This is a genomic window from Pseudomonas sp. 300 (assembly GCF_055803035.1).
Genome location: NZ_JAVLRV010000002.1, coordinates 745130 through 802800, shown reverse-complemented (window position 1 = coordinate 802800; position 57671 = coordinate 745130). Strand labels below are relative to the sequence as shown.

Below are 57671 nucleotides of genomic sequence, written 5' to 3'. Positions count from 1 at the left end.
CGTTACGACCAGGAAAACCGGGCCACTCTCGATACGGACGGTGGGCAAATCTGCGACGGTTGGTACTGCTCGAAGGCATCCGGCAAAGTGCGCAGCCAGGGTCTCGACGCCGAAATCAGCGGCGAAGTGCTGGACGGTCTGCAACTGTTTGCGGGGTACACCTACAACACCACCAAGTACCTCAAGGACCCGGACAACGAAGGCAAAGTCTTCAGCTGGTGGACGCCGAAACACATGCTGCGCGTCTGGGGCAACTACCAGTTCAGCGGCGACTGGAACCGTGTCAGCACTGGCCTGGGCTTCGTTGCTCAAACCCACACGATTGGTTACGACCACAGCGTCAACGTACCGGGTTACACCGTGTGGAATGCCCGTGTCGGTTACCAGCTCACGCCGGAAATCGAGCTGGCGATGAACGCCAACAACCTGTTTGACAAGACCTACTTCACGGCGGCCTACAACCAGATCAATGGCAACAACAACTACGGTGATCCACGCAACGTGATGTTCAGCGTGAAATACACGCCGGAGTTCTGACAGCGCAGATCGTTTGATCAACGCCCTCCCCGTTCGCAAGCGCAGGGAGGGCGGTTACCGCCTCCTCACGCTTGGCTCCGACTCGCTTTGAAAGCCTCACGCCGCGTTTGTCGTTCTGCGGCATAGGCTTCGCTCTGCTCACTGATCAGCTCATCCCGACGCAACAACTCACCGCAATGATCGCAAAGTGGTCCTAAACCTGCGGGCTCGCCACAGGTTTTATGGGTGTACACCACCGCCAGGCCTTCCTCCGGCGACTTGCACCAGGTTTCCCCCCAAGCGCGCAACGCCAGCACTACGGAGTAAAAGGCCTGCCCTTTTTCGGTCAGGTGGTATTCGTAGCGTGGCGGGCGTTCATTGTAGAGACGGCGTTCGACCAGGCCGTCAGCCTCCAGACTCTTCAAGCGCGCAGCGATCATTTGCGGGGTGCCGCCGGTCTGCGCCTGGATCTCGTCGTACCGATGACTCCCCATAATCAACTCACGCAGTACCAGCACGGTCCAGCGGTCGCCCACGATCGCCTCGGCCCGGGAAATCGGGCACAGAGTGGTGGGAACACTGGTATTTATTGACATACGGACTTGCCTCTTACGCAATTACTATGATTATCATACTAACAAGATGCCCAGGCAAGTCCCCGGCACCGGTCACTCAACTTTTCGTGGAGAACATCGTCATGTCGAACGCCCTTTATCCGCTCAACAGGACCGCCTATCTGCTGGTCGATCCGTACAACGATTTCCTCTCGGAAAACGGCAAGGTCTTCCCCTTGATCAAACCGATCGCCGAGCAAGTCGGCTTGCTCGACAACTTGCGCACGCTCGATCGCACGGTTCGCGCCCTCGACATTCCGGTCGTCATCGTACCGCACCATCGCTGGGAACACGGCGACTACGAAGGCTGGGACCATCCAACACCGACCCAGTGCAAGATCATGCACATGCACCACTTTGCACGCGGGGAATGGGGCGGTGAATGGCATCCGGATTTCGCGCCGAAGGACGGTGACATCGTCGTTCAGGAGCATTGGGGTTCGAGCGGTTTCGCCAACACCGACCTGGATTTTCGCCTCAAGCAAAAAGGCATCACCCACGTGATCATCGTGGGTCTGCTGGCCAACACCTGCATCGAAGCGACTGCCCGCTACGCGTCGGAACTGGGTTACCACGTCACCTTGGTGCGTGACGCGACTGCCGCCTTCCGCCCGGAAATGATGCACGCCGCCCACGAGCTGAACGGGCCCACATTTGCCCATTCGATTGTGACCACGGACGAACTCGTAGCCACCCTCGCAGGGCAGGAATGACCGATGAAAAAACTGACAGGAAACCTGATCATCGGTACGCACGATGTCGCGGCTACGGAAGGAACGATGAAGGCGCTCAACCCTGCGACCAACACGTTGATCGAACCGGATTTTGCCCTCGGCGGCGTCGCGCAAGTCCACCAGGCGGCGACGCTCGCTGACGAGGCGTTCGACAGCTACAGCCATACGTCGCTGGCACGGCGCGCGGCGTTTCTGGAGAGCATTGCCGACAATCTCGAAGCCGTCCGCACTGATTTAGCGGCACGGGCCGCACTTGAGACGGGCTTGCCGCAAGCGCAACTGGAAGGCGAGGCAACAAGGGCCGCCACACAGTTTCGTCAATTCGCCGAGGTCGTGCGCAAAGGCCGCTTCCTGCAACTGGCCATCGACCCGGCACAACCGGATCGCCAACCTCGCCCGCGCATGGACCATCGCCTGCAGAAAATGGCCATCGGCCCGGTGGCCATTTTCGGTGCGAGCAACTTTCCGATCGCCTATTCGGTGGCCGGTGGCGACACCGCTTCGGCACTGGCTGCCGGCGCGACCGTCATCCTCAAAGCGCACAACGCCCATCCCGGCGCTTCGGAAATCCAGGCACGGGCCATCCAAAAGGCGGTGCAGGACCACGGGTTGCACGAGGGGGTTTTCTCGATGGTGCGCGGCAGCAGCAACACCATCGGCGAAGCGCTGGTCGATCATCCATTGATAAAAGCCGTGACGTTTACCGGCTCGGAACAGGGCGGCATGGCGCTGTATCGGCGTGCACAGCTGCGGCCCGATCCGATTCCGGTGTTCACCGAAATGACCAGCATCAATCCCACGTTCATCCTGCCCGCGGCACTCGCCGAGCGCGGCGCGCAGATCGGTGACGGCTTTATCGAGCGCATGCTGGTCAATGTCGGGCAAGCCTGCCTCCGGCCCGCGTTGCTGATCGCGATCAAAGGCGCCGGTCTCGAAGCACTGCGCGCGGCCATGGTGCAGCGCGTCAGCGAGGCCGCAGCCCGCACGATGCTGACGCCGGGGATCCATGCGTCTTACCTGAATGGTCTGGCCGCGATGGAAAACGCCGGTGCGCAGCGCATCGCCGAAGGCACCGCCGCCAGCGCGGACGTTGACGGCCAATCGGCGCTGCTGGAGGTCACCGGCCAACGCTTCCTCAAGGAAGCCACACTGTCTCAGGAAGTCTTCGGTCCATCGGCGCTGCTGGTGACCGTCGAGGACGAGGCTGAACTGCTCGCCATTGCCCGCTCGCTCCAGGGCCAACTCAGCGCCGCCCTGCACCTGGAGACAACTGACTTGCCACTGGCCCAACGCTTGCTGCCGGTGCTGGAGCGCAGAACCGGACGCATCGTCGTCAACGCCTTCGCCCATCCGCAGGAAGTGACCCACGCCACTGTTCACGGAGGACCGTTTCCGGCGACCTCGGACAGTCGCTTCACTTCGGTGGGCATGACCTCAATCGAACGCTTCTTGCGCCCGGTGGCTTACCAGGGTTTTCCGGATGCGTTGTTGCCTGAGGCATTGCGTGATTTCAACCCGTTGCAGCTGCCTCGCCTGGTGGACGGGCAATAGTTGCCATCCCGTCCGGTAATCAGGGATCGACCTGAGCCATCAGCTCGACGACCGTTTCCGGACGATTGGCGTAGCGCTGCGCCAACACGGCGCAGACCATCAGTTGAATCTGGTGGAACAGCATCAACGGCAGGATCAACACGCCAATGGTGCTGCCGGCGAACAACACCTGAGCCATCGGCACGCCGGTGGCCAGGCTCTTTTTCGAACCGCAGAACAGGATGGTGATGCGGTCTTCCTGATTGAAGCCGAACGCCTTGCCCAGCACGGTGGACGCCAACAAGACCAGCGCCAGCAAAACGCAGCAAGCGACCACCAGCCCGGCCAGTTCCCAGAGCGGTATCTGATGCCAGATGCCTTCGATCACCGCCTCGCTGAACGCGCCGTAGACCACTAACAGGATCGAGCCCTGATCAACGAACTTCAGCCAACTTTTGTTACGCGCGACCCAAGCGCCGATCCAGCGTCGGGCGATCTGCCCGGCAATGAACGGCAGCAACAGTTGCACGCTGATTTTCACAATTGCATCGAGCGTCGAGCCGCCATCACCGTGCACGTCCAGCAGTAACGTCACCAGCAACGGCGTGAGGAAAATCCCGAACAGGCTGGAGGCCGCCGCACTGCAAATCGCCGCCGGGATATTCCCGCGCGCCAGGGAGGTGAACGCAATGGCCGACTGCACCGTTGCGGGCAACGCGCAGAGGTAAAGCATTCCCATGTACAGGTCGGCGCCGATCATCGGCGACAGCAAGGGTTTGAGCGCCAGTCCGAGCAAGGGGAACAGGACAAACGTCAGGCCGAACACCAACAAATGCAGGCGCCAGTGGCCGGCCCCGGCGATGATCGACTCGCGGGACAGCTTGGCGCCATGCAGAAAAAACAACAGGGCAATGGCGAGGTTGGTCAACCAGCCAAAACCGACCGCGACCTGGCCGCTGGCGGGTAGCAGGCTGGCGAGAACGACCACGCCGATCAGCGTCAGGGTGAAGTTGTCGGGCAAAAAACGGGGGCGGGTCATCGGTGGCATCCGGCGGTGGCGAGGAACAGTGCCTCGACTCTAACGCGCCAGCGAATTGCCGACTAACGCTAACAAGCCAGTAGATGTCGCCAAAGGGACATAACCGCGCTTCAGGCATTCGAGCTGTCGAACAGCATCGCGCGTTTGATTTCGCAAGCTTTGAAATACCAGGAACGCACTTTCCGGGGCGTTCCTTTGCATCGACCAGTACCGATCCGGGTTCACCGGACTCGTACATGAACTCGTTACCCCCTCTGGCGTCGGTTCAATCATCCTCATGCAACTTGATGCCCCTGGCATGCAGCAGATGCGGGACCAGCAGCACCAGCAACGTCAACGCCAGAAACGCAGCGGAAATCGGTTGCGTCAGAAACACCGTCCAGTCGCCCTCGCTGATCGACAAAGCGTTACGCAGTTGTTTTTCCGCCATCGGCCCCAGCAGCATGCCCACGATTACCGGGGCGACGGGGAAGTCGAATCGCCGCATCAACACCCCGCCCCACCCGATCGCCAGCATCAGCAACAGGTCGAAAGATGAGTGACGCATGCCGTACACGCCGATGGTGGCGAACACCAGGATCCCGGCGTTCAGGTACGGCCGCGGGATTTGCAACAGCTTCACCCAGAGCCCCACTAACGGCAGGTTCAGCACCAGCAGGATGACGTTGCCAATGTACAGCGAGGCCACCAGGGTCCAGACCAGTTCACCCGAGGTTTCAAACAGCATCGGCCCCGGTTGCAGGTTGTAGTTCTGGAACGCCGCCAGCAGGATGGCTGCCGTGGCCGACGTCGGGATACCGAGGGTCAGTAACGGCACCAACGAACCGGTGGCACTCGCGTTGTTCGCCGCTTCAGGGCCGGCGACGCCCTCGATGGCGCCCTCGCCTTTGCTGGCGGCAAATTCTTTCGGGTATTTGCTCAGCTTGCGCTCGGTGGAATAGGACAGGAATGTCGGGATCTCCGCGCCACCGGCCGGAATCGAGCCGAAGGGAAAACCGATCAGCGTCCCTCGCAGCCACGCCGGAACCGAGCGCTTCCAATCGGCGCGCGTCATCCACAACGAGGTCATGCGGTGTCGGCCAGTAGCCTCTTCCTTCTGATACAGCAGGCTGTACAACGCCTCGCCCACCGCAAACAACCCGACCGCCACCAGCACGACTTCGATGCCATCGACCAATTCCGGCACGCCCAAGGTGTAGCGAGCGATACCCGAGGTCGAGTCCAGCCCGATCAAACCGACGGTCAAGCCAATCCCCAGGGATGCAAAGCCACGCAACATGGACGCCCCGAGCACCGCCGACACCGTTGTGAACGACAGCACCAGAATTGCGAAATACTCCGCAGGCCCAAAATTCAGTGCCAGTTTCGCCACAATGGGCGCAAACAAGGTCAGCAGAACCGTGGCGATAGTTCCCGCCACAAAAGAGCCGATGGCCGCCGTGGCCAGGGCCGGTCCTGCCCGGCCATTGCGGGCCATGAGGTTGCCTTCCAGGGCCGTGACCATGGAAGACGATTCCCCCGGGGTATTGAGCAAAATGGACGTCGTCGAACCGCCAAATTGAGCGCCGTAGTAGATGCCGGCGAACATGATCAGCGCGCCGGTGGGATCGACCTTCGCAGTAATGGGCAGCAACAGCGCCACGGTCAGCGCCGGCCCGATGCCCGGCAAGACGCCGATGGCGGTGCCGAGCAGGCAGCCAATGAACCCCCACATCAGATTGATTGGCGTCAGGGCCGAGGAAAAACCCATTGCCAGGCTTGCGAGAATATCCACCCTGTTGATCTCCTGCGGCCCGAATCAGATCCAGGCGTTGACAAGCGGCGGAAGGGAAACCCCCAGCCCGGCATTGAACAGCCAGTAAATCGGTAGCGTCAGGGCAATGCCGATGGCGAGATCGCGCAGCGGATGGCGACTGCCGAAGCCCCGCGCCGAACAGGCAAACAACAGCGCGGCCGCCAGGACGAAGCCGATCAGATTGATCAGCACGGCCACCCCCAACAGCCCCCCCGTCACCCACGCCACACCGGCCTTGCCGCCGGGCAAAGCCTTGGCGGACTCGTCTTCGTGGTCCGCCAGTTCGCGAAACCCGCCGGTGACGGCCTGATAGCTCAGTACCACGCCCACGCCTGCGAGGAATACCGCCACGGCATAGGGATAGACGTACGCGCCAAGGATGACGAACCCCATTTCTTCGGGGAACAGAAAGGCGCCGTAGGCCAGCATGGCGCTGATGGCGATCACACCGACGCCTATCGCCAGTTGCACCGGCACGATTGCGCGCGATTGACTCATGGTTTGACCAGCCCTACCTCGACCAGCATCGCCCGCAGCCGCACATGCTCCGCGTCGACGAATTTGCCAAAGTCGTCACCGGTCAGGATGTTGGGTGACCATTTGTTGGTTTCGATATTGTCTTTCCAGACTTTGCTGTTGGCGGCGGCGACAACGGCGTCGGTCACTTCCTTGCGTTGCTCGGGCGTGAGGTTCGCGGCACCGTAAACACCCCGCCAATTGCCGATGATCACCTCATACCCGCTTTCTTTAAGCGTCGGCGCATCGATGCCTGCAACGCGCTCCGGTGCACCGATGGCGAGCACACGGAACTGACCATTCCTGATGTACTGGCCCAGTTCGGCGTAACCGCCGGTGATGACTTTGATCTGCCCCCCCAATGCCTGGGCAACCACTTCACCCCCGCCCGCGAAGGCCACGTAATTGACCTTGTTGACCGGAATACCCATCTTCGCGGCCAATTCGGCAATGCCAATGTGATCGATCGACCCCTTGGAGCCACCGCCCCAGGAAATACTGGTCGGTTTATCTTTAAAGACTTTCAGCAAGTCCTCCAGGGTTTTGAATTCGGACTCCTTGCGCACTGCAATCACGTTGTACTCGGTAAAGAGGCGGGCAATCGGCGTCACATCTTTCAAGGTAATCTGCGGATTGTTTTGCTCAATGCCAGCGACCATGATCGCGCCGACCACCAGCAGCGCATTCGGGTCGCCTTTAGTGCTGTTGGCAAACTGCGCCAGCCCCAGCGTGCCCCCCGCGCCCCCTTTGTTTTCGAAGGTGGCGGATTTGGCGGTGTTGGCTTCAATCAAGGCTTTGCCCAGAACACGGGCGGTCTGGTCATAACCACCGCCCACCGAACCGGGGGCCATGAACTTGACCGTATCCAGGGCAAAGGCAGGCATTGCGAGCACAGCGGTACTGAAGACAACCGCGAGGCAAAGGGTGGACCGACGTAACAATGCAAACATGCGTTTTCTCCCGAGACTTTTGTTTTTATGGGGCGCCGGTTGAACGTCGATCAGGGCGAATACCCCAATCAATGAACATCCATCTCGGGATAAGCGTAGGCCATGGTTAGAATGGCGGCATACAACAGTGAATCACTTCATTTCAGGAAGACGCGTATATGGACGAACCCCGTGCCGATAGCCGCAGCAGCCCATGGTCGGTGTTTATCATTTTCCTGCGCCTCGGGCTGACCTCGTTTGGCGGCCCGATCGCGCACCTGGGCTATTTCCGTGAGGAGTTCGTCACACGGCGTCGCTGGTTGTCGGAGCGCAGCTATGCGGATTTGGTGGCGCTGTGCCAATTCCTGCCGGGGCCGGTCAGCAGCCAGGTCGGCATGGCGCTGGGCCTGTCTCGGGCGGGATATCGCGGAGCGCTCGCGGCGTGGGCCGGTTTTACGCTGCCTTCGGCCGTCGCCCTGATCCTGTTTGCACTGGGCATTTCCCGCTACGGCACGGCGTTGGCGCCTGGCGCGCTGCACGGGCTCAAAGTGGTGGCCGTCGCGGTGGTTGCGCAAGCCGTGTGGGGCATGGCACGAAACCTGTGCACGGACGGGCTGCGCGTCACCCTCATGATGATTTCAGCCTGCATTGTCCTGCTTGAACCGTCCGCCTGGACACAGGTCGGCGTGATGGTCGCCGCTGGCGTCGCCGGCCTGTTGTTGTTCAAACCCGCGCAGCGTGACGGGCACGATCCTCTGCCCATCCCCCTCAGCCGACGCGCCGGGGCGATCTGGTTGTCGCTGTTTGTGGCCCTGCTGATCGGCCTGCCGATCTTGAATCAACTCCTGCCGAGTCAAACTCTGGCGCTGGTGGATGCCTTCTACCGGACCGGCTCACTGGTGTTCGGTGGCGGCCACGTCGTGCTGCCGCTGCTACAAGCCGAGGTGGTGCCTTCGGGTTGGGTTGGCAACGAAGCGTTTCTCGCCGGGTATGGCGCCACGCAGGCCGTACCGGGTCCGCTGTTCACGTTCGCCGCATTTCTGGGTGCGTCCATGAGCCTTGCGCCGTCGGGCTGGCTCGGCGGCTTGATCTGCCTGCTGGCGATCTTCACGCCGTCGTTTCTGTTGATCCTCGGCGCTCTGCCGTTTTGGGAACGATTGCGTCGCAGCGTACGTGCGCAGGCCGCACTGATCGGGGTGAATGCTGCGGTGGTCGGTTTGTTGTTGGCTGCGCTGTATCAACCGGTCTGGACGAGTGCGATTTTCAAAGTGCAAGACTTCGGCCTGGCGCTGGTCGCCCTTGTTGCGTTGATGTTCTGGAAGCTTCCGCCGTGGCTGGTGGTGCTCGGCTGCGCGATTGCGGGATGGCTGTTGAGCGCCATTGACTAGGATTGATCAGCGGGTACAACCCCTTCCCTGACTGGCACACGTCAAGGAAGGGGCAATCACCCTCAGGTATTGGTTTTCAGCTTGGTCCAAAGACGCGTGCTCAACCGCGCAATCGCCGCCGGCAGTTCCGGGGCGGTGTTTACGCGTTGAATCTGCAATCTTCAGCCGCCGCACATCCGGCCTGTGCGCTGGTTCTGCAATGGTTTGCACAGCAGGCCAAAAAGGAAGGCGATGAGCTGATTGGGCCCTAGGTGCCCCTGCCCACCCCTTCTGTCGCACTGTAAAACGCCACCCCGGCCTCGCGCACCAGGGTTCTCCATTCCGCACTGCTGATCAGCCCTTTGCGCTCCATCTCCTCGGCCGCCTTGAGCAACTCTTGGTACTGCTCCTCCACATCCATGCGAATCTCGGGTTGTGCGAGGAGTTTGTACCAGGCCGCCAGTGCATCCTGTCTCGGATCATCGGTCATGGTCTAACTTCCAGGGATTGTCTTCGCTTGGAAGTGTGTGAGTGGGTGACCGTTCCGGGCTCCCGACATACGGCAGACCCTGCATTACAAACTTGTCATCGAGTTGTCAGCGTAGCCAGCACCCTCGCTTCCTAAAGTGGCGTCGTCAGTCACCCACACCGGGTGACGCCTCCCACTGAAGATGACAAGGGTCGATATCATGAAACCATTAAGCAAACTCTGCCTGATCGCCGCCAGCCTGTTGATGCTTGGCACCGGTTCCGCCATGGCCAGCGACATCGCGCCGGTCAAGGCCGACAACGTCGTACTGGTGCACGGTTCCTGGGCCGACGGCTCGAGTTGGGCGGATGTGATCTCGCGGTTGCAGGCCGCCGGACTGCACGTCACTGCGGTGCAAAACCCGTTGACCTCGGTTGCCGACGACGTCGCCGCGACCCAGCGCGTACTCAATCAGCAAGACGGCCCGACGGTGCTGGTCGGCCACTCTTATGCCGGCACCGTGGTCAGTGAAGCCGGGGTCAATCCAAAGGTCAGCTCGCTGGTATACGTCGCCGCCCGCGCACCGGACGCCGAGGAAGACTTTGTGGCGCTGTCGGGCAAATACCCGACCATGCCCGTGCGCGTCGGCACCGAAGAACACGACGGTTTCGTCAGCCTGAAGCAGGACGCCTTCCTCAAGTACTTCGCCAGCGACGTGCCCCACGACAAGGCGATGCAACTGTTCGCCGTGCAACAACCGATCGCCAAAACCCTGTTCACTGATCGCACCACCGCAGCCGCCTGGCACAGCAAACCATCGTGGTACGCGGTCTCCAGCCTCGACCAGACCATCAATCCGGACCTCGAACGCTTCCTCGCCAAGCGCATGGGCGCGACCACCATCGAGCTGCCGTCGAGCCACTTGTCGCTGGTCTCCCACTCCAAAGAGATCGCCGACCTGATCCTCGAAGCCTCCGGCCGTCAGCCATAAAACCGAGACCGTTTCATTACAACTTTGTCATTGAACTGTTGGTCGGCTGTCCGGATCGCCTGGTTAACCTGAACTCACTGCCAGGTACCGCCGGCAGCCTCCAAACCCTGAATAGAGAGCCTCATCATGAAAATGTTTATCCTCGGTTTCGCCGCCCTCCTCGCCACCGGCTCGGCGTTTGCCGATACGCAAACAACCACGGCGCCGGTGATCCACGACAAGACCGGTTTTTTCGTGCACATGGACGTCGACAAGGTCCTGTCCAGCACCGACATTTCGCAGCAGTGCGGTCTGATTCCGGCGCGGCTCGACTACCTGGACCACCAGGGTCGCGAGCATGTGCTGGATTACCAGGTCGACGGCACTGGCTGCACCAATGATCATTGATCCGGCTACACTGGCGCCAATTGGCTGAGGCAGACTTTCATGAACATCCTCGTAGTCGAAGACGAACCCAAGGCAGGCAACTACCTGCTCAACGGCCTGCAGGAACTCGGTTACTCCGTCAGCCTGGCGCGGGACGGCGTCGACGGCTTGCACCTTGCCCTGGAGCACGACTTCGACGTCATCGTGCTCGACGTGATGATGCCGAAAATGGATGGCTGGGAAGTCCTGCGCCGCTTGCGCAAGGAAGCCGACACGCCAGTGCTGTTTCTCACCGCCCGGGATGACATCGCCGATCGCATCAAGGGCCTGGAACTGGGCGCCGACGATTACCTGATCAAGCCTTTTTCCTTCGCCGAACTGGTGGCGCGCCTGCGCACCCTGACCCGCCGTGGTCCCACCCGCGAAGAAGAACAGTTGCAGGTGGACGACTTGCAGATTGACGTGCTCAAGCGCCGCATCACCCGCGCCGGCGTGAGGATCACCCTGACCAACAAGGAGTTCGCCCTGCTGCATTTGTTTGCCACGCATCAGGGCCAGGTCCTGTCGCGCTCGATGATCGCGTCACGGGTCTGGGACATGAATTTCGACAGTGACACCAACGTCGTCGACGTCGCCGTGCGCCGCTTGCGCCTGAAAATCGATGACCCGTTCCAGCTCAAGCTGATACACAGCGTGCGCGGCATCGGCTACCGTTTCGATACCCAGCCATGAGCCGCCTTCGCCATTCCCTGACGCTGCGCCTGGCGCTGGTGTTTGCCTTGCTCGCATTTGTCTCGTTGACCCTGTTGGGCGTGGCGCTGTACCGCGACCTGGAGCACGAGTTGATCCGCCGCGACGACGCTGCGCTGGTAAACCGCATCGATCAATTGCGCACCTTCCTCAATGACAGCAATACGCTGGAGCTGATCAGGACCAAACCCGCGCTGTTCCAGAACATGCTGGGCAATCGCGAAGCGCTGTTGACCATCGGCGCGCCCGGGCAAAAGCCGCTGCTGGAGGTCAACCCCGGCAACCTCGCCTTGCCATCGCTGGCACCGGTGCCGATGGATCATCCGTTGAGTCTGGCCGATGTGCAGCACTATCCCGGCGTGGAAGGCATTCCCTTCGCGGCCGTCGCGGCGACCATCGAATCCGATGACATGGGCAGCTTGCAGGTGGTCACCGGGCGCCTGATGACCGAGCGCACCGCCGTGCTCGCCCGCTACCGGCTCAATGTGTACCTCTTCGCCAGCGTGGCAGCGATTCTGCTGGCGCTGTCCGGTTATCTGCTGGTGCATCGCGGCCTGCTGCCCGTGCGCCGCCTGGCCCGGCACGCCCACGGTATCGGCGTCGGCAACCTCACCGAGCGCCTTGATGGCCAAGGCGCGCCACGGGAACTGCTGCCGATGATCGAGGCGTTGAACGCGATGCTCGACCGGCTGGGCAAGGGTTTCGTGCAACTGGGTCAGGTGTCGACCGACATGGCCCATGAACTGCGCACGCCGATCAACAACCTGCTCGGCGAAACCCAGGTCGCGTTGCAGCAGAACCGCAGCGTCGAAGCCTATCAGCAACTGCTCGCCTCTAATGTCGAAGAACTTGAGCGTCTGGCGCGCATGCTCGACAACATGCTGTTTCTGGCCCGTACCGATCCGGCCAGTGCACTGAGTCAACGCCAGGAACTGGACGCGGGCGATGAAATGGAACGCATGGCCGACTATTTTGAAGGGCTGGCGGCGGACGTCGGGATCAACATCGACGCTCAGGGCAGCGGCGTGATCTGGGCCGAGCCGATGCTGCTGCGCCGTGCGCTGGCCAACCTTTGCGCCAACGCCATCAAATATGGGGCGCCGCAGTCCGAGCTGGTCATCCGCGCCACACCTGCGGCGGACGGCATTCGATTGATCGTGCGCAACCAGGGCCCGACCATTCCTGCGGAGCACTTGCCCCGGCTGTTTGAGCGCTTTTACCGGGTCGACGAATCCCGCGAGCGTTCGGCTCATTCCAATGGTTTGGGGTTGTCGATTGTGGCGACAATCATGCAGTTGCATCACGGGGGGTACAGCGTCAGCAGCCGTGAGGGGGTTACATGTTTTGAGCTGTTTTTTCCGGGGCGGCGCGTGGGTGAGTGACGCTGGCTGGTTACATATCCGTTTCTGCGGTAACGGCGGCTATTGGTTCCGCCCTTACGGCGGGTGACTTGGAAGAGCGCCGATGGAGGTCGTCACAGAGTGACGGACAGCCTCAGGGCGTGGGGGCGATGCCGGCCGGCCTGGCTCTTTGATCGTGCGCATTACCCTGTGGGAGCTGGCTTGCCAGCGATGGTCGTCAACGATGATGCGTGCTGCCTGGGATGAACGCGGTGTCTGGGCGTCCATCGCTGGCAAGCCAGCTCCCACAGGGGATTGTTGGTGGACATGACATTCGTGTTCACCACCGATGCTCCTACCCGGTCAATAACCCATAGGCCCCGTCGCAAACTTCGCCAGCCCTATAAGCCGATCTAAAATCCCTCCCTCTGAAATGGCAAAAAACACCACCCCCCTTGAGCACTTTCGACATATCCCAACCCCACCGCCGCCCCTAGACTCTTGCCCCCAATAACAGCGCCAAACGCGCACCAGACTGAACCCGGGAAACCCTCATGAACCCATCCGACATTTTCGTTATCAGCGCACTCCGTTCCGCCATCGGCAGCTTCGGCGGATCACTCAAAGATGTGCCGCCCATCCAACTGGCGACTGACGTCTGCCGCGCCGCCATCGAGCGCTCCGGCCTGGCACCTGAGCACATCGGCCATGCGGTGATGGGTCATGTGATCCCGACCGAAGCGCGTGACGCCTATATTTCCCGGGCGGTGGCGATGAATGCCGGGCTGCCGAAAGAGACGCCCGCCTTCAACGTCAATCGTCTCTGCGGCTCCGGTCTGCAAGCGATTGTCAGTGCCGCGCAAAGCCTGATGCTGGGTGATGCAGGCGCGGCGCTGGCCGGTGGCGTCGAGTCCATGAGCCGTGGCGCGTATCTGTTGCCACAAGCGCGCTGGGGCGCACGCATGGGCGACATGCAGGCCATCGACTACATGCTCGGCGTGCTGCAAGACCCGTTTGCCGGTTTCCACATGGGCATCACCGCAGAAAACATCGCCGAGCGCTACGGCATCACCCGCCAGGCCCAGGATGAACTGGCCATGCTCAGCCAGCAGCGCGCCGCGCGGGCCATCGCCGAAGGTCGCTTCGACGGTCAGATCGTGCCGATCGAAGTGGCATCGCGCAAAGGCACCGTGACCTTTGCGACCGACGAACACGTGCGCGCCGAAGTCAATGCCGAGCAATTGGCCAAGATGAAACCGGCCTTCAAAAAAGACGGCAGCGTCACCGCCGGCAATGCCTCGGGCCTGAATGACGGCGCCGGTGCGCTGATCATGGCCACGGGAGAGATGGTGCGCGCTCAAGGCCTCAAGCCGATGGCCCGACTGGTCGGCTACGCCCACGCCGGGGTCGAGCCGGAATTGATGGGACTGGGTCCGATTCCCGCCACCCGTCTGGTGCTCAAAAAAGCCGGCCTGACCGTCGCCGACCTGGACGTCATCGAATCGAACGAAGCCTTCGCCGCGCAAGCCTGTGCCGTGGCGCAGGAACTGGGCTTCGACCCGGAGAAGGTCAACCCTAACGGTTCGGGCATCTCGCTGGGCCACCCGGTGGGCGCCACCGGCGCGATTATCGCGACCAAGGCCATCCACGAACTGCACCGCGTCCAGGGCCGTTATGCCCTGGCGACCATGTGCATCGGCGGCGGCCAGGGCATCGCCGTGTTGTTCGAACGCGTCTGACACATGCAGCCTGCCCCCGCTCGGTGGGGGCAGGCGACCAAACTATTCCTCACAGGTTTACCTGATGACCTAACCTCATAGGCTGAATGACTAACAACAGAGTCGGACACTCCTATGCGTCATGCACTGAAAGCCATGATTTTCGTCGCTTTCACGCTTTTCGGGGCGGGGCCCGGAATGCTGTCGGCAGCGGACCTTCCGGACGTATCAACCCCCAGGGCAGGAGCCGCGACCCTCACCGTTTCCCAGAGCGATCTCCAGGCGTTGCAACTTCGGCTGGACAGCCTCAAACAGCAGATCTCGCTGGTGGATAACTACAGCCAGCTGGAGGCTCCCCAGGACCTGGTCCAGATGTTCATGCTGGATGTCGATCGCCTCTCAACTTCACTGCTTCCCGTGCAGAGTCAACTGCGCTCGCAACTGGGCGTGCTGGGACCTGTCCCGCCCGGATGGCGCCGCAGCCGAGCAGCCCGATATCACCGCGCAAAGGGTCGTGCTCACCGAGCAAAAAAACAAAGTCGACGCCACCCTGAAAACCCTCGCCGCACTGAAAGAGAGCGCCACCGACCTCATCACCCAGATTGCCGGCATCCGCCGTAACCTGCTGGAAAGCGAACTGACCCTGAGCACTCGAAGTATCCTGAACCCCGATTTCTGGTCACCGATCTTGAGCCCCTCAATGGATGATCGACTGCGTTTCAAAACGTTCTTCGATCAGGCGAGAGAGGTCGTCAAGGTGGCCTGGCAACCGGGCCAACGTCTCGACACCAGCGTACTGTTGCTGCTGGCCCTGGTCATCTGGACGCTGGGCCGCCGTGCCGCGGAACGCGGGTTGACCTGGCTTTGCATTCACCGGATGCCAGAAGGACGCCTGCGCCGCAGCTCCCTCGCGCTAGCGTCCGTATTGGCCACGGTGCTGACTGTCGGCCTGTCCCTGCAACTGCTGTTTTATGTCTTCACACGCCAGGCTCCGCTGACGCCGATGCTGGCGACGTTTTCCCAGGAATTCGAAAAAGTCGCCTACACCTGTGTGCTGATCACCGCGTTGAGCCGCGCCCTGTTGTCCACGAAACACCCGTCGTGGCGGCTGCCGGCGATTGCCGATCCGGTGGCGCTGTCACTCGAACCTTATCCGCGGATTCTGGCGGGCGTGCTACTGGTCATGGTGACGACAATCCAGATTACCAACGCAACCGGCATGAGCAGTGGCGTCGTGATCTCCGGTCGAGGGGTCATCGCCTTGGTGGTTTCGTTCATTCTGGTGGATTTATTGTTGCGCACCGGAAAAGCCCGAAGAGTGGTCGTGGCGTCTGGCGAAGCCCCTGAAGCCGGCAGGACGTTCGCGGGCGTGCTTTACACCATCGCCGGTCTGGCGATGGTGATTTGCCTGTTGGCCCTCTTGACCGGTTACGTGTCTCTGGCCAGGTTCATCACGTATGAACTGGTCTGGGGCTTTCTCATCCTGTCCGGTTTCTACCTGCTGATACAGTGTTTCAAGGATGCCTGCGAATACCTGTTTTCAATCAAAAGCCCCAGCGGCAAGGCACTTAAACAGGTGCTCGGCATTGAAGACCGGCGCCTGGAGCAGATTTCGATCGTACTGTCGGGAGTCGGTCGGGCGGGACTCTTGCTGTTGGCGCTGATCACCCTGCTCGTCGGGGGTGTCGGAACGACGCTCGGGCAATTGCTCACCAACGTCTTTACCATTCTCGGCGGCGCCGGGCTGCGCAAACTGAACATCATCCCCGGGCATTTGCTCAATGCCGCCCTGGCATTGCTGATCGGCATCTACCTGATTCGCACGCTGGGCCGCTGGCTGGACAAGGAGCTTCTGCCGAAGACCGAAATGGACCCGGGCATGCGCGCTTCGCTCACCACGCTGTTTGCCAATATCGGCTATGCGTTGGTGATCCTGATGGCGCTGTCATCGTTGGGCGTACAGTGGACCAACCTGGCCTGGATCGTCAGCGCACTGTCGGTGGGGATTGGCTTTGGCTTGCAGGAGATCGTCAAGAATTTCGTCTCCGGCCTGATCCTGCTGACCGAGCGTCCGGTGAAAGTCGGCGACCTGATCAGCATCAGCGGGGTCGAAGGCGACATCCGCCGGATCAACGTGCGGGCCACCGAAATCCAACTCAGTGACCGCTCGATTGTCATCGTGCCCAATTCGCAGCTGATCTCGCAGAACCTGCGCAACGTGACCCTGGGCGGTAGCGCCCAAGGGGTGGCGACACTCGAACTCACCTTCCCTCTGGACATCGACCCCGAACAGGTGAAAGACCTGCTCTACAACACCTACTGCGAGCACGAGACCATTCTCGACAAACCGGCACCGATGGTGCGATTCAGCAAACTGACCCCCGAGGGCATCACCCTGACTGTTACCGGCTACGTCGGCAGCCCGCGAATCGTCGGCGTGACCAAGAGCGACCTGCTGTTTGAAATTCTCAAGCGCCTGGGCGCTGCGGGTATCGAACTGGCAAAGCCGGCACCCGCGGTGTGAATCAGTGCGCGATGCACACTGATTTCAGCTCCGTGTACGCTCGATCACCGCACACCCGAACTCTCCCGACTGATGACAAGACGACCCTGCGGCAAATGCCGCGGGCGCCTCTCACCGTGGCTTGCTCGGCACCGCGCGCCCGGCTGCATTTTTATTCATGGATATTGTCTGAAACCGTAGCTATTCAGTGAATGTTTGCACAGTGGTGCTAAAGTGACAGCACCCGTGTTCGTCTCACCGGATTTACACATTTGAGGGTAGAGACCTGTCACGAGTATGAACAAGCTTGTCGGTGATGCTGAGGCTCTCGAACGAGGGCTGTGTTGACCTGAATCTCGTCATCAGCGAGCGCAAGGGAAAGCAAATGAGGTCTAGATATGCTATTTGAGCCCAACAGTACCCGTTCCGTGCTCCAGCGAAGAAGCAGTACCAGTATTGTCATTCAGGCCGGTCTCGATTGCGTTGCGGTAACCGGTGTTGCGTGGTTTTTGATCAATTATCATATCGGCTTCATCTCGCAAGACTACGTAATAATGCTCCTGTTGCTGCTGGGCGCGTTGGCCGTCGTGTATGACCACTATGCCATTTACCGCAGCAATGTCGGGTTCACCGTCAAAGCCTTCAAGCTTTTGAAAGCATGGACTGCCACGTTTGGTTTTCTCGTTGCCATGGCCTTTCTCACCAAACAAAGCGAACAGTACTCGCGCTTACTGGTTGGGGAGCTGTTTGTTCTTGGCTATTTTGCCCAGTTGTTTTTGCACCTCGCCACACGGGAAATGCAGAAGAAGTTTCTGACCCATCCCACGCAACTGGAAAACTCGCTGATCATTGGCTCCGGCGAGTTGGCCAGCTACCTCCACAAGAAAATCAGTAACAACCCCTGGCTCGGCGAACGCATTGTTGGCTGTGTGTTGATTGGCGCGGACGACGAGTGGGGAAAGGAAAGTCTGGAAGGCTCACCGCGCCTGTCGGTACTGGGCAATATCTCTGATCTTGATGAATTGGTTGTTAAACATGCCATTCGTACCGTCTATTTTGTGACCCCTGTGGGTGGCTCCGAAGTTATCCAGAAGGTTTACTTGAGTCTGTTCGATAAACACGTCCGGGTTAACTGGGTCCCTGATATTTTCGCCTTGAAGTTGATCAACCACAGTGTTCGCGAGATTGCCGGTATTCCGGTGCTGACCCTGTCCGAAACTCCGCTGATGGGGATGCGACTGTTTCTGAAGAATCTTGAAGACAAGGTCGGGGCTTTTCTCATCCTGCTTTTTGCGGCGCCGGTGCTGGCGATTGTCGCCCTTGCGATCAAGATCGATAGCCCCGGCCCCGTGTTCTTCCGTCAGCAACGCATGGGGTGGAGTGGCGAAGTTTTCCGGATCTGGAAGTTCAGAAGCATGGTGGTCCATCAACCGTCGGACGGCACCGTCAAGCAGGCACAAAAGAATGATCCACGCGTGACCAGGGTGGGCGCCTTTATTCGCAAAACCAGCCTGGATGAGCTGCCGCAGTTGTTCAACGTGTTAATGGGCGAAATGTCGCTGGTGGGGCCTCGCCCGCACGCGATTCAACACGACGTACAGTACTCGCCCGATGTCTCGGGCTACTTTGCGCGCCACAACATTAAGCCGGGCATCACCGGCCTGGCTCAAGTACGTGGCCTTCGCGGTGAAACGAAAGATATAGAACAAATGATTCGCCGGGTTGACTCAGACATCGAGTACATCAACAACTGGTCGCTCTGGCTCGACTTCATCATTCTTTTACGAACGGTCTCTGCCTTCTCCGGCAAACAAGCCTATTAGTGCGCGATGAAACGGTAGGAGCGAGCTTGCTCCTACACTTCGCCGTACGATGACGGAAAGAGATCCAGCGTGCGCTCGACTTCATCGGGGTCGATGGTGAAACCGGCGCCCGGTGGTGTACCGACCACAAAACCAAAGTTCTGCCGGTCACGATCGGTCAGGTACTTGAAGAAGCAAACGACGGTGCTCGGGAGGATAAAACAGCGCCTCGGCCCACCCCGTACACGTGCCAGTTGTTCGGGCAAGTAAAAAGCGGGCGGAGCCATCGCTATTTCGCCCGGGGCAATTTCCCAGGTTTTCACAGCCTGGCTCTGCAGGGACTGCGATGGCGTCCGAGTGACGCGCGTGTTGAAAAGGTGTTTATACGCCGCAAAGCTTCATTTCGATTGGTGGCCACTTGTCAATGCATTAAATTGAGACATAGCCACCCCACCCAGACAAGGACAAACAGCAATAAGCGTTCTTGGTTAAAACCGACTGTTTAAACGCAGCAACTTGTTCAGGTGGAGACGACCGTTTCCAGGACAGGGGGTGATTTCAAATGAGCGTAACGGCTGCGCAAGGTGTCGAGAAGCACTTCTCCCGGAACCCTGGAACAATGGATATATATTCTGGAAAGACCACCAAATCCCATTTCGCGATATCGATTGGCAACTTCCTCATCACTCGGCCCATCCGGCAACCCGAGATGAAGTGTCAGGTTTTTCCCCTCCACAGCAAATAGCGGCGCCTCCCAGAGAAACTGCGCTGCGCCTGTCCGGGGTAGTTGAACAAACAAATAGCCGTGGTTACCCAGCGTATCGACGTCGCCGCCGCGTCTTCTTTTCCATTCCAGAAGTCCGTCGTCCGGGCGCGCCAGGCAAGTTCCAATGTCGTAATAGTCAAAACCATTTTCAATCGCCCACTCCAGCGCCATGAAGGTAGTAATGGAGTTAACTTCACGTAACTTCTTTGTGTCCGAAAACACTACATCAGGGTAACCGAAGCGTACGGTACTCCAATAACGCTTACCTGCCCGGGTGACTACACAGCCAAGATGGCAGGCAACAACCTCGTCTTCCAGCAGCACCAGATCGAGTCGCCCGGCAACTTTTGCGACCCGATGAACTTCCTGTGCTTCAATTTGCGAGGCCGCCGAACCATGCCGGGCCGCGGCATAAGGTTGAAGCATTTCCCGATCCGCGATCTCAATCTCGTCATCGTTCAACGCTTGTTTCATGCGGTAACGCAGACGGTTCTTGCGCAGATTTCGGCGCAGCTCGGTGTTGTATCTCGCGGTGATCTCGTCGATTGACCTGCTCAGCGGCACGACAGCACTCAAGTACTGAGGCACATATAAGGCCCCCGGGGTCGGCATTTCACTGACCACCACTGTCCGGTCTGACTTGCCCAGCTTCAACTGACCATCCATCGCTTGAGATTGAACGCCCAGTAAAACCTTCACAAACTCTCGCTGTGTTTTCCTGCCCACATAGAGAATGTCGTAGAGGCTGTCTTCCCGCAGTTTGAACCTGACAATTTCCCAGCGCCAAAAACAGGCTCGCCCGAGAATATCCCGCAGCCAGGCGACCGCTTTCCTTAGCTCAAATCGCATTGAAGGCGTTAATAGGCGACGCATTAATTCTGCTATAGATTCTTTCATTTGGTTATTAGCACAATTCAAGGAAGGACCCTTTGAGTTTCAAATCAATAAACCAAAGACTTGAAATGAAAGCGCGACAACTGAGCACATTGTTCAAACTGGGCGGACATTACAATCTCGATACAATCCGTCATCCACTTTGAGCCTGTCACCTTCCTTCTTGCGAAAAATTCGCAACTCCCTCCCTGGAACTAAAGATTGTCCGACAACATTTTGTTGACGCCAACCTTAATGAAGCACACAACCTCAAGCACACCCGTCAAGTCGAAACTTCAACATGAGTAAAGGTGCAATGCCGAAGCTTTGCAAGATATTTCAGACGCTGTTTTTATGGCGCCGGAAAAGCTTAAGCGCTGTATCAAAATAGCCGCTGTGTCAGGCTTGCCTGAAGATTAAAGTACGTAATAGAAACAGCGGATTACCCATCACATAACGACGGAAGAGTCGCTTTGGCTCAGTGATGAGTCTGAACACCCACTCGCAACCGATACGACGCACCCATTGCGGAGCGCGAGTCACCTTGCCGCCAAGAAAGTCCAGGATCGCCCCGCCGCACACGACAAGACAGGGCACGCCACTGTCGGCCAGCCTGGCAGCAACGGCTTCTTGCTTGGGCATGCCCATCCCCAGCACAACCAGTTGTGGCTGAAACTCCCGAGCAAGATTGATGTAGGTATCCACTGGCGCGAAGCCATGGTGAGCAGAGACAACATTGACCGCAAATTGCGCTTCGCTGTGCCGCACGGCATGGGTTAGAAAAGGTTCTTCAGTCCCCCAGAAAGCCACACGCCGGCCCTTGTACGCGGCCAGCAGTTTGGGGATGAAATCGGTGCCATTCATATTCAGTCCCGGTTCCAGACCGAGGCGACGAAACAGGATGGCCAGGCCGGAGCCATCCCGCAGCAGCACGTCCGCCGAGAGCAGCGCGCTGTGGTAATCGGTATTGGCTGCCACCAGGTTCATGGCATGGGCATTGGCGAATCCGAGCACGGTCGTCGCGTCAGGTCTGGACAACGCCTCAATCAATCGTTGCTCATCATCAACGTCGCTGACCACCCTGAGTTTGCGGGTAATCGTTTGCCAGCGGTGTTGCCAGGACAAAGCGTGCATTAATTATCGTCCCTCTTCGACCGCACCCACTCAACCTGGCGCTTCAGAATAAAGCCAATGTACAGGGGGATTTTTTTCAACGCGTAGAACGGCGCGTACAACAAGGTCGAAAAAGCGATGATCCCGCGACCGAAGCGGCTCCACGCCAGCAGAACAGTCCCTCCCAACAGGGCCATCCCGAGCGAAGCGATCAATGCGGGCGCCAATGCTCCGCCCAGCAAAAACACCAGCCATGACAGGATAAAGGCTGCGACCAGAACCAACGTCAGCAAGGCCAGCGGAGGCACCAGCAAATCCAGCGTCATCGCCAACAGGCCTCCGTTACGCCGGGTGATCGCTTCTACCATCAACTTTGGCGCATCACCCAGGATGACCCCCAGATGACCGTGCTCCCAACGCTTACGCTGGATACTCAAGCCTTCGTCACTGCGTGGAAAATAACTGGTGACCAGCGCATCGGGGCAAAACAACGGCGGCTTGCCGCTTCGGCAGAAATCCAGGCCCATCTTCAGGTCTTCAACGATATGGCCGCTGGCGAGATCGATCAAAGCCAGATCCTTCCAGACGAACGCCATTCCCGAGCCCATTAATGAACAAGGCAAACCAAGCCGTGCCCAGCCTTGCGGCCGCACCCGGTTTTTCACACACCAGGCGAACTCGGCAAGCTGCACTTTCAAACCGGAACCCGCTGGAGCATGCATCAGATACAGTGCCTGCGCTGGCCGCCCCGAGTTGATGCAACACAGGGCGAGACGCTCGATCGAGCCTGCACTGGCCAGGGAGTCGGCATCGACAATGATCATGACGTCCGGCGCATCGCTGGCCAGATGACGCACCCCAAAGTCCAGCGCATACCCCTTGCCACGCTGCTGTTCATTGCGACGCTCCACCACCTCGGCACCCGCTGCGCGGGCCAGCACTGCGGTGTCGTCAGAACAGTTGTCCGCCACCACCAACAGGCGATCGCCTTCTACCAACTGCGGCCGAATGCTGTTGAGCGTCGCAACGATGAGCGAGGATTCGTTGTGCGCCGGCACCAGCACCGCCACCCGCGGCCGCGGTCCCGGTGTCGACGATCGAGACCGCGCAGGCAGACAGGCCAGCAGCACCTGGGCAGACAACACCCACACCGGCAGGACGATGAGCACCAGCAGTGCGCTGAACAACCAACCCAGTAACGTGATCATGCTTGCGCCTTGAATAAATCAGCCAGCCTGGCTGCTTCGGTATCGATATCGTGGCGTTCCACTACCCGCTGCCAAGCCGCTTCGCCCATCAACTGCAACACCTCGACAGGTTGCGCGAGGCAGTCGGCCATCGCTGCAGCCAGCGCCTCCACTTCGCCGGCGGGAAACAGCCAGCCGTTCTCGCCCTGGCGCACGAGCTCGGGAATGCCCGCCACATAGGTCGTCAATACTGGTCGGCGCAGCGCCATGGCTTCCATGATGACCACCGGCAGACCCTCGGCAAAGCTGGGCAGTACCAGCGCGCGCGCGGCAAGAATTTCCGTGCGCACCTGGTCGCTGCTGATCCAGCCGGTAATTCGCACCTTCGACTGCAAGCCATGCCGTGCAATCAGGGCTTCGATTTGCCCACGCATTTCCCCATCGCCAGCCAGTACGATCTCGAACGCCACGGCTTGCGCGGCCAACAGACGCGCGGCCTCCAGCAACAGCAGCTGACCCTTTTGCTCACACAAGCGACCGACGCAGACCAGGCGCGGCACGGAAGGCACGGCCACGGGTGTCACATCGTGAAAGGTCCGCTCCAGGCCGCAATGCACCACTTTTACTTTTGCCCAGTGCGAATGATCCACCCAGCGAAACAACTGGCTGCGGCCATAAGAACTGATGGCCGCGACAAACGCCGCGCGCCGTACTTTCTCGCCCAGATGAATGAACTGCGGTTTGTCGAACTCTTCCGGGCCGTGCACGGTAAAACTGTACGTTGGCCCGCCGAGTGCGTTGGCCAGCATCACCACCTCGGTGGAGTTAGTGCCGAAATGCGCATGCACATGCCTGGCGCCGAACGCCTGCAACCAGGTCAGCAGGCGACAGGCTTCGAGCAGATAGACCACGTGATACGGCCAGGCGCGATCAGCACGCCGGCCCATGCGTAACGCCAGCCACAGTGCCGAAAAGAAGCGTCGTGGCTGGGCGCGCAGTACCTGCAGCGCGGGGCTCAACAGCCCCTTTATTCCATCCTGCAAGACATACCGGGTTTTATCGCGTTCAGACACGTCCTCGGCATCCACCAACTCGGCATCCCAGCCACGCAGCGCAATACGCTGCACCTCAAAACCCTGACGTTCCACCGCCAGGATCTCGCGACGAATGAAGCTATGGCTGACCTTGGGGTACTGATTGATGAAATAAGCAATGCGCATAGGAACCCAGGCTTAGTGGTCGTTGCGGAGGGTTATTGCTGCAGGTGACTCCACCGTCGTGCGGCGATCAGGAACGTCACTCCGCTTGCTGTAACTGGCGGACAACACGCTGTCTATCCTTCTGAACGTGTCATCCAGAAGCTCATAGCGTCGGCGGTACATCGCACGTTTTTTTGCAACAATACTGTCGAGCGGCTTTCTGGACGGTTCCATGGGAATCTCGAAAAAGTCCTCGCGCTGCGAAGGTGTCGCGCCGTGCTCCAACCAGATCACGTCGTAATTTGCCGCCAGATCCTGAGCCTTTTCAGTACCGAAATACGGGTGACGATGGTGGCGATACCCGTCCCCTACCGCATAGATTTTTTCGACACCCAGGTTGAGAGCAAGGTATTTGATGACTTCGATCAGAAAGCTTCTTGGCCGCAGACCTTCAAAATCTTTTGTCAGGTCCCTGTAGATGCTCAACGACAGATCACTCTCCACGCCTTTGTGTATCCCTTGAACGGCGCCGATGAAAATACATAACTCAGTGTCCGTGCGGCACAAGGTGAACGCGATGGAGGCGATGCGCAGATCACCCTGGAACAAATTCAGTACCAGTTCCCCTTCCCGCATGAACCACGTCGGACGATCCAGCACCAGGGAACAACCTGCGGAGTATTCCGACAAGTCACTCAACACCAGACTTTCGTTTCGCCCGAACAGCAATAATTGCGGGCAGCTTTTGGTGATCACTTCGTAATGCGAAGCCAGCACACCCAATCTGTCCTGAGCGCTCCAGTTTTTACTGATGTAGGGCCAATGAACCACACCGATACAATCGCCCCCCAATTTCTCGATACCGGATTTGCCCAGGGCGTTCGACATGCGCGCCAAAAACACATTGAGTCCCGACCAGTTCTGTCCAATCAAAACCAATAATTTAAGCTTGTTTTTCAAGGCTCTTAACGAATAGCCCGCGTGCAAGGTAAACACGCTTTTCAATAGCAGCCAATTATTCATGGACGTCTCACTTGTATTCGATCAACGCGGTTTTGCCGGTGCCGAATCTGTTCAGAAGAAACTTGGCTTGTCCGAGCATTTCGGGAAATTTTCCCAGCACGAGGAATAAAGCCAGCAGCCAGTTTTCGCGCGTTGATCTACCGCCCCGGCGAGCCAGGCGCACGATTTGCAACGGGTAGACCAGCAGCAGAAGCAGCCCTGACCAGCCCAGCATCAACATCGCGATCACCGTCGCCAGCGGCACGCCCAAGCCCCAGAACCAGGCACGACGCGATTCCCGTAGCCAATGTTTCTCCGGTGCAGCCCCATGTAAAAAAGCACCTTCGGCAAAGGCATGGCCACCGCGCAATGTACGCCGCCACCACTGGCCGAAGCGGGTCATGGCCGCATCGTGCAAGGTCATTTCCTCAGCCAGACGCCAGACCTTCCATCCATTCGCCCGCAGGCGCACACACAATTCGGGTTCTTCCCCGGCGATCAGGTCCGCTCGAAACCCCGACGCTGCAGCGAAGGCATCCGCCCGCATCAACGCATCGCCACCACAGGCCTTGGCCTCGCCTATCGGCGTGTCCCATTCGAGGTCGCACAACAAGTTGTAAATCGAGCGCTGCGGAAATCGTTCGCGGCGCCGTCCACAGACCACCGCCACGTCAGGCCGGGTATCGAGAAAGTCCTGTGCCCGGGACAACCAGCCGTCGACAACCTCGCAATCACCGTCGACAAATTGTACGTAACGCATCGCCGGCAGCAGACGTTGCAGACGGGAAAAGCCTTCATTGCGCGCGCGGGCCGCCGTAAACGGGATCGACATATCCAGCTCGACCACCTCGACCCCGCGCGTCGTTGCCATCTGCACCGAATCGTCCGTTGATCCAGAATCGACATAGACCACCTGCTCTGCCGCACCCGCCAGCGAAGCCAGGCAACGCTCAAGCCGCAAGCCCTCGTTGCGACCGATAACAACGACTCCCATGCCGATCGCCATGGGATTCACTTGGCGTCGCCGTCGGAAGTGTCCAGGGAGGATGCTGTTGCTTCTGCCGACCGCCTGCTCTTGATAATGGCGGGCACGCCCACTGCCACCGAATCATCCGGTACATCGGTCAGCACCACGGCGTTGGCACCAATCACGACATTGTTACCAATGCGGATATTGCCCAGTACCTTGGCCCCGGTGCCGATATCAACGTTGTTGCCGATCACCGGGGCGATCGGCTCTTTCACATTTTTCAGGCCCACGACCACGCCGTTGCGGATCCGGCAATCATCGCCGAACTGCGCGTAGCCACTGATAATGATGCCGCCGAAATGATCGATGACAAAGTTGCGTCCGACCACGACTTCACAGGGCAGCTCAATGCCTGTGAGGATCTGCACCAGTTTGTAGAGCACCTTGTAGATAAAGGAGAGCAATTTACGCAGCAGTGCCGGGCGCACACCGTAGCGCCAGCGCCCAAAGCGATAAACCAGCATGACCCAGAATCCCTGAGCGCCCCAATCACCGCCATAAGCACGCAAGTCCGCACGTACATTCTCGAACATTGATTGACCTACCGTGTGGGTTGGGTTGCGAATTGGGTCTCGCGCAGCAGCACCCAGGTGGCACGCGTATGCTGCCAGCACGCGTTGATGGCGGCTCGGCCACGACCTTTCAACAACGCCTTGAGCGCCAGAATCAGATCACCCAGGCACACCAGAAACATATGCAAGGCCAGACCGGGCAGACCGTGGTGCTTGCGGAAATACAACAGCTCGCTTTCGATCTGCATCTTGGGTATCTGTCGACTGACCGCATTGAGCTCGACAACTGTCTTGGCACTCTCACCGCCGATATGCACCACCGTGGTGTCGGGGTAATACACCACTTTCCAGCCGGCCTGCTTGACGCGCTTGCAGTGATCGACCTCTTCGTAATAGAGGAAGTAACGCGGATCGAACAAGCCTATCTGGTCGATGACTTCACGGCGGATCAGGTAATAGCAACCAGGTACCCAGTCGCACTCGCGAACCGAGGCGTGATCCCAGTCCATGTCATCCACCCTCTTCACCACGGGAAAAAACCGTTCAAGCCCGGTGCGTGAGAGGAAGACATTCAGCGGCGTCGGAAAGTAGCGACACGAGGGTTGCAGATCGCCTTCCCGGCCAACCAGCCGAACGCCGAGGACACCGCAATCCGGATGAGCCTCCATGTAGTCGAGTGTTTTTTTCAGGGTGTCGGCGGCAACGAAGGCATCGGTATTGATGAGCAACGCGTACTTGCCCTGCAGGTGCTCAACCAACTGATTGTTGGCACGGCCAAAGCCCACGTTGTTTTCATTGACCAGCAACAATGCCTCAGGACAGACGCTTTCCAGGCGCTCCAGGGAGTTATCGGCAGAGGCATTGTCCACGACCAGATAGCGCGTCAGATCCGCACTGTTTGACTGGCGCAATGCATCAAACATGGGCTGCAACAGCTTCGCGGTGTTGTAGTTGACGACCAGTACATCAAGGGGAGCACGGGTCATTTTGGTGACTCGCCAAAAAAGTACTGCACTCGCCTTTCCATAAGCTCCGACTCCAGATGGGGATCATAGCTACCGGTGCGTTCTCTGATCAGGTCCATCCACGGATAGTCGTTGCAACGCGACTCGAATTTTTTCATCAGGTCTTCAACGGTACAAAAAACTCTCGCTGGATTGCCCCCGACCACGACACCCGGCGGGACGTCTTTCCTGACAACAGCACCTGCAGCGACAATTGAACCCGGACCTATGGTCACGCACGGCATGATGATCGCACCGTGCCCGACAAAACAGTTGTCACGAATGTCGACGGGGCCGACAGAATCAAGTTTTACGTTGTAGAGAGTGGAGAAGAAAACCGCTCCATCGTGACAGAACAGCGTGCAATCCGATAAAGCGATATTGTTGCCGAGGCGCACCAGCGAAGGGTCAGCAATATTGCACCCGACATTGATCCACACATTGCTGCCGACGGAATGCAGCGATCCCCAGCGCGCCAGATATCGAGCCCACTCGAACCCGTCAGGATTACAAAACCGTTTAAAGATCCAGCGTCCCCGCCCCGTTTTGTTGACGTAATAACTTACAGCACGCCTTGCCAGCCCTATCATCCTGTCAGCCTCACAAATCCTGCGATTTTCATCCGTGCCAGAGCCAGATACACCCCGGTTTTTTTGATTGTAGTATCAGGAATACTTGTCCGCCGGGCCCGCTTGATGATTAAGGTGATCTGCCAGCCTCAGGGCAAGCTGCAAAAGTGGCATGGTCGGATTACACGCACCGGCTGTAGCAAAAACACTGCTGCCCGCTATGTAAAGATTGTCGACGCCAAACACTTTGCAGTTCTCGTCGACCACGCCGGACTCAGGCGCCGAGGCCATCCGCGTAGTCCCCATATGATGAGCATGGGGCGCCACTTTCAGTGGCACGGAGACGTCATACACGCACTCTTCCAGCTTGACGAAGCCCAGCCCCGTCTCGGCAAAACACTTCGCCACCTCCATCCCAATGCACTTGATGGTACGTCTGTCTTCGGGTACCACTTCCCAATTGATGCTGACCTTGCGCATCCCCAATGCATCCCGTTCATTGAGCAACGTGAGGCGACTATTTCGATTGGGAAATTGTTCGATAAGGGTGGTGATCACCCCATCCCCGGGGCAATTGAAGTGGGAAATGAAATCGAACTTGTGCGCAAACCCTGCATCGCAGGCGAGGGTCTCCAAAAAGTCCTTGATGGCTGCCGTTCGTCCGTAAGCTTTCACTTCCGCCAGCAGCGCAGCAGAGACATTCCCTTTACCTGACTGAAACTGCGCGACAAACGCATCGGTGGTGAAGTACTGCCGAGGCTCGGTACTTTGCCCTTCCCCCAGAATGAATGTACCCAGGTCGAGGTTCAGGTGTTCCATGAAACATCTGCCGGTGAAACCGTCCTTGCTGACAATGCCGGCGGATGCCAGGGACTCACTGTTCATCAGTTGCCGGGCATTCTCAATAGCGCCCGTCGCCAGAATAAATTGCTTTGCCTTCACTCGCTCCCGGTGCTTCTCGTAATCGGAAACAACGATGCAAGCTATCCGACCGGTCTTGTCATCGAACTCCAGATCGACACAGTTGCAATTGATGAAGACATCAAGCCCTTCGGTCTCTTGAAGATCCTTGGCGTACTTTTGTGCAAATCTCGTCGGTGGGCTCAGCAGGAAACGATCCGCGTCAAAGTCGTCGCCTTCCATGGACGCATTGATGGCCTTGAACCCCGAGTCCGCCGGAAGATCCACAATGGCCATGGCCGCTGGCAGATAACGCTCCATCTCGGAAAACGCTATGGGCCAACCGGGCAGATTGATGGGAGGGGGCACGTCAAAGTCTGACTTCTCGAAGGGTCGGCAACGCCCCGCCCAATGGTTGGATGTGCCGCCAAGAAAGCGCAGGCGGGTTTCTTCGGCGTAGACATTCATGCCTGTCGAAGTGCAGCTGTAGAGGGTTTGCGAGGGCTGCGAATACTCGCGCCCCCCACCCTCCAGAAGCAGCACGCGCCGACCATTCCCGGCCAGACGCAACGCCAGCGTGATGCCCGCCGGCCCGGCGCCGATGATGCAGAAGTCGTAGCCGTCACGCAGTTCTTTCTGCGATTGGTAATCTTTGATCATGTTCGCGTTTGCCGAAAATACTGGGCAGGCAACACCCAGCCGTTGATTACGACAAACCCGTTTTTCTCAGAGGAAGGCGGAGCAAGGAGCGAGGACAATCCAAATGTCACCCCCCCAAGACTCAATACCGCAAACGCCTGGAGGAATTCTCTGCGCCCCATCACAGAGGTATTCAAATCAAGTTCACTCACGATTCAAAGCCCCACGACATTAAGATTGCGTTTGTATTCTCAGCTACACATCAAACCCCATCACTCCCCCGAAGAGTGACGTCGCGCCAAGGCGTTGAACGCAACAAGTGACCACGTTCAAATCAAAACCATTCGGCAATGCCCAGCACCAACTCCCCGCACAACACCCCGACCAGCAACATTGGCAGCACAACAAGCTCACGCTTGAGATCGAACAGCCCCACACGACAGTTCACATAAACAATTAGCACAAGTGTAGGAAACGTATGCAGCGCGACCCCCCAAATTGCATATTTCACTCCGCCAATAGCCAACAGCACAGGCAGCAACACCCATAACGAGACGGCGCGGATGATGTTATCCATGGCCTGGTACTTCGTGAGCCCCAAGGCCAGCCAGGCTTGATGCGCCACGCCGTAGCGCAAGGTGAAGAAAGACAGTGAAAGCACGGCCATCATGCTGCCGGCCTCGGCATAACGCTCGTCGTATAGCCAGTGGATGATCAGTGGGCTGATGGTCCACAACAGTCCGGTGATAAACAGCAAGGCGATGTCGACAATCAGTCTGAAGCGGTCATACAAAGCGCGGAGCCGCACGGTGTCATTGCTTCTTGCCGCTTCGCCGAAGGCTGGCAACGCCACGGCGCCAACCAGCCTCTGCACACCGAGCGTAATCGCCCCCAGAATCAGCACGGCAATGGAGTAGACACCCAGTTCGGCGGCCGACATGCTGCCGCCGAACCAGATCCGATCGCCATTCATGGCCAGAACGCCCACTGCCGAAGACAGCAATATCCATCGGCCGAAGACGACCAGCTCCTGGAGCGCACTACGATCCCACAGCAGACGGTTAGGCGGGCCCGGAAACCAGAAATGCCCCAGAAGCAGGCTGACCAGAGCGGAGACCAGGCCCGCCCCTACCAGCGACCAGATAGACCGGGTGAAGTAACCGATCACCAGCATCACCAGCAGGCCGGCAATCTGGGACGCAAACTCGGCGAGCACGACTTTCTTTTGCTGGAATGAGCGAACGGCCACGTCGACTTTTGTCGACTGAAAACCGTAGATGATCGCGGACAAACCGGTAATGGCCAACACCAGCGGCAACTCGGGTGCACCATAGGTGGATTCGGGCGACCACAGTTGGATGGCCTGCGCAAACCAGGCGAAGCCTGCGATCAGAAGTGTCGTGGCAAACAGGATAAAACCGCGCACGATCTGCACGGTCCACACGGTGTTGAGAAATACCGGGTCGTCACCCCGCGGGCTCTGGATGATGTTTTGGCGCAAGCCTACATCGGAAAGCAAATGGATGATCACCGAAACGGTGGTGGCGATGATCATGATGCCGAACATCTCCGGCATCAGCAGGCGAGCCATGATCAGGTTGCCACCCAGGCGCATGGCCTGAGACGTGACAAGTGCCCCGAGATTCCAGGCTCCGGCGAATATCGCTCGCTTGCGCAGGCTCAACGATGGCGATATATCAACTGAAGGCATAACATCAATCCCGGACGCTGTTGCACGAACGTTACTATAGCCGCAATCAGGCAATCCACTATGCTTCGCTCACCAATCAATAAGTGCATTCATTCATGCCTGAGCACATACGCGCGCTAATCGTCATTCTGGTCCTCGCCGGCACCGTTTTTACCCTTGCCCGTCGACCCGCAAAGGACCTGATTCCGTACAACGACTTCACACGGCGCCGCAATCTGTGGTTCGTTTTGACCCTGCTGGTTTTTTTCGCGCACAGTTTCTGGGTGTATGCCGCCGTTGCCGCTGTGGTGCTGACGATCGCACGAAAACGCGAGCGCAATCCCGTGGCGCTGTTCTTCATGCTGCTGTTTCTCGCCCCGCCGGCGTCGGCGCAGATTCCCGGCATGGGCGTCATCAACTATTTCTTTGATCTCAACCATATCCGGCTGCTGTCCCTGTGCGTCTTGCTTCCCGCGTTCTTCGCGCTGCGCAGGCGAGCAGACACGTTGCCTTTCGGACGCACCTGGCCTGACAAACTGCTGGCCGGCGGCCTGGTACTGACGAGCCTGCTGTTGCTGCGCGAAACCACGCCCACCGACACGTTGCGCCAAACGGCCTACATGTTCATCGAAGTTTTCCTGCCCTACTACGTTGCCAGCCGGGCCCTGAAAGACCTCAGCGACTTCAAGGACGCCCTGTTGGCCTTCGTCCTCGCCGCCATGGTGCTGTCCATTATCGGGCTCTTCGAATTTGCCCGCAGCTGGCTGCTCTACAGCGCGCTGACGGACGCCCTGGGCATGCAATGGGAAATGTCCGGCTACTTGAGCCGTGGTGGTTCATTGCGCGCCAGCGCCACCACTGGCCAGGCCATTGCGCTGGGGTTTGTCATCAGCGTAGCCCTCGGCCTCTACCTGTTTTTGCAAGAAGGCGTGCGCAGCAAATTTCAGCGCCGGCTTGGCGCTCTCCTGCTGGCTGGCGGACTGTTCGCGCCGCTGTCGCGCGGCCCCTGGATCGGCGCCGTCGTGATGATCACAGCGTTCATCGCCACGGGTCGCGGCGCTGCCAAAAAATTGATGTTGCTGGCGCTCGCCGCTGTACTCGCTCTTCCGTTGCTGGCCATCGTGCCGGGCGGGCAAAAAATCCTCGACCTGCTACCGTTCATCGGCACCCTCGAAGTAGAGAACATCACGTACCGGCAACGTTTGTTCGATAACGCAATGATCGTTATTCAGCGCAATCCCTTGTTTGGCGCTTTCGATTTCCGCAACACCCCGGAAATGCAATCCATGATTCAGGGCCAGGGCATCATCGATATCGTGAACACCTACATCAACGTGGCGCTGCAGGTCGGGTTGGTCGGGCTGACGCTGTTCGTGGCTTTTTTTGTCACTGTTCTGCTGGGTATCCGCAAGGCGATGCGTTCGTTCCCAGATAAGGATGATGAAAGGCGCCGGCTCGGACGCGCGCTCCTGGCGACACTGGCCGGGATCATGGTGACCATTGTGACGGTCAGCAGTATCACGTTCATCCCCATTGTGTATTGGTCGGTGGCCGGGCTGGGTGTTGCCTATGTCCAGATGGCTCGCAAGCTCAAACACACGTCGACCGCAGTCACTGCGAGTGCCCACCTCCAACTCCGGTAATGCCAATGACCACTTCATTTCGCCGCACTCCGATGCTGGTTCTGGCGCTCCTGTGCGTTGCCATTTGGCCGTTCAGGACCTGGGCCTCGGAGTGGGTCGCCAGCGTCGATGAACTCAGCGGTCTGCCAGTGCTGACGCGCGGCGGCAGCCCTGTCGCGGCCTCAAAATTCACCTTCTGGGGGAGTAATTGGGACTGGACGTCTTTCGGCACCCGGTTCAAGGTCGACGGCCCCTACAAATACACCCTGGAAGGCCAGAACAAGGACCTGGACTTCGACCTGGCGACGCAGATCCAGAAAGAAAACGAGCAGACGCTGACCTGGGACTTTGACCTGGAAGCACACAGCGTGAAGTCGGGCGTGATGGGTGGGGGTATCGTCTTCAATTTCGACCCGGCCCTTTTCGCCGGTGAAATGGGCAAGCCGGATTTGCTGCCCGGCAACCGCGGCTGGTCGTGGGGCAATGCACAAGGTCGACGCATCGAGATGCGTTTCGAGCCGGCACTGGCAAGTGTTTACTTTGAACCCGGCAATCCATCCGAGGTGCGTGCATTCTTCTACAAAAACACGATCAAGCCCGGCCGCCAACACGTCAAAGCTACCCTGAGCATTTCTGGCGTCGTCGTTCTCGGCCCTACCACGACAGAGCGTTTTGGCCTGGCTGACCCGAAGACCTGGCCAGATGACAAGGTCGACATCAAAACCTCTCCCGTCGATCTGTCCTTCCTCAACGCGGATGAAAAACCTGCGGGCAAACGCGGCTTCGTCAAAGCGTCCGGCGAACAACTGCTGTTCGCGGACAACACTCCGGCGCGTTTCTGGGGCACCAACATCACCTCCTATGCGCTGTTTCGCACCTCTGACGAAGGGATAAAGCAGCAAGCCAAACGCCTGTCGGCACTGGGTTTCAACCTCGTGCGACTGCACCACCATGACTCGCCCTGGGTCAGCCCCAATATCTTTGGTGACCGCGACCTCACGCACGACACTCAGCAACTCAGCGCAGAATCGCTGAAAAAAATCGACTGGTGGATCAAGTGCCTGAAGGATGAAGGCATTTATGTCTGGCTCGACATGCACGTCGAGCGAGCCCTTATGGCCAGGGACAACATTTTCGGCTTCGATGAGCTGCCAAAAGACCAGCAGAACAACGCCAGCCTCAAGGGCTTCGCGTACGTAAACATCACCATTCAGCAGGCAATGAAACGCTTCGCCGAAGCCTACGTGACCCATGTAAATCCCTTTACCGGCCTAGCCTATAAAGATGATCCGGCAATCGCCGCCGTGCTGATCACCAACGAAAATGACGTCACCCAACACTTCGGTAACGCCCTGTTGCGAGACAAGGGAGTCCCCAGGCACTGGGAGCTCTACAAGCGTCGGGCCGATGCCTTTGCCAGCCAGCACAATCTCTCGGCAGGGCTCACCTGGCGTTCGTGGGAGCACGGCCCCGCCAAGCTGTTCCTTAACGACCTGGAACAGAGTTTCAACGTAGAGATGATTCAGCATCTGCGCGAATCAGGCGTGAAGGTGCCCATTGTCACCACCAGCAGTTGGGGAGGCGATGGCCTGAGTTCCTTGCCGGCCCTGACTGCGGGCGACGTCATCGACGTTCACAGCTATGGCGGCGCGGGCCAACTGGAGAAAAACCCGCTCACCAGTGCCGGCATTGTCGACTGGATCGCCGCCGGCCAAGTGACAGGCAAACCCCTGACCGTCACCGAGTGGAACAGCGAACCGTTCCCGACACCCGACCGCCACTCGTTGCCCCTCTATGTCGCCGGCACCGCCAGCCACCAGGGCTGGGACGCGCTGATGCAATATGCCTACAGCCAGCAGCCGCTCGACGGTGGCTGGGTAACGGCTGACAACTGGCACGCCTATAACGATCCCGCCATGCTGGCCACCCTGCCCGCCGCCGCCCTGCTCTATCGTCGCGCCGACGTCAGCGAAGCCAACACGACGTACGTCTTTGCGCCGACGCCCGACACCCTGTTCAACAAGCCCGTCTCACCGGCCAACTCGGTTCTGCTGCGTACCGCCATGGAGAAAGGCAAGCTGCAAATCGCCATGCCAAAAACGCCGGAACTGCCCTGGTTGCAACCGGGCGTTATCCCGAGCAATGCGCAGGTGTTTCATGACCCTGACCAGTCGTTGCTGGACGCCAATGCCAGCGAGTCCACGACCGACACGGGTGAACTCAAGCGCAACTGGAAACAAGGCATCTACACCATTAATACGCCGCGCACCCAGGCCATTACGGGCTGGATCGGTGGCGAGTCGATCAGCCTCGGCAACATCAAGGTCCAAGTGAAGACCGCCAATGCCAGCGTGGTGGTGCAAAGCCTGGACGCCGCGCCTGTCGGTCGATCGCAGAATCTGCTGATTTCTCTGGGCACTCGCGCTATCCCCAAAGACGATGACAAAACACCTTTTTATGTCGAGCCGCTTGAAGGCACGCTCAGCATTCAGGGACCGCCAGGCCTGACGCTGTACACACAAGGCACGTCGGCACAAATGAAGAAGTTGCCCGCGACTTACCTTGATGGGCGCTACACGATCACGTTCGACGGCGTGCAGGCTTTCAATTGGTTGTTTTTGAAAAAAAGCGCGGCGCACTGACGGTACAATCTGCGTTTGCACAGCAACAGTTTCCAGGAGGACAGGATGAATTTTTTGGTGGTCGGCGGCGCAGGTTACATCGGCTCGCACATGGTCAAGCATCTATTGCGCGCAGGCCACGAGCTGGTGGTGGCCGACAATTTTTCCACGGGGTATCGCGACGCCTTGACGGGCGGAACGCTGGTTGAGCTGGACATCGCCGATGCGCAGGCCCTGGACGCCTTGTTTGCCGCACACCACTTCGATGCCGTGTTCCACTTCGCCTCGTTCATACAGGTCGGCGAATCCGTCACTGAACCGGCCAAGTACTACCAGAACAACCTCGCCGCCACACTGACGCTGCTACAAGCCATGGTGCGCGCGAACGTCAAGCAGTTCATCTTCTCCTCGACTGCCGCCGTCTATGGCGACCCGGTGTACGTGCCCATCGACGAAGAACACCCCAAGGCGGCGATCAACCCGTATGGTCGCAGCAAGTGGATGGTGGAACAGATGCTTGAGGATTTCGACCGCGCATACGGTCTCAAATCGGTCTGCCTGCGCTACTTCAACGCCGCCGGCGCCGACCCTGAAGGACAGCTGGGTGAACGCCATGAACCGGAAACCCACCTGCTGCCACTGATCCTGCAAGCGGCCTCCGGTCGACGCGCGTCCATCACCGTTTATGGTCGCGATTACGACACGCCTGACGGCACGTGCATTCGCGACTATGTCCACGTTGCCGATCTGACGGCCGCTCACGCACTGGCCGTGGATTACCTGTTGGCCGGCGGTGCAAGCACGGCGTTCAACCTCGGTAACGGCCAAGGGTTCTCGGTACAGGAAGTCATAGACACCGCGCGCCGCGTGACCGGTCAGGACATCTCCGTCAGCGATGCGCCGCGCCGTGCGGGTGATCCACCACGACTCGTGGCAGACCCCCAACGTGCCTGTACGCTACTTGGCTGGCAGCCACAATTTGCTTCACTGGAACAGATCGTGACGCACGCCTGGAGCTGGGAAAAGAAGCATCCCTGGCACTGAAGTCGGCGCTCGCCAATAGCGCCGACCGTGTGAGGGTAATGGACTAGTAGTACGAGCGGTTTTGCGGCTCGGCTTTGTTCAGCACGGTGCCAATCAGATTGGCGGTCCCCAGATGGTGAAGGCTTTCCTCGATTTCTTTCCTGCTGTTCATGCCATTGGCAACCACGAGCAGGACGCAGTCGAACTTGGGCAGGACGGTAATGACATCGTCCGAACTCAAGATGGGCGGCAAATCGAAAATCACGACTCGTGAGTTGTAGCGTTCGCGCAAATCACCGATCAAGTGGCTCACCTTGGGCGATGACAGCACCTCGGTGGAGAGAGGAATCGGCTTACGGGTCGGCAGGACTACAAAGCGCGGCAAGGTAGGGTTAACCAGAACCTCTTGCAGTTCCGCTTCATCGGCCAGGTATTCATTAAGCGATTTCTCCATCGACAGCCCCAGGCAGGTACCCACCGTCGGACGGCGCAAGTCGAAATCCACCAGCAATGCCGTCTTGGTGGTGTGATGAGCGATGCTCATTGCCAGGTTGATCGCCAATACCGTCTTGCCGGCCTCCGGTGTCGGCGAGGTGATAGCGAGCGTGCGCCAGCCATTTTCTTCCATGACTTTCAGCACTTGCGTACGCAGCAGATCGAACGCCCCGCCCATATGTGAATTCTTGTTGTACGCCACAATGCGATTGCGCTCGAGGTGATCCGGCCGCAAAGGGACAACTTTGGTTTGCACATAACTGAGCGCATTCAGACCTGTAGATTGCGCAGTGGGTGTCATGGCTTTTGACGAGTTCTTGGGCTCGGTGTTTTCGGTATCGGGCTTGATAATTTCCATATCTATATTCCTTATGCAAACCGGCCCAGCGTTTTATACGCCAGCTGATCCAGAGGCATGTAGAGCAAGTGCACGAGCACCAGAAGGATCGCGAACAACACGACTCCACACAGGATCAGGCGCGTTCGCCATTTTTTGCGGCGCTCCAGTTCGGCCATGGTGTGAATGTAGGGAATGGAAACCAGTACGCGTCTGCCGAGCACACTGGCCAGGGCTTCAGCACCGCGTACGCGCGAACTCATCATCTCGAGCAGCATCACCAGCGCGCCAGCGCCCACCGGGGCAAGCACAAAGCCCATCGCGACCACTTTCTTGCGGTTCGGCCGAACCGGCTTTTCAGGCATCAGCGGCGACTCCAGGAGAACAAAGCGTTCCGCCTTGTTTTCCTGTTCCAGGCTTTCGGAAATTCTCGCGTTCATCTCTTTGGCGCGCATCTCCTCATATTTCTTTTTCGCGTTGTCATGGTCGCGCATCAGTGTGATCAGGCCGCGCTCGACTTGAGGCATTTCAATAATCCGCGCCTGGTATTCGGATATTTTCTGGACCGTCTGCTGCTTCTGATCGGCCAGTGACTTGATACGTACCTCGGTGGCGGCGATCCGCGCCTGAGCCTTGGCTACATCCATATTGACGGGCACTGCCGCACTACCGGCCACCGCCTTGTTCGCCTCAAGTGCCGCAATCTTGCGTTTCACGGCACGCACATCGGGGTGGGCGTCGGTATACAGCGTCTGCAAACGGGCATACTCCACCTTGAGACTGCCCAGGTCCTGCGGCTTGTCAGCCGCTGCACCCGTTGCTCCTGGCTTGGTCGCTACGCCGGTGTTGGCGGCAACAAGCTCCAACTCGTTGAAGCGCAATTCCTCACGGGCAGCCTTGTAGTCACGGTCGACTTCTTTGAGGTCGCTTTCGGCGCGCGTCAACATGTTCGTGAGCAACTCCCGATTCTCGGGCAGCGCGTCGCTGAACTTCTCCTTGAATTCAGCCACGCGACTGTCCTGGGCATTCAGGGCAACCTCGAGCTTGTCTGCCTCCTGCTTTGCGAACTCTGTGTTCTCATTGGCGCGCTCGGTGCGCTGCCTGATGTTTTCATTCAGGAACAGCGTCACCAGTTCGTTGGCCACCTGGGTGGCAATCTCTGGCCGGCGGTGCTCAAAGGAAAGGCGAAACGCAATCGTCACTTCCCCGCGCCCCTTGATCGCGGCGCTGACCAGAGTGACGCCAATCGCATTGCGCATTTCATCGATTTTCTCGGAAACGCTCAAGTTCCGGCCTTGAGAAGAGAACAAATTGTATTTATCGATGATCGCTGTCAGATTTTCCCGGGTCATCACGCGCTGGCGAATGACTTCGATGCGCTCATCGGCAAAGGTGCTGTTATTCGCCGCGACCAGCTCAGGCGAGATCTGTTGCGACTCGATCAGAATCGTGCCGGAGGACTCAAAGGTGGGCGGGAGTGACATCGCGACCGCGATGCTCACGCCGAATATCACCACGCAACTGACGATCAACAGCACAGCGTGGTGCTTGATGATTGCAATGTAGTCGTTGACCGACATTTCATATTCAGTAGTCATAGATCATCACAAAGCTGAATTTCAGAGACCGGGGTAACTATAAGTCAAGGTCAACCCGACGACATTTGCGCTGGCATCCGGCAAGCTGTCCTGCTTGCGTTCTTTGTATGTGAAGAATAGGCGGGCATTCCAAAAAGGCGAGAGTTCTTGACTGACCCATGCGCTGTAATTGATCAGGGTATTCGGCGTCTGCCCCTTGGTGTCTTGCCAGGAGGCGTCAAAACCGGTGCGTCGGACCTCATCGATGGCGTAACTGAATGTTCCCCTCAGAGTGTCCGCCTCGACGAATCCGCCGTCCCCGCTAGCGACCGTACTGCGACCGGCGTCGACGAGCGCATCAAACCGCTCGCCGGCGTATTGCAAGGAAAAACCGCCTTGCCCCTTGGGGCCGTCACCCGAACCGGAGACTTGATTGACGCCCGCGTACACCGTGCCCTTTAACTGCTCGGAGACCTGGAAATTCACGCCAACCGTGGGTGTGTAGCTGTTTGAGGAGGAGGCCGTTGCCGAGCCTTTCTCAGGCTCATAGCGTCTGACGCCTAAACGGGTGAACACCTCGGTCCTCTCGCTCCACGCGTAGTTCCACGTCAAGCGGGTGGCCAGTTCGTCGTAGTTGATCAGGGTGGGAATGTCGTAAGTGACATGAGTGAAGTCAGTCTCGTTGAGCAAGGTACTTCGCTCGCTGAGCGCCCTGCTCCAGTTGCCACCCACGGTATAAAGCTTCTGCGTGCCGTCGGCCGCTACCACGCCGGTTTCCTGGACGGCAGTGGAGAGCGTAGAGCTCTCTTCATACCTGGCCGTGAATCCGAAACCGCCCGTTTCGGTCTCCCGATGCCACCCCAGTTTCAATCGGGGGTCTTCACGGTCCGTCACGATGTCGGTATCCGAAGAACGCACGACGTAGACGCCGAGACCGAACTGAAACTCATCCCTTCCGGCAGTGCCGACAAGGCTGAGATCGGGGGCGATAATGGTGCGGGTCACGCCCTTCTCACCACTTGTGAGCAACAGTGGATTGCTGTCGTACTCAACAGTCGAAGGCACCGTTATTGCCGGCTGCCAGGTCGCCGCAGAGGCCACACCGGAACACGAAAGGATCAGGGTTGCCGTGGCAACCCCGGTAGATCGAAGAGCAAGCAAGGTAATCCCTAGTGCATCGCGCAAGGCTAAGGCACGACCAGCGTATCGCCGGCCTTAAGAATAAAATTGGTGGTCATGTCATCGCCGGACATCAACTCGTTGTAATCGACACGCAGGATCTGTTGTTTTGATCCATCGAGTCGCACGACCTTGATGTCATTCTTGGCGGCGAATTTGTCGAGTCCACCCGCCATGCTCAAAACCTGCAGCACTGACGTTTGACCTGATAAGTGGACACTGCCGGGCTTCAACACTTTGCCCTGCACATACACGAGATTGCCGGCGGTGCCCGTGACAACCACGCTCACCTGCGGATCGGGTATGAATTTTACAAGCTTGGCCGCTATTTTCTCTTCGACTGCGGTGGTATCGAGACCCGCCACCTCAACCTGCCCTGCCAGCGGGAAAGTGATGCTTCCATTGGGAAGAACGATCACATCCTGCTTGAGCTTTTCTTCGCCCCAAACTGAGACATTGAGCGTATCGCCCGGACTCAATGTGTAAGCCGTTTCTTTTTCTACAGCATTGGAAATGCTGGGCAAAATTGCCAGCGCACAGACCACGGGTAACCAGAAACGCGACATCGGGATCCCTCCGCCTAAGTAGCCTTGCCAAGAGTTTCACACAAAAGCCGGGGTAAATCACTCTTGCTCATTTATAGGTCAAGGAAACGATCAAGGGGCAGATTTTCGTGCTCGGTGCCGGCCCATTTTCCTCGGCCCGACGCCTCTACTGCCTGCCGAAAAACTGCTGGCGAAGGATGTTTTTTATTTAACAGTAAGTTGCCGTTAAACATGTCGCCCTCGATGTCTGCCTGCCAAATTAATAGCACTCTGCTTAATAGAATCCGTCATTCAACGGATACATCGCCATCCATCAAACTGACATCAATTACTAGTATCAATGCGCCATATAATCGCCAGCAAAAACAAGAAGCTAGCTATACCTTCCGCCGGTTGGCGACCATAACAAAACCGAATAACGCTGATGAAAACAGCCAGGCGGCAGCAGATAACGAAACTGCATTCGGTTGATGGGTGAGGACATCATTCTCGCCACTCAAAACTTTACTTTGCGCACCTGAATTTGCCATTAACTTGTCAATTGCAACTTGCGCCATTAATCCGTCGCAGGAAGAACTATTGACGGTAGCGCCCACCTTGGCGGCAGACTCAATCAGATGGTTGATTTGATTTTTTGCTGTATCAGCGAAGCTGATATCACCGGCCCCAGCTGTCTCGCCCGGAGCATTCGCAACGGTGGAAGGGGCGCTACCCTGATCGGCGGCAGTCATGCCCACTTTTGGACCATGCGCTTCGCAAGTATTATCTATGCGGTTAATTTCACGAGCCAAATGTGCCGCCTGGGCGGTGGCAATGGCCGCACCATTAAAGAGCACGCAGAACAAAACGGATTTGAGAATCAGTGATGAACGCATAAAGACCGCCTCCCTGCACACAGGGTTTTCCTGATACCGAATGAAGGATTCGTTACCCAGCTGATTTGAGCCTATAAGCACATCGCCATTACGTCAATGGTCCGTCACAACAATAAATAAAAATAAAAATCAAGGGAGCATGGCGTCAAAAAAACGGCAAAAAGCCCTCGTCGCTCCAAGGATCTCTATGCCCTTGAAACGCCTCAAATGTGGGCCTCCGCCCCTCTGAAACCGGCTTTGAAACTGAGTTCTTCCGCTGCCGAAAGACCGGCGACAAAAAACTATCGACGCTTGCTGCTGTGCAACCACTCTCGCGGACTGACGCCTGTCTTGCGCCGAAACGCACGAGCGAGCGCCGAAGGGCTTTCATACCCCACTTCATCGGCAATCAGGGCAATGGACTTGCCTTCACGCAAGCGTTTCTGGGCGAGGCTGATGCGCCAACTCACCAGATAATCAACCGGGGTTTGCCCCACCACCTGCCGAAAGTGTTCGGCAAAACTGGCTCGGGACATGTTGGCTGCCGCCGACAACTCAGCCACGGTCCAGGACTGGCCGGGCGTGTCGTGCATCAGACTTAACGAGCGTGCCAGGCGTGGGTCGGCCAGACCGGCCATCATGCCGGGGCTTTGTTCGCGGTTAGTCAGAATGTGCCGCAGCAACTGGATCACCAGCACCTCGAACAGACGGTCCATCATCGCTTCGCGACCGCAAATGCCGCCGAAGGCTTCGTTGAACAGCCAGTCCAGCGTACCGGCCATGCTCGGCACCTCTTCGAGATCAAGCACCAGGTAATCGGGCAAGGCCGCCGCCAGGGCATTCCCCCCACCGCCATCGAACGTCAGCGAGGCGCACACCAGTTGCGTGTCGGACGCGTCAGAGGCAATCAATCGGTGGCGGTAAGGTCGAGGGAAGAAAATCAAGGTGGGTGTGTTGAGCTGAATCGCGCGCTCATCGGCCAGTTTCAGGGTCAACTCGCCCGATTGCAGCAGATGAAGATGCCCACAGGCCTGATCACCGTCAAAACCGGTGGTGCCGCAGAACGTGCCGCTGTGGAAGGTGCCGGCGCTGACGCCGAAATGGCTGAGCAAAGTGGACAGGCGATCCATGGACAGGCTCCTGATGGCAAATCTGGACGATCTGTCGCATATCCTCGACGATTTGCAGCCAATAGGCCAGCGCTCGTCACTAACATGGAGCCCGTACCCAGCGCACACCGCGCAGTCCTCTACGGAGATTCACCATGAGCCGCATCAACACCCTGAGCCTCGAACACGCCACCGACACCACCCGCCCGCTGTTGGAAGGCGTGCAGAAAAAAATCGGTTTTTTGCCCAATGTCTTCAAGACGCTAGCGCAGGCACCCGCCGTGCTGTCCTCTTATCTGCAACAGTCTGCAACCCTCGGTAAAACGTCGCTGAGCGCCACCGAGAAAGAAGCGATCTTCCTCGCCACGTCCCAGGTAAATGGATGCGACTACTGCCTCGCCGCCCACACCGTGTTTGCCGGCAAGGCCGGGTTGTCTGCGCAGGATATCCTCAGCGCCCGCAACGGCCAGCTCAATGCCTTTGCCACCCTCGCCCGACAGATCACCGAAAGCCGCGGCCACCTGAGCAACGAGCAGATCGCAGCGGCACGGGCAGCCGGCATCAACGACAGCAAGATCATCGAAGTGATCGCCCACGTGGCCTCGCAGACCCTGACCAATTACCTCAACAACGTCGCCCTGACCGAGATTGATTTCCCGGCCATCGATGCTTGAACGACTTTCAATTTGGGAGCACCGCTTATGAACACCGTGACGCTCTACACCACTGACACCTGCCCTTACTGCCGTAACGCGAAAATGCTGCTGGCCAGCCGAGGCATTGCGGCACAGGAAATAAACGTTCAATCGGAACCGGGGAAATTCCAGGAGATGCTCAGCCGTAGCGGTCGGCGCAGCGTGCCGCAGATTTTTATCGGTGACACGCATGTCGGAGGGTTTGACGATCTGGCCAAACTCGATCGTCAGGGTGCTTTGCTGTCGATGCTGGCCTGAGGTTGACGAGTTTACGGGGTGCTCAAATCGGGTCAGACGTTTGACCCGATTTGAGCACTTGCTCGGTGAGGGGTAAGACGGTATCTACAGGGGATCGGTGTAATCCGAGAGGCCGAGTGCAGGTTCTGCACAGTGGGCAAACACGCGCAGAGCGCTCTATGATTGAGTCCTATGACCACTTCGCTGCCGATCCGCCAACCCTGCCCGCCCGGTGCCTGCAACTGCGAGCGTGAACCGCTGCTGGAACAAGCGGGGGCGGACTTGCGCATCCTGTTTCTGACCCGCACCGAGGAAAAACGCTTGATCGAGCGCCTGGAAAATCTCCAGAGCCTGGGCGACCTCGAACGGCTGCAGCAGCGGATGTTCGAGCAACTGGGCATCCGGGTGGAAATCGCCCCCGGTTTCAACGAAGTCCGCACCATGCGCGGCATCGCCATCTCCATCGGCGAGTTACCGGGGCTGTGCCGCAAAACCCGCCAGGCGATCCCGGCCGCGATTCGTCGCGGGTTGGAGAAACGCCCCGAAATCGCCTACGAACTGCTCAACGCCAACGACCTGTTGCGTGACGCTTGACGGTTGAATGCCCCACCGCCCCCGAATGCCACGAAAGAGGATCAGCGGTCGTACGTGAATCCCGGCGCGCTGCTATGCCTTCTCAAGGGAGAAAAGCTTTCAGACCCGTCAGGATGAAGCGGGAAACAGGCGTGACCGTGGCCCCGGCGCCAGCCAGGTGCGCGAAGAGCAACAGGTGCCAATCCATAGCAGGAGGTGGCAGATGTTATTCATGGTCAGTTGGTCGATCAGTCCGCAAAACCGTAACAGCGTGATCAAGCGCTTTCTCGAGACCCAAGGTGCCCCGCCACCCGGCGTCAAAATGCTTGGGCGCTGGCATGCCGTCGGTGGCTCGCGCGGTGTTGGCATCGCCGAAACCGACGATGTCGTACAGATTCAAACGTGGGTGCTGCAATGGAATGACCTGATGGACATGGAAGTCCATGCCGCGTTGACCGATGTACAGGCCGCGCCTCTGCTGGCAGCGGCAGTCGGCAAGCAATAGTCGTCGCGGCGGCGAGTTCTGCTCGCCGCCCGATGTCGGTTCCAGTGCCCGGAAGAATGCGTGCGCAGTTGTATCGCGCAGGCTACTTCTTCATCCCTACGCGCCGCCGCATCTCGGCGGTAATCGTCTGTTTCGTTTTCTTCAGATCAGCCCACGGTTCGTTCCCGACGTCGGCCAGTCGTTCATGCACAGTGCGCACGTTCCACTGATTGCCGCCCCTGAGCCCGGCCACCTCCTCGCGGAAAATCGGCACCGACACCGGCAGCCCTTCGCGGGTGCGCGCCGCGTAGGCGCAAATGGTGGTGGCGCCGAGGCCGTTGCGCAGGTAATCGATGAAGATCCGCCCGACCCGGTTCTTCGGCCCCGACACGGCGGAAAACCGCTCCGGCAACAGCTTGGCCATGTGACTGACGATGGCGTGGCTGAATTCCTTGACCTCATCCCAGCCGAGCTTGCGGGTCAGCGGCACCACAAGGTGAATGCCCTTGCCGCCGCTGGTCTTGAGAAAGGCCTTGAGCCCCAGCTCATCGAGCACCGACAGCGTCAGTTGGGTGGCCTCGACCATGCTTTTCCACGGCAGCGCCGGGTCCGGGTCGAGGTCGAGGACAAAGCGGTCGGGCTTGTCCAGTTTGTCGCGAGTCGCGTTCCAGGTGTGCAGCTCCACGGTGCTCATCTGCACCGCGCCGATCAGCGCTTCAGCACTGTTGATGATCATGATCGGCTGGCCGGTGAGAGCCTTGTCCAATGTGGTGATCCCCGGAATCGCCAAGTGTTCGGCGTTCTTCTGGAAGAACAGTTCACCGGCAATCCCGTCGGGCGCACGGACCAGCGCCACCGGCCGGTCTTTAAGTTCGGGCAGAATCCATTCGGCGACGCTGGCGTAATACTCCGCCAGTTGCACTTTGGTGGTGCCGCTGCTGGCGTCGATCACCCGGTCCGGATGAGTGATGCGCACCTTGCCCTCACCCAGGCCAAGCTGAGAAGGCGCGGGTGCGGCTTTTTCCGAGGCTTTGTTTTTGCGGGCGGCGGCAGGTTTTTCGGCTGTGCTTTTCTTCACCACGGCAGGACGCTCCTCGGTGATGTCTTGGGCCGGTTTGTCATCACGCAGGCCATGGAACACCGCGTGGCGCACCGCACCCTCCTTGGTCATTTCGGCGAAGGCGATTTCCGCCAGCAATGTGGGTTTGAGCCAATGCACACCCTTGGCATCAAAACCGGTCGGTGGATTGACCACCGACGGCTTCTTCGTCTGCAACGGTTTCAGTTGTTCGTGGATGCGCTTCAGCGTGGTCTCGTTGAACCCGGTGCCGACCTTGCCCGCGTAACGCAATTGACCGCTGTCACGGTCATGCAACCCCAGCAGCAACGCCCCAAACGCATTGCGCGAGCCTTTCGGATCGGTGAAACCGACCACCACAAATTCCTGCCGGTGCTTGCACTTGAGCTTGATCCAGTCGCTGCTGCGCCGGGACACGTAAGGCGAACCCAGACGTTTGCCGATCAGCCCCTCCATCTGCATAGCGCAAGCGCTTTTCAACAAGGCATCGGGCTGTTCTTCTAAATCATTCGAAAATCTGAGCATCGGATCGGCGTTGTGTTTGAGCAGTTGCTTCAGCGCATCACGTCGCGCCTCAACTGGAACCTCTGTGAGATCGAAACCATTTAGGTATGGGAGATCAAACAGGTAGAAGACGATGCCGGCGCTTTGTCCTGAATCGAAGGCATTTTGCAGCCGCTGAAAATTGGGCACGCCTTCCTTATCCAGGACAACTATCTCTCCATCCAGCCAAGCGGTATCCAATGACAGCTTCGCGAGCGCCTTTGCCTGATGGGGAAGCTTTGCAGTCCAGTCGTTGCCGTTCCGAGTAAAGAGTTTGACCTCTCCATTTTTTATCCGAACAAGCATCCGAAAACCATCAAGCTTTAGTTCGTACCGCCAATCATTGCCTTCAGGGGGATTCTTCACCAGCGTCGCCAACTCCGGGGCCAGTTTCTCTGGAAGCTCGGCCCGACGTGCCTGGGGAGCGTCTGCGTGTGCACTCTTCGCCCGTTTTGAAGCCTTTTGAGGCACGCGCTGAGGCGTAGAGCGCCGCAGCCGTGGGATGATGGTTCGGTCGCTCAGGACACTATCAGGCCTATCTTCGACGATGCTGTAATCCGACTCTGACTGTGCAGCGGAGTCTTGATGCTTGATCAAAAACCATTGTTCTTGTTTGCCCGCAATACGCGTCCGAACGAGATTCCAGATACCGGCCAGCTTTTCACCCTGGAGCACAAATTTAAGTCGCCCCTTGCGATAGTTTTCCAGCGGATCGCCAATGGGCACCCAGACGCCTCGATCCCATACGATGACATGCCCTGCCCCGTAGTGCCCTTCAGGAATAACGCCTTCAAACGTCGCATACTCCAGAGGATGGTCCTCGACGTGAATGCACAGCCTTTTGACTTTTGGATCGAGGCAAGGCCCTTTTGGAATCGCCCAGCTTTTGAGTGTACCTTCGAGCTCTAATCTGAAGTCGTAATGGAGCCTGGTAGCATCGTGCTTCTGAATGCAGAACTGTAGGGCGCGCGCTTTACCCTTGCGCTTTTCTTTTGCAGATTTAGCGACGCCTGCGGGTTCGGGGCTCTCTTCAAAGTGCCGCATGTTGTTGTACTTTTCGAGTGGTTTTTCCATGGTGCCCTCCACGGGAGTGAAGACAAGATCGACCTTCCGTTATCTTGAGACTCCTGCCATGCATGGGAAGGTTCAACCGGTAAGCCGCCGCGCCCACAGAAAAGCCTTCGCCCTTGACCGGTCCTGCGTCAGCACGGGAATGCGAAATCATGTGCAACTCATAAACTTGCACAGCCGAGTGGAAAACAGAGTGTGGCGCTGACATTGTCGAGTCGTGGTGCACTCAGTAAAGTCGGTTTGATAACAAGAGCCCTGCATCGGCCTTTTTTTGTTGGCAAATGCAGAGCTTTGGTTTGAAGGTCATTGCGGGGAGTTCCGCTGCCAAACAGACGGTCTGGGTATGCCTGCGGCAGGTTTCCAAGGCTTGCAGGCCTACCTTGGTAATACTGCGTCATCTCTTGTCGCCAGTCCTCAATGTAGAAACTTTACCCAGCCAGCAACTGCAAGCGTCGCAAAACAGGTCCAGCCTGAGAAAAGCCAACGCCACACGAGCATCCGCGGGACAAAACCCACACCTCTCACAAAAGCCACACTCATGGCTGCGAACAATGCAGTAGCCAGGACATGGTCAGGCTTCCCGTCAGGAGCGGCCATCATGGGAGGATAGAGTGTACAAGCAAGCATGATCGCTATAGCGATAACCAGACTCAGCACATGAATGTGTGAGATCGGTTGAGGGTTAGCAACACGCGGCGTCATGACAGTGTCTCGTCGTTGTCGCTCAAGGCTCGGCCAACTTCGTTCTCGCCCCACATCGCATTTAAAATAGCCAGTAGCAATGCAAAACCGACCCCCAGCATCCAGGCGAAATACCACATGTTCGTTACTCCTTTGCCGGTATTAATAGGCGGAATGTTCGTTGGCTTTGATGTGTGCGACGGTGACCTTGCCCCGCATAACGCGATAGGCCCACGAGGTGTAAATCACGATAAGTGGCATGAAGATCAACGTGGCCCAGAACATGATGGCCAGGCTTAAATGACTGGAGACGCTGTCCCATACGGTAAGGCTTGCCGCAGGCACTGTTGATGACGGCATGATGAATGGAAACATCGACACACCCGCCGTGCTGATGACTGCGATCACCGCAAGCGATGAGGCAACAAACGCCGAAAGTGTGCGACGCATCATCAGCAACATGGCGGCACCTGCTGCGCCAACCAGTCCCAGTACGGGCAACAGCCACAACACCGGATAATGACCATAGTTAGCCATCCAGGCGCCCGCTTCGCGCACCACGGACTTGTTAAGAATATCGGGCAGTCCGGCGGTATCAACCAACGATGTAATGCGATAACCGTCGATCCATTGCAGCCAGATGCCGGCCACTATAAACGAGCACGCCAATACGATTGCCGCCCCCACCGCACCTTTGATTGCCCTGGCCTGGATAACACCTTCAGTGCGATGTGCCAGATAAGCGCCGCCCTGCAAGGTGATCATTGCACTACTCACAACGCCGGTCAGAAGCGCAAAGGGATTTAGCAGTTGCCAGAAACTGCCGGTATAAGTCGACACCAGAAGATCGTTGAAGTGGAACGGTACACCTTGCAACAGGTTGCCGAACGCAATCCCGAACACCAGAGGTGGCACTGCCCCACCCACAAAGAGTCCCCAATCCCAGGTGCTACGCCAGGTGGAGTTGTGGATCTTGCTGCGATAGTCAAAACCCACGGGGCGGAAGAACAATGCCCAGAGGACCAGGATCATCGCCCAATAGAAACCGCTAAACGCTGTGGCATACACCACTGGCCATGCCGCGAACAATGCGCCGCCCGCAGTGATGAACCAAACCTGATTGCCATCCCAATGCGGACCGACGGTATTGATAACGACGCGCCGCTCCATGTCATTGCGGCCAACAAAAGGCAGCAGCGTGCCAACCCCCATATCGTGGCCGTCCATGATGGCGAAGCCGATCAGCAGCACGCCGACCAGCGCCCACCAGATAATTTTCAGGGTGAAGTAATCAAGCATGATGGAGTTCCTTCAAATGGGCGTCGTGAACATAACGACCGGTACCGAGGCTGCCAGGACCTTGACGGGCAAACTTGACCATCAGGAACATTTCAACCACCAGCAGCACGGTGTAGAAAACGATGAATCCCGCCAGCGAGCCATAGAGGTTGTTGACGCTGAGGGTGGAAACACTCATGTGGGTCGGCAGGACGCCGTAGATGGTCCATGGCTGACGGCCATATTCAGCGACGAACCAGCCCAGCTCGCAGGCAATCCATGGCGCAGGCAGCATGCAAAGTGCCCAACGCAGTAACCAGCGGCTTCGCGTGCAGGTCGACTTCAAGGTGCTCCAGAAGGCAAGCCCGAATAGCATAAGCATGGCAAAACCAAGGCCTATCATTATCCGGAACGCCCAGAACATAGGAGTCACGCGCGGTACGGTATCGTTTACGGCCTTTTCGATAATGTCCGGCGTAGCCTGGTTAACGTCTTCGACATACTTTTTAAGCAGCAGGCCAAAGCCCAGATCGGCTTTGTAGTCTTCGAATGTCTGGAAAGCCACCGAATCGCTGCGATTGGCCCTGAGGGCCTCAAGCGCATTGACGGCAGTAATGCCGCGGAGAATTCGAGCACGGTTTTTTTCTTTAATGTCATGTATGCCTGGAATTTGCTTGCTGACTGACCGGGTGCCAATCAAGCCCATCACCCAGGGCACTTCAACTTCCCAGTTATTTTTGGACTCGGCTTCGTTGATGCTGGCCACCAATGTCAGGCCCGCTGGTGCGGGTTTTGTTTCCCACATGGCCTCCATGGCTGCCATTTTGGTTTGCTGTGCTTCACCCACCGTGTAACCCGACTCATCACCCAATACGATCACACTCAGCACTGATGCCAGGCCAAAGGCTGCCGCCACCCGGAAGCTGCGTTTGGCAAACTCGACATCACGATTCTTGAGCAAATACCAACTGGAAATCGACAACACAAACATCGAGCCGGTGACGTAACCGGCTGAGACGGTGTGGACAAACTTGGCCTGCGCAACCGGGTTGAAAACCACCGCCCAAAAATCAACCATCTCCATGCGCATGGTGATGTAACTGAACTCTGAACCCACCGGATTCTGCATCCAGCCATTGGCGATCAAAATCCACAATGCTGAAAGGTTTGTACCAATCGCCATCAGCAGCGTGACCAGCAAGTGGTGCTCTTTCTTCAGACGATCCCAACCAAAGAAAAACAGGCCGATCATGGTTGATTCAAGAAAGAACGCCATCAAGCCTTCAATGGCCAGCGGGGCACCGAAGATGTCGCCGACGTAGTGTGAGTAATACGCCCAGTTGGTACCGAACTGAAATTCCAGGGTGATGCCCGTAGTCACCCCGAGGGCGAAGTTGATGCCGAACAGCTTGCCCCAGAAGCGCGTCATGTCCTTCCAGATGACATTACCGGTCATCACATAGACGCTTTCCATGATGACCAGCAGCCACACCATGCCAACCGTGAGCGGTACAAAAAGAAAGTGGTAAAGCGCAGTGGCTGCAAACTGCAGCCGAGACAAATCCACCAGTTGTTCTGAAATCACTTGCTTGCCCCTTGAGTCGAGGTAGGTACGCCGAACCTGTCGCCGATGGTGTTCGAGTCGACGCTGACGCGCGAATCCCGGATGAACAGCCACCAAAACACTGTCAGCACCAGTAGTTTGATCACTACTGCCGTGAGCAGATGGCGTCGAAGTCGTTTGTCGGAAATGGTCATGGCTATGCAGTTAGCACAGGGCATGCCAAGGGCGAGCAATTTGATTTTATCGTATTAAAACAGTCACTTAGTCAGAAGCTCGGTGATGCGCGGGAGGCGTCGACAGGCCAGTTCGCTGCCAATCTGCCAGGGCTGGCAGTCATTGGCAGTCTTGCGAATTGAGCACTTACTACTAGGCCAGACCTTGTTCTTTCAATCGTCGGTACAAAGTCCGTTCGCTAACCCCCAGGTGCTTGGCCAGCTCACTGCGGGTACCTTTGAAAGTCGCCAGTTCCTGTGCCAGCGAGCTGCCGTCGAATGCAGTTGAAGCAGCGGCCTGAGCAGACGCCACCACGGATACCTGGGGCAAATGTATGGAGCGGATCACCCCGTCGTCAGCGAACAGACTGGCTCTTTCCAGAACATTGCGTAATTCACGGATATTGCCGGGCCAGGAAAACCGCTGCAGTTGCATCAGAGCATCTGCATCTATCGTCAGTCGGCGTTTGCCTGTACCGGCACGTTGCAGAAATGAATTCACAAGCAAACCAATGTCTTCAACCCGGTTGCGCAAGGGCGGTAACTGAATTGGAAAGGCGCTGATGCGGTAGTACAGGTCCTGCCTGAACTCACCTTTCTCCATCATTTTTTCCAGTGGTTTATGGGTCGCAGCAATTAACCTGAAGTTAGCGTGAAGGGTCTCGACACTGCCGACACGGCGATAAGTGCCCGATTCGATCAGGCGCAACAACTTCACTTGCATGGCCAGTGGAACATCGCCAATTTCATCGAGAAACAACGTGCCGCCTTGGGCTGTTTCAACCAAGCCAGGCTTACGCGTGGTGGCACCGGTGAATGCTCCTTTTTCATGGCCGAACAGTTCGCTCTCAAATAACGTTTCGGTCAATCCAGAGCAATCAACGACGACAAAGGGTCCAGTGGCCCGCTCGCTGGTTTCATGTACGGCGCGGGCGAACAGCTCTTTGCCCGTACCGGACTCGCCTAGCAGCAGCACCGGCAGCATTGATGGTGCCACCCGCTGCAGCTCCGACAGGGCACGGTTAAAGGCGGGAGAGCGGCCGACAAGCCCTTCGTTGCTGGGTCGCGCAGATGCACTGCGGACCAGGGTGAGACGCTCCACGTAGGCAGTAATAACACCGTGTTCGTCTAGAATCGGGCGCAATTCGACGTCGACATGCTCTGGACCGCGAGGCGTGTGGTGAATGTGCAAAACACGATCCGGCCCGCGCATTTCCTGCGCCTTTTTCATCGGGCAGTTCTCACCCGCCTGATCACAAGGAACGTCGTAATGGTGTGAGATTTGATAACACTTATGGCCGATAAAGGGTTTGTCCGCGCTGCCAAACTGCCGTTGATAGGCAGTGTTGGCAGCCAGGATGTTGTAGTCCGGATCGAGCACGATCATCGGCTGGGGTTCGTGCTCAAGAAACGAAACAAGTGACTGCACTTGATCCGAGTGCGGAAGCGAAGGGGTTGGGGTGGGCAGGATAGTTTTCATCGTGACTCCTGAGAATCCATCCATCCTGTAATGGCACTGCCACCTCTGTCAACATGGACTGCCAATGGCAGTAAATCCAGTTGAATGTAGAGAAGGTCAAACGACTTCAATAAAGATAAAACATAATAAAATCAAATAGATAACATCATATTTTTGTGCGTTCCCGGTCTGGCAGACTTATTGCTATGTCAGTCCTTAGTGTGAGCGGCTTGGTAAAAGGCCCCCTAAGGAGACACTTCATGAGCGTAAAACTTCACGTCGAAGGATTCTTCGATTCTGCCACCAATACCGTCAGCTATCTTGTGCTGGATGAAGCCACCCACCACTGCGCTTTAATCGACAGCGTACTTGATTACGACCCTAAATCCGGCCACACCGCCACAACGTCTGCCGACAAGTTGATTGCGAGGGTGAATGAACTCAATGCGAGGGTCGACTGGATTCTCGAGACTCACGTCCACGCAGACCACCTGACGGCAGCGCCCTACCTGAAGGAAAAGCTTGGTGGAAAAATAGGGATCGGTAGCCAGATTTCGACGGTGCAAGAGGTGTTCGGCACGCTGTTCAATACAGGTCGCGATATGGCCCGCGATGGAAGCCAGTTCGATCACCTGTTCGTTAATGACGAGCCGTTTGCCATTGGCACGCTGCAATGCCACGCGCTCCATACACCCGGTCATACGCCAGCCTGTATGACTTATGTGATCAGCGATGGGACCGAAACGGCTGCATTCGTCGGCGATACCTTGTTTATGCCGGACTACGGTACTGCACGCTGTGACTTTCCCGGCGGCAATGCGCGTACGTTGTTCCAGTCAATCAACAAGGTGTTGAGTCTGCCGGCCAATACCTTGCTGTACATGTGCCACGACTACCAGCCTGGTGGCCGCGAGGTGCAGTTCGTCAGCACCGTTGCGGACCAGCGCGCGCACAACGTTCATGTGCGTAATGGCATCAGTGAGGAGGAGTTCGTGGCGATGCGCACCAAGCGTGATGCGTCGATGGAAATGCCGACACTGATCCTGCCATCCGTTCAGGTCAACATGCGCGCCGGGCACTTGCCTGAGCCTGAAGCCAACGGGACGCGCTACCTGAAAATCCCGCTCAACGTCGCCTGACGTTGCCCTCCCCCCAAAAAAACCCAGAAGAAAAATACCCATAACGGAGACCCTTATGGACATTCGTTGCCTTGCGCCTGGACTGTCGGTATCAGAACAGATTTTCCCCAATCAATTGGCAGAACTGAAAGACGCCGGTTTTCGCGCCATTGTGTGTAACCGTCCCGATGGTGAAGGCGGCGATCAACCCTTGTTTGCCGAAATCAAACGAGCCGCCCAAGCGCTCGGCATCGAGGCGCACTACCTTCCCGCGGAATCAGGCAAAGTCACCGACGAGCAAGGTATTGCCTTCGGCAAGCTCCTTGAAACACTGCCAAAACCGGTGTTGGCCTATTGCCGTTCCGGTATGCGCTCGACAACGATGTGGGCGCTGTCACAAGCGGGCCAACAATCCCTGCCACACATCGTCGAGACCGCCAAAAAAGCCGGGTTCGATATGAAAGGCGTCATTCGCCGGATTGTGAATCAGGGGCGCACGCCGGTCGAAGTTGCTGAGGCGCAACATACAGTGGTCATCATCGGGGGCGGTGCGGCAGGTATCGCGACTGCATCCAGTTTGCTGGCACGAGACCCAGGACTCGACGTTGCCATCATCGACCCGGCAGATGTGCACTACTATCAGCCAGGCTGGACACTTGTCGGCTGTGGAGTCTTCGATGCGCCCCAAACTGCCCGCACGATGGGTACGACCATCCCCCGCGGTGTGCATTGGATCAAGTCGGCGGTCGCTGCTTTCGAACCCGAGAGAAATGCCGTCATTCTTGATGGATGCAGAGTCGTCAAATACGAGCAACTGATCGTGTGCCCTGGCCTGAAGCTCAATTGGCATGCCATCGAGGGTTTGTCGGACACCCTGGGCCGCAACGGCGTGACTTCAAACTACCTGTATCACCTTGCGCCTTATACGTGGGAACTGGTGCAGCAACTGCGTGGTGGCCGAGCCATTTTCACGCAACCGCCCATGCCCATCAAATGTGCCGGGGCGCCGCAAAAAGCAATGTACCTATCTGCCGATCATTGGAAACGTACCGGCGTATTGGACAACGTCGAGATCGAGTTTTGCAGCGCCGGCGCGGTGCTGTTCGGAGTTCCCGATTATGTGCCAGCACTGATGAAATACGTCACGGCCTATGGTATCGATCTGAATTTCGGCAACACGCTCACCCGTGTGAATGGACCCGCACGGACTGCAACGTTCAACTGCGTTAATCCGGATGGCAGCGCCCATCTTGTTACACGCGACTTTGATCTCCTTCATGTGGTGCCACCGCAGATTGCGCCGGATTTCATTCGGGTCAGCCCTCTCGCTGACGCGGCTGGCTGGATTGATGTCGACCCAGTCACTCTGCGTCATAAAACCTGGGCAAATATTCACGCACTGGGAGACGCCGCCAACTCCAGCAACGCCAAAACCGCGGCAGCAGCGCGCAAGCAGGCGCCAGTCGTTGCCCACAATGTGTTGGCTGCCATGGGTAAAGCGAAAGGCAGCGCCCACTACGACGGTTACGGCTCCTGCCCGCTGACGGTTGAACGCGGCAAGATCGTACTGGCTGAATTCACCTATGGCGGCAAGGTTGCCCCCAGTTTTCCATCCTGGCTGATTGACGGTACCCGGCCATCGAGGCTGGCATGGCTGCTCAAAGAGCGGATTCTTCCACCGCTGTATTGGAAGGGAATGCTCAAGGGGCATGAGTGGATGGCGAAACCTGAGATGGCCGACCTATGAAATCAGACTTGAAGGCAAGGAGACTGGGATGATCGTGGTCTTGCTGCTCGGGCTTACTGTAGGAGTCATTCTGGCGCTGACCGGCGCTGGCGGAGGAATACTGGCTGTTCCCTTGCTGGTGTTTGGAGTGGGCTTGAGCATGGCTGAAGCTGGGCCAATTGGTTTATTGGCTGTCGGTTTAGCCGCGACCCTGGGTGCCGTAATGGGACTCAAAAACGGCACCGTCCGCTATAAAGCGGCGCTTTTAGTTGCAGGCGCAGGGATCGTCTGTTCTCCACTCGGCCTTTGGCTGGCGCAGCGCACACCTAACCGCCCGTTGACGATCCTGTTTGCCTTCGTGCTGATGTACGTTGCGTTTCGGGTCTATCAACGATCACTCGCGCCCTCCACGGAGTCGAAGCCCCCCGTCACATCCAAACCACCACCTTGCCTATTGGACGTCAACCGAGGAAAGCTTAACTGGACGGGTCCGTGTGCATGGGCACTCACCGTCTCTGGCATTGTCGCGGGAGGGCTTTCTGGTTTGCTCGGCGTGGGCGGTGGCTTTGTGATGGTGCCAGCGCTCCAGCGATACACCAATTTGACAGCGCAGTCGGTGCTCGCGACGTCTCTGGCCGTTATTGCGCTGGTATCAATTTCCGGCGTTGCCGCAAGCTCGGCAGCCGGGCACTTGCAGTGGGCAGTTGCCATTCCGTTTTCCATCGGAGCATTGGTCGGAATGGTCGGCGGGCGTCTGATCGCGGCACGGCTGGCGGGTCCACACTTACAAAAAGGCTTCGCCGCAGTTTCCATGGTGGTTGCGGTGGCCTTGCTGGTGAAAGCGATTTAGTCATGTGCATGAGCCGCCATCACGCAAAGCAGGTGTTCTATCGCATCAGCAGCCCCGCAGCATTGGCAGTCATCCACCCCCTCTATCAACAATTTCGCGCCGGAGAATCCACATGAATGTCGACTGGCTCAACTTCACGCCCTGGTCATCCCTTGCCGGAGGCGCATTGATTGGCCTGGCGGCCAGTCTATTTGTCGTTGCCAACGGACGTATCGCAGGCATCAGCGGTCTGATCGGCAGTCTTTTACAGCGCGGGAGCGAGGGGGTGAGTGAGAAAGTACTTTTTCTCCTGGGCCTGCTCATCGCGCCGCTGCTATGGGGCTTGTTCGCCACGCTGCCACAGATTGAGTTCAAAAGTGGCTGGTTCGGACTGATCGTCGCCGGTGTATTGGTGGGCATCGGCACACGATACGGATCCGGTTGCACCAGTGGTCATGGGGTATGCGGCCTATCGCGCCTTTCGCCGCGATCGATGGTCGCCACTGTGTGTTTCATGTTCAGCGGTTTCGCCACAGTGTTTGTCCTGCGTCATCTTCTGGGGGGTTGGACATGATCAAACTGACCGCATTCATTGCTGGCCTGCTGTTCGGTTTGGGTCTGCTTCTGGCAGGCATGGCCAACCCGAGCAAAGTACTCGCTTTCCTGGACTTAACCGGTGCCTGGGACCCTTCCTTGGCGTTGGTCATGGTCGGGGCCATTGGCATAGCCGTTGGCCCGCTGACCTGGGCACGCCGACAATCCAGTTCGCTGCTGGGAAGGCCAATGCAGCTACCGATCAAACGTGAGTTGGACCCGCGCTTGATTGGCGGGAGCCTGTTGTTCGGCATCGGCTGGGGAATAGCCGGCATCTGTCCTGGCCCCGCCGTGGCAATTCTGCTGACAGGACACTGGCAAGTGATCGTATTCATGTTGGCCATGCTGGCCGGCATGTTGTTGTTTACTGCGCTGGAGACCCGGCGCAACCATTGATCGGGAGATCGCCATGAAAACGAACATTGGAACCATTGACCGAGGCTTGCGCGTCGTCGCCGGCCTGCTTCTCATTGGCCTCAGTTTGTCCGGTGTGATCGGCATGTGGGGTTGGATAGGTTTAGTGCCACTGGCCACTGGCATTTTCCGTTTCTGCCCCGTCTATACATTGCTAGGCATCAAAACCTGTAACCGTTGCTGAGCGACAACCGTTGCACGCTTGCGGGTACTTGAAGGTGCCCGTGGTGGTTTAGGTACGCAGCGCTGATCACGGTTCCTTACCAAAACCCTTTGGTAGATCAGCACTC

The 57671-nt window shown here is 58.0% G+C and carries 54 protein-coding genes and 2 pseudogenes (1 of these 56 cut by a window edge); 25 read left to right on the top strand and 31 right to left on the bottom strand.

Annotation, left to right across the window (positions count from 1 at the left end; all coding sequences use genetic code 11):
* Positions 1–537, top strand: the end of a protein-coding gene (locus tag Q7W83_RS09960; protein WP_473655944.1) for a TonB-dependent siderophore receptor. It extends 1899 nt beyond the left edge of the window; 537 of the gene's 2436 nt are visible here — the last part of the coding sequence; its start codon lies beyond the left edge, outside the window; the stop codon is at positions 535–537.
* A 65-nt stretch (positions 538–602) separates the two neighbouring features.
* Here the strand turns inward: Q7W83_RS09960 and Q7W83_RS09955 are convergent, their stop codons facing one another.
* A complete protein-coding gene (locus tag Q7W83_RS09955; RefSeq protein ID WP_473655943.1) occupies positions 603–1112 on the bottom strand; it encodes a winged helix-turn-helix transcriptional regulator in 510 nt (169 codons plus the stop codon).
* Between the two features lie 101 nt (positions 1113–1213).
* Between Q7W83_RS09955 and Q7W83_RS09950 the strand changes: the two genes are divergently transcribed.
* Complete coding sequence (locus Q7W83_RS09950) at positions 1214–1843, top strand: cysteine hydrolase family protein (RefSeq protein WP_150638543.1); 630 nt, start codon at positions 1214–1216, stop codon at positions 1841–1843.
* Positions 1844–1846: 3 nt separating this feature from the next.
* Positions 1847–3415: an aldehyde dehydrogenase (NADP(+)) gene (locus Q7W83_RS09945; protein ID WP_473655942.1), complete on the top strand. Its 1569-nt coding sequence runs from the start codon at positions 1847–1849 to the stop codon at positions 3413–3415.
* A 19-nt stretch (positions 3416–3434) separates the two neighbouring features.
* Here the strand turns inward: Q7W83_RS09945 and Q7W83_RS09940 are convergent, their stop codons facing one another.
* The 4 genes from Q7W83_RS09940 to Q7W83_RS09925 all read right to left on the bottom strand — a co-directional run bounded on the left by Q7W83_RS09940 (position 3435) and on the right by Q7W83_RS09925 (position 7694).
* The gene (locus tag Q7W83_RS09940) at positions 3435–4433 is read right to left on the bottom strand and encodes a bile acid:sodium symporter family protein (protein WP_150638547.1); all 999 of its coding nucleotides are present in this window, start codon (positions 4431–4433) and stop codon (positions 3435–3437) included.
* A 265-nt stretch (positions 4434–4698) separates the two neighbouring features.
* On the bottom strand, positions 4699–6207 hold the full coding sequence (locus Q7W83_RS09935) for a tripartite tricarboxylate transporter permease (protein ID WP_150632050.1): 1509 nt from the start codon (positions 6205–6207) through the stop codon (positions 4699–4701).
* 24 nt (positions 6208–6231) lie between these two features.
* The gene (locus tag Q7W83_RS09930) at positions 6232–6726 is read right to left on the bottom strand and encodes a tripartite tricarboxylate transporter TctB family protein (protein WP_150632049.1); all 495 of its coding nucleotides are present in this window, start codon (positions 6724–6726) and stop codon (positions 6232–6234) included.
* The gene (locus tag Q7W83_RS09925) at positions 6723–7694 is read right to left on the bottom strand and encodes a Bug family tripartite tricarboxylate transporter substrate binding protein (RefSeq protein ID WP_458377606.1); all 972 of its coding nucleotides are present in this window, start codon (positions 7692–7694) and stop codon (positions 6723–6725) included. The genes Q7W83_RS09930 and Q7W83_RS09925 overlap by 4 nt, the downstream gene beginning before the upstream one ends.
* 158 nt (positions 7695–7852) lie before the next feature.
* On the opposite strand from Q7W83_RS09925, the gene chrA reads away from it, so the two are divergent.
* Positions 7853–9061 (top strand): chromate efflux transporter, encoded by a 1209-nt coding sequence (gene chrA / locus Q7W83_RS09920; RefSeq protein WP_473655941.1) that lies wholly within the window; start codon positions 7853–7855, stop codon positions 9059–9061.
* 247 nt (positions 9062–9308) lie between these two features.
* Here the strand turns inward: chrA and Q7W83_RS09915 are convergent, their stop codons facing one another.
* Positions 9309–9530 (bottom strand): hypothetical protein, encoded by a 222-nt coding sequence (locus Q7W83_RS09915; RefSeq protein ID WP_150632046.1) that lies wholly within the window; start codon positions 9528–9530, stop codon positions 9309–9311.
* 199 nt (positions 9531–9729) lie between these two features.
* Between Q7W83_RS09915 and Q7W83_RS09910 the strand changes: the two genes are divergently transcribed.
* The 7 genes and pseudogenes from Q7W83_RS09910 (at position 9730) to Q7W83_RS09880 (ending at position 19000) form a co-directional block, all read left to right on the top strand.
* Positions 9730–10500, top strand: a complete 771-nt coding sequence (locus Q7W83_RS09910; protein WP_473655940.1) for an alpha/beta hydrolase — start codon at positions 9730–9732, stop codon at positions 10498–10500.
* Positions 10501–10626: 126 nt separating this feature from the next.
* Positions 10627–10887: a DUF2790 domain-containing protein gene (locus Q7W83_RS09905; RefSeq protein WP_150632044.1), complete on the top strand. Its 261-nt coding sequence runs from the start codon at positions 10627–10629 to the stop codon at positions 10885–10887.
* 39 nt (positions 10888–10926) lie between these two features.
* Positions 10927–11598, top strand: a complete 672-nt coding sequence (locus tag Q7W83_RS09900; RefSeq protein WP_149418845.1) for a heavy metal response regulator transcription factor — start codon at positions 10927–10929, stop codon at positions 11596–11598.
* Entirely contained in the window at positions 11595–12998 is a 1404-nt protein-coding gene (locus tag Q7W83_RS09895) for a heavy metal sensor histidine kinase (protein ID WP_473655939.1), read from the top strand. Before Q7W83_RS09900 ends, Q7W83_RS09895 begins: the two co-directional genes overlap by 4 nt.
* A 512-nt stretch (positions 12999–13510) precedes the next feature.
* The gene (locus Q7W83_RS09890; RefSeq protein ID WP_473655938.1) at positions 13511–14695 is read left to right on the top strand and encodes an acetyl-CoA C-acyltransferase family protein; all 1185 of its coding nucleotides are present in this window, start codon (positions 13511–13513) and stop codon (positions 14693–14695) included.
* 114 nt (positions 14696–14809) lie between these two features.
* A pseudogene (locus tag Q7W83_RS09885) lies at positions 14810–17198 on the top strand (DUF3772 domain-containing protein).
* Positions 17199–17575: 377 nt separating this feature from the next.
* The gene (locus Q7W83_RS09880) at positions 17576–19000 is read left to right on the top strand and encodes an undecaprenyl-phosphate glucose phosphotransferase (RefSeq protein ID WP_150632041.1); all 1425 of its coding nucleotides are present in this window, start codon (positions 17576–17578) and stop codon (positions 18998–19000) included.
* A 32-nt stretch (positions 19001–19032) separates the two neighbouring features.
* Here the strand turns inward: Q7W83_RS09880 and Q7W83_RS09875 are convergent, their stop codons facing one another.
* The 12 genes from Q7W83_RS09875 to Q7W83_RS09820 form a co-directional block, all read right to left on the bottom strand.
* On the bottom strand, positions 19033–19302 hold the full coding sequence (locus Q7W83_RS09875) for a hypothetical protein (RefSeq protein ID WP_473657709.1): 270 nt from the start codon (positions 19300–19302) through the stop codon (positions 19033–19035).
* 197 nt (positions 19303–19499) lie between these two features.
* A complete protein-coding gene (locus Q7W83_RS09870; RefSeq protein WP_191635027.1) occupies positions 19500–20642 on the bottom strand; it encodes a hypothetical protein in 1143 nt (380 codons plus the stop codon).
* A gap of 375 nt (positions 20643–21017) precedes the next feature.
* Entirely contained in the window at positions 21018–21752 is a 735-nt protein-coding gene (locus tag Q7W83_RS09865) for a WecB/TagA/CpsF family glycosyltransferase (RefSeq protein ID WP_150632040.1), read from the bottom strand.
* Positions 21752–22939 (bottom strand): glycosyltransferase family 2 protein, encoded by a 1188-nt coding sequence (locus tag Q7W83_RS09860; protein ID WP_473655937.1) that lies wholly within the window; start codon positions 22937–22939, stop codon positions 21752–21754. Before Q7W83_RS09860 ends, Q7W83_RS09865 begins: the two co-directional genes overlap by 1 nt.
* On the bottom strand, positions 22936–24138 hold the full coding sequence (locus Q7W83_RS09855) for a glycosyltransferase family 4 protein (RefSeq protein WP_473655936.1): 1203 nt from the start codon (positions 24136–24138) through the stop codon (positions 22936–22938). Before Q7W83_RS09855 ends, Q7W83_RS09860 begins: the two co-directional genes overlap by 4 nt.
* A 12-nt stretch (positions 24139–24150) precedes the next feature.
* On the bottom strand, positions 24151–25140 hold the full coding sequence (locus tag Q7W83_RS09850; protein WP_150638565.1) for a DUF535 family protein: 990 nt from the start codon (positions 25138–25140) through the stop codon (positions 24151–24153).
* A 7-nt stretch (positions 25141–25147) separates the two neighbouring features.
* The gene (locus Q7W83_RS09845) at positions 25148–26125 is read right to left on the bottom strand and encodes a glycosyltransferase family 2 protein (RefSeq protein WP_473655935.1); all 978 of its coding nucleotides are present in this window, start codon (positions 26123–26125) and stop codon (positions 25148–25150) included.
* A gap of 5 nt (positions 26126–26130) precedes the next feature.
* The gene (locus Q7W83_RS09840) at positions 26131–26682 is read right to left on the bottom strand and encodes a serine O-acetyltransferase (RefSeq protein WP_473655934.1); all 552 of its coding nucleotides are present in this window, start codon (positions 26680–26682) and stop codon (positions 26131–26133) included.
* Positions 26683–26690: 8 nt separating this feature from the next.
* Complete coding sequence (locus Q7W83_RS09835; RefSeq protein ID WP_473655933.1) at positions 26691–27647, bottom strand: glycosyltransferase family 2 protein; 957 nt, start codon at positions 27645–27647, stop codon at positions 26691–26693.
* Positions 27644–28255 (bottom strand): acyltransferase, encoded by a 612-nt coding sequence (locus tag Q7W83_RS09830; RefSeq protein ID WP_150632033.1) that lies wholly within the window; start codon positions 28253–28255, stop codon positions 27644–27646. Before Q7W83_RS09830 ends, Q7W83_RS09835 begins: the two co-directional genes overlap by 4 nt.
* Positions 28256–28330: 75 nt before the next feature.
* On the bottom strand, positions 28331–29794 hold the full coding sequence (locus tag Q7W83_RS09825) for an FAD-dependent oxidoreductase (protein ID WP_150653141.1): 1464 nt from the start codon (positions 29792–29794) through the stop codon (positions 28331–28333).
* 313 nt (positions 29795–30107) lie between these two features.
* Positions 30108–31484: an oligosaccharide flippase family protein gene (locus tag Q7W83_RS09820; RefSeq protein WP_150632030.1), complete on the bottom strand. Its 1377-nt coding sequence runs from the start codon at positions 31482–31484 to the stop codon at positions 30108–30110.
* A gap of 95 nt (positions 31485–31579) precedes the next feature.
* Between Q7W83_RS09820 and Q7W83_RS09815 the strand changes: the two genes are divergently transcribed.
* From Q7W83_RS09815 to galE, 3 genes are read left to right on the top strand one after another with little or no spacing between them, the layout of a single operon-like run.
* Positions 31580–33106 carry an O-antigen ligase family protein gene (locus tag Q7W83_RS09815; RefSeq protein WP_150632029.1) on the top strand — a complete coding sequence of 509 codons (1527 nt, stop codon included), beginning with the start codon at positions 31580–31582 and terminating at the stop codon, positions 33104–33106.
* Between the two features lie 5 nt (positions 33107–33111).
* A complete protein-coding gene (locus Q7W83_RS09810; RefSeq protein ID WP_473655932.1) occupies positions 33112–35727 on the top strand; it encodes a glycoside hydrolase 5 family protein in 2616 nt (871 codons plus the stop codon).
* Positions 35728–35772: 45 nt separating this feature from the next.
* A complete protein-coding gene (gene galE, locus Q7W83_RS09805) occupies positions 35773–36750 on the top strand; it encodes a UDP-glucose 4-epimerase GalE (protein ID WP_150632027.1) in 978 nt (325 codons plus the stop codon).
* A 43-nt stretch (positions 36751–36793) separates the two neighbouring features.
* On the opposite strand, the gene Q7W83_RS09800 is transcribed toward galE, so the two are convergent.
* The 6 genes from Q7W83_RS09800 to Q7W83_RS09775 all read right to left on the bottom strand — a co-directional run bounded on the left by Q7W83_RS09800 (position 36794) and on the right by Q7W83_RS09775 (position 42846).
* A complete protein-coding gene (locus Q7W83_RS09800; RefSeq protein WP_224787809.1) occupies positions 36794–37525 on the bottom strand; it encodes a CpsD/CapB family tyrosine-protein kinase in 732 nt (243 codons plus the stop codon).
* Positions 37526–37593: 68 nt separating this feature from the next.
* Entirely contained in the window at positions 37594–39159 is a 1566-nt protein-coding gene (locus Q7W83_RS09795) for a GumC family protein (protein WP_150632025.1), read from the bottom strand.
* A 21-nt stretch (positions 39160–39180) separates the two neighbouring features.
* A complete protein-coding gene (locus tag Q7W83_RS09790) occupies positions 39181–40299 on the bottom strand; it encodes a hypothetical protein (RefSeq protein WP_473657605.1) in 1119 nt (372 codons plus the stop codon).
* A gap of 26 nt (positions 40300–40325) precedes the next feature.
* Entirely contained in the window at positions 40326–40883 is a 558-nt protein-coding gene (locus tag Q7W83_RS09785; protein ID WP_150638580.1) for a polysaccharide biosynthesis/export family protein, read from the bottom strand.
* Positions 40884–41239: 356 nt separating this feature from the next.
* Positions 41240–41737 (bottom strand): hypothetical protein, encoded by a 498-nt coding sequence (locus Q7W83_RS09780; protein WP_473655931.1) that lies wholly within the window; start codon positions 41735–41737, stop codon positions 41240–41242.
* A gap of 281 nt (positions 41738–42018) precedes the next feature.
* The gene (locus tag Q7W83_RS09775) at positions 42019–42846 is read right to left on the bottom strand and encodes an AraC family transcriptional regulator (RefSeq protein WP_150632022.1); all 828 of its coding nucleotides are present in this window, start codon (positions 42844–42846) and stop codon (positions 42019–42021) included.
* 134 nt (positions 42847–42980) lie between these two features.
* Here Q7W83_RS09775 and Q7W83_RS09770 point away from each other — a divergent pair, with 134 nt between their 5' ends.
* The 4 genes from Q7W83_RS09770 (at position 42981) to Q7W83_RS09755 (ending at position 44835) form a co-directional block, all read left to right on the top strand.
* Positions 42981–43499, top strand: a complete 519-nt coding sequence (locus tag Q7W83_RS09770; RefSeq protein ID WP_150632021.1) for a carboxymuconolactone decarboxylase family protein — start codon at positions 42981–42983, stop codon at positions 43497–43499.
* Between the two features lie 27 nt (positions 43500–43526).
* Positions 43527–43778, top strand: a complete 252-nt coding sequence (gene grxC, locus Q7W83_RS09765; protein WP_150638588.1) for a glutaredoxin 3 — start codon at positions 43527–43529, stop codon at positions 43776–43778.
* A gap of 171 nt (positions 43779–43949) precedes the next feature.
* A complete protein-coding gene (locus tag Q7W83_RS09760; protein ID WP_150632019.1) occupies positions 43950–44351 on the top strand; it encodes a hypothetical protein in 402 nt (133 codons plus the stop codon).
* A 202-nt stretch (positions 44352–44553) separates the two neighbouring features.
* Positions 44554–44835: a DUF3303 domain-containing protein gene (locus Q7W83_RS09755; RefSeq protein WP_150632018.1), complete on the top strand. Its 282-nt coding sequence runs from the start codon at positions 44554–44556 to the stop codon at positions 44833–44835.
* Positions 44836–44917: 82 nt separating this feature from the next.
* On the opposite strand, the gene ligD is transcribed toward Q7W83_RS09755, so the two are convergent.
* The 7 genes from ligD to Q7W83_RS09720 all read right to left on the bottom strand — a co-directional run bounded on the left by ligD (position 44918) and on the right by Q7W83_RS09720 (position 52721).
* The gene (ligD, locus tag Q7W83_RS09750) at positions 44918–47509 is read right to left on the bottom strand and encodes a DNA ligase D (RefSeq protein WP_473655930.1); all 2592 of its coding nucleotides are present in this window, start codon (positions 47507–47509) and stop codon (positions 44918–44920) included.
* A 411-nt stretch (positions 47510–47920) separates the two neighbouring features.
* Positions 47921–48208, bottom strand: coding sequence for a cyd operon YbgE family protein (locus Q7W83_RS09745; RefSeq protein WP_150638593.1), 288 nt, complete (start codon positions 48206–48208; stop codon positions 47921–47923).
* Positions 48205–48327, bottom strand: a complete 123-nt coding sequence (gene cydX / locus Q7W83_RS09740; protein ID WP_010459227.1) for a cytochrome bd-I oxidase subunit CydX — start codon at positions 48325–48327, stop codon at positions 48205–48207. The genes Q7W83_RS09745 and cydX overlap by 4 nt, the downstream gene beginning before the upstream one ends.
* Before the next feature lie 22 nt (positions 48328–48349).
* On the bottom strand, positions 48350–49486 hold the full coding sequence (gene cydB / locus Q7W83_RS09735; protein WP_150632013.1) for a cytochrome d ubiquinol oxidase subunit II: 1137 nt from the start codon (positions 49484–49486) through the stop codon (positions 48350–48352).
* Entirely contained in the window at positions 49479–51050 is a 1572-nt protein-coding gene (locus Q7W83_RS09730) for a cytochrome ubiquinol oxidase subunit I (protein ID WP_150632012.1), read from the bottom strand. Before Q7W83_RS09730 ends, cydB begins: the two co-directional genes overlap by 8 nt.
* On the bottom strand, positions 51047–51223 hold the full coding sequence (cydP, locus tag Q7W83_RS09725) for a cytochrome oxidase putative small subunit CydP (RefSeq protein ID WP_191623692.1): 177 nt from the start codon (positions 51221–51223) through the stop codon (positions 51047–51049). The genes Q7W83_RS09730 and cydP overlap by 4 nt, the downstream gene beginning before the upstream one ends.
* 172 nt (positions 51224–51395) lie before the next feature.
* Positions 51396–52721: a sigma-54 interaction domain-containing protein gene (locus Q7W83_RS09720; protein WP_473655929.1), complete on the bottom strand. Its 1326-nt coding sequence runs from the start codon at positions 52719–52721 to the stop codon at positions 51396–51398.
* Positions 52722–52960: 239 nt separating this feature from the next.
* On the opposite strand from Q7W83_RS09720, the gene Q7W83_RS09715 reads away from it, so the two are divergent.
* From Q7W83_RS09715 to Q7W83_RS09685, 7 genes and pseudogenes are all read left to right on the top strand, one after another.
* Positions 52961–53839, top strand: a complete 879-nt coding sequence (locus Q7W83_RS09715; RefSeq protein ID WP_473655928.1) for an MBL fold metallo-hydrolase — start codon at positions 52961–52963, stop codon at positions 53837–53839.
* Positions 53840–53894: 55 nt separating this feature from the next.
* Entirely contained in the window at positions 53895–55565 is a 1671-nt protein-coding gene (locus Q7W83_RS09710) for a bifunctional protein tyrosine phosphatase family protein/NAD(P)/FAD-dependent oxidoreductase (RefSeq protein ID WP_473655927.1), read from the top strand.
* 28 nt (positions 55566–55593) lie between these two features.
* A complete protein-coding gene (locus Q7W83_RS09705; protein ID WP_150632008.1) occupies positions 55594–56394 on the top strand; it encodes a sulfite exporter TauE/SafE family protein in 801 nt (266 codons plus the stop codon).
* 11 nt (positions 56395–56405) lie between these two features.
* Positions 56406–56510 (top strand): annotated as a pseudogene (locus Q7W83_RS09700) (transcriptional regulator); the annotation flags it as partial.
* The gene (locus Q7W83_RS09695) at positions 56507–56947 is read left to right on the top strand and encodes a YeeE/YedE family protein (protein WP_473655926.1); all 441 of its coding nucleotides are present in this window, start codon (positions 56507–56509) and stop codon (positions 56945–56947) included. The pseudogene Q7W83_RS09700 and the gene Q7W83_RS09695, both read left to right, overlap by 4 nt.
* Entirely contained in the window at positions 56944–57363 is a 420-nt protein-coding gene (locus tag Q7W83_RS09690) for a DUF6691 family protein (RefSeq protein ID WP_150632006.1), read from the top strand. Before Q7W83_RS09695 ends, Q7W83_RS09690 begins: the two co-directional genes overlap by 4 nt.
* 13 nt (positions 57364–57376) lie before the next feature.
* A complete protein-coding gene (locus Q7W83_RS09685; RefSeq protein ID WP_150632005.1) occupies positions 57377–57565 on the top strand; it encodes a YgaP family membrane protein in 189 nt (62 codons plus the stop codon).
* Positions 57566–57671: the final 106 nt, after the last annotated feature.

Excerpts from the sequence above, each read along its gene's own strand:
- Q7W83_RS09710 (WP_473655927.1), top strand. The coding sequence starts at position 53,895 with ATGGACATTCGTTGCCTTGCGCCTGGACTGTCGGTATCAGAACAGATT.
- ligD (WP_473655930.1), bottom strand. The coding sequence starts at position 47,509 with ATGGAAAAACCACTCGAAAAGTACAACAACATGCGGCACTTTGAAGAG.
- Q7W83_RS09830 (WP_150632033.1), bottom strand. The coding sequence starts at position 28,255 with ATGATAGGGCTGGCAAGGCGTGCTGTAAGTTATTACGTCAACAAAACG.
- Q7W83_RS09795 (WP_150632025.1), bottom strand. The coding sequence starts at position 39,159 with ATGACTACTGAATATGAAATGTCGGTCAACGACTACATTGCAATCATC.
- Q7W83_RS09850 (WP_150638565.1), bottom strand. The coding sequence starts at position 25,140 with ATGAATAATTGGCTGCTATTGAAAAGCGTGTTTACCTTGCACGCGGGC.
- Q7W83_RS09770 (WP_150632021.1), top strand. The coding sequence starts at position 42,981 with ATGAGCCGCATCAACACCCTGAGCCTCGAACACGCCACCGACACCACC.
- Q7W83_RS09870 (WP_191635027.1), bottom strand. The coding sequence starts at position 20,642 with ATGAAAGAATCTATAGCAGAATTAATGCGTCGCCTATTAACGCCTTCA.
- Q7W83_RS09955 (WP_473655943.1), bottom strand. The coding sequence starts at position 1,112 with ATGTCAATAAATACCAGTGTTCCCACCACTCTGTGCCCGATTTCCCGG.
- Q7W83_RS09905 (WP_150632044.1), top strand. The coding sequence starts at position 10,627 with ATGAAAATGTTTATCCTCGGTTTCGCCGCCCTCCTCGCCACCGGCTCG.
- Q7W83_RS09755 (WP_150632018.1), top strand. The coding sequence starts at position 44,554 with ATGTTATTCATGGTCAGTTGGTCGATCAGTCCGCAAAACCGTAACAGC.
- Q7W83_RS09760 (WP_150632019.1), top strand. The coding sequence starts at position 43,950 with ATGACCACTTCGCTGCCGATCCGCCAACCCTGCCCGCCCGGTGCCTGC.
- cydB (WP_150632013.1), bottom strand. The coding sequence starts at position 49,486 with ATGCTTGATTACTTCACCCTGAAAATTATCTGGTGGGCGCTGGTCGGC.
- Q7W83_RS09810 (WP_473655932.1), top strand. The coding sequence starts at position 33,112 with ATGACCACTTCATTTCGCCGCACTCCGATGCTGGTTCTGGCGCTCCTG.
- Q7W83_RS09775 (WP_150632022.1), bottom strand. The coding sequence starts at position 42,846 with ATGGATCGCCTGTCCACTTTGCTCAGCCATTTCGGCGTCAGCGCCGGC.
- Q7W83_RS09685 (WP_150632005.1), top strand. The coding sequence starts at position 57,377 with ATGAAAACGAACATTGGAACCATTGACCGAGGCTTGCGCGTCGTCGCC.
- Q7W83_RS09820 (WP_150632030.1), bottom strand. The coding sequence starts at position 31,484 with ATGCCTTCAGTTGATATATCGCCATCGTTGAGCCTGCGCAAGCGAGCG.
- Q7W83_RS09855 (WP_473655936.1), bottom strand. The coding sequence starts at position 24,138 with ATGCGCATTGCTTATTTCATCAATCAGTACCCCAAGGTCAGCCATAGC.
- Q7W83_RS09720 (WP_473655929.1), bottom strand. The coding sequence starts at position 52,721 with ATGAAAACTATCCTGCCCACCCCAACCCCTTCGCTTCCGCACTCGGAT.
- Q7W83_RS09950 (WP_150638543.1), top strand. The coding sequence starts at position 1,214 with ATGTCGAACGCCCTTTATCCGCTCAACAGGACCGCCTATCTGCTGGTC.
- Q7W83_RS09845 (WP_473655935.1), bottom strand. The coding sequence starts at position 26,125 with ATGGCGATCGGCATGGGAGTCGTTGTTATCGGTCGCAACGAGGGCTTG.
- Q7W83_RS09825 (WP_150653141.1), bottom strand. The coding sequence starts at position 29,794 with ATGATCAAAGATTACCAATCGCAGAAAGAACTGCGTGACGGCTACGAC.
- Q7W83_RS09930 (WP_150632049.1), bottom strand. The coding sequence starts at position 6,726 with ATGAGTCAATCGCGCGCAATCGTGCCGGTGCAACTGGCGATAGGCGTC.
- Q7W83_RS09925 (WP_458377606.1), bottom strand. The coding sequence starts at position 7,694 with ATGTTTGCATTGTTACGTCGGTCCACCCTTTGCCTCGCGGTTGTCTTC.
- Q7W83_RS09715 (WP_473655928.1), top strand. The coding sequence starts at position 52,961 with ATGAGCGTAAAACTTCACGTCGAAGGATTCTTCGATTCTGCCACCAAT.
- cydX (WP_010459227.1), bottom strand. The coding sequence starts at position 48,327 with ATGTGGTATTTCGCCTGGATGCTGGGGGTCGGTTTTGCATTGCTACTG.
- Q7W83_RS09835 (WP_473655933.1), bottom strand. The coding sequence starts at position 27,647 with ATGACCCGTGCTCCCCTTGATGTACTGGTCGTCAACTACAACACCGCG.
- cydP (WP_191623692.1), bottom strand. The coding sequence starts at position 51,223 with ATGACCATTTCCGACAAACGACTTCGACGCCATCTGCTCACGGCAGTA.
- Q7W83_RS09880 (WP_150632041.1), top strand. The coding sequence starts at position 17,576 with ATGCTATTTGAGCCCAACAGTACCCGTTCCGTGCTCCAGCGAAGAAGC.
- Q7W83_RS09815 (WP_150632029.1), top strand. The coding sequence starts at position 31,580 with ATGCCTGAGCACATACGCGCGCTAATCGTCATTCTGGTCCTCGCCGGC.
- Q7W83_RS09745 (WP_150638593.1), bottom strand. The coding sequence starts at position 48,208 with ATGACGCCGCGTGTTGCTAACCCTCAACCGATCTCACACATTCATGTG.
- grxC (WP_150638588.1), top strand. The coding sequence starts at position 43,527 with ATGAACACCGTGACGCTCTACACCACTGACACCTGCCCTTACTGCCGT.
- Q7W83_RS09895 (WP_473655939.1), top strand. The coding sequence starts at position 11,595 with ATGAGCCGCCTTCGCCATTCCCTGACGCTGCGCCTGGCGCTGGTGTTT.
- Q7W83_RS09695 (WP_473655926.1), top strand. The coding sequence starts at position 56,507 with ATGAATGTCGACTGGCTCAACTTCACGCCCTGGTCATCCCTTGCCGGA.
- Q7W83_RS09800 (WP_224787809.1), bottom strand. The coding sequence starts at position 37,525 with ATGACACCCACTGCGCAATCTACAGGTCTGAATGCGCTCAGTTATGTG.
- Q7W83_RS09690 (WP_150632006.1), top strand. The coding sequence starts at position 56,944 with ATGATCAAACTGACCGCATTCATTGCTGGCCTGCTGTTCGGTTTGGGT.
- Q7W83_RS09780 (WP_473655931.1), bottom strand. The coding sequence starts at position 41,737 with ATGCGTTCATCACTGATTCTCAAATCCGTTTTGTTCTGCGTGCTCTTT.
- Q7W83_RS09865 (WP_150632040.1), bottom strand. The coding sequence starts at position 21,752 with ATGCACGCTTTGTCCTGGCAACACCGCTGGCAAACGATTACCCGCAAA.
- Q7W83_RS09840 (WP_473655934.1), bottom strand. The coding sequence starts at position 26,682 with ATGTTCGAGAATGTACGTGCGGACTTGCGTGCTTATGGCGGTGATTGG.
- Q7W83_RS09915 (WP_150632046.1), bottom strand. The coding sequence starts at position 9,530 with ATGACCGATGATCCGAGACAGGATGCACTGGCGGCCTGGTACAAACTC.
- Q7W83_RS09945 (WP_473655942.1), top strand. The coding sequence starts at position 1,847 with ATGAAAAAACTGACAGGAAACCTGATCATCGGTACGCACGATGTCGCG.
- Q7W83_RS09860 (WP_473655937.1), bottom strand. The coding sequence starts at position 22,939 with ATGATCACGTTACTGGGTTGGTTGTTCAGCGCACTGCTGGTGCTCATC.
- Q7W83_RS09900 (WP_149418845.1), top strand. The coding sequence starts at position 10,927 with ATGAACATCCTCGTAGTCGAAGACGAACCCAAGGCAGGCAACTACCTG.
- Q7W83_RS09890 (WP_473655938.1), top strand. The coding sequence starts at position 13,511 with ATGAACCCATCCGACATTTTCGTTATCAGCGCACTCCGTTCCGCCATC.
- Q7W83_RS09705 (WP_150632008.1), top strand. The coding sequence starts at position 55,594 with ATGATCGTGGTCTTGCTGCTCGGGCTTACTGTAGGAGTCATTCTGGCG.
- Q7W83_RS09940 (WP_150638547.1), bottom strand. The coding sequence starts at position 4,433 with ATGACCCGCCCCCGTTTTTTGCCCGACAACTTCACCCTGACGCTGATC.
- Q7W83_RS09910 (WP_473655940.1), top strand. The coding sequence starts at position 9,730 with ATGAAACCATTAAGCAAACTCTGCCTGATCGCCGCCAGCCTGTTGATG.
- galE (WP_150632027.1), top strand. The coding sequence starts at position 35,773 with ATGAATTTTTTGGTGGTCGGCGGCGCAGGTTACATCGGCTCGCACATG.
- chrA (WP_473655941.1), top strand. The coding sequence starts at position 7,853 with ATGGACGAACCCCGTGCCGATAGCCGCAGCAGCCCATGGTCGGTGTTT.
- Q7W83_RS09785 (WP_150638580.1), bottom strand. The coding sequence starts at position 40,883 with ATGTCGCGTTTCTGGTTACCCGTGGTCTGTGCGCTGGCAATTTTGCCC.